Here is a 56,319-nt window from a genome sequence, read left to right on the forward strand (position 1 = left end):
AGGGAGGAACGAACCAGGCGGAGGGCTGGTGCACGTGGCTCGGCCTCTCCCGATCAAAAAGCTTCTCTCATAACACAGCGCCCCGTCTTGTTCAGAGACGGGGCGCTGTGGAGCACTTCTGCTCAGTCGTGGTGGTGGTCGCCCTCGGCGTGGGCGTGGCCGTGGTCCAGTTCCTCGGTGGTGGCGTCGCGCACACTCAGCACCTTCACGTCGAAGTTCAGGGTCATGCCCGCCAGGGGAGGGTTGAAGTCCACCTGCACGGTCTCGCCGTCGACGGCCAGCACGGTAAACGGAATCACGCTGCCGTCCTCAGACTGGGCGTAGTAAGTCGCGCCGACCTCCACGTCGTCTTCAAAATCCTCGCGCGACAGGTCTTCTACGCTGTCCTCATCGCGCTCGCCGTAGCCGTCTTCGGGGGCCACGGTGACTTGCAGCGCGTCGCCTGCGCCTTTGCCTTCCAGTGCCCGCTCCAGGCCCGGAATGATGTTGCTGTGGCCGTGCAGATACACGAGGGGCTCGCCGCCCTCGCTCTGGTCAATCACTTCGCCGTCCACCGTCAGGGTGTATTCCAGTTCGACAACCTTGTCCTGGGTAATATTCATTGTGGTCTCCATTCCCCACCGGGCCGGACTGTCCTGCTCGGGGCCGGTGGGCGCATCCTGCCCCAAGGAGTGTACCCCCTCCCGGTGAGCTGTCCATTCTGGGCCAGCTGGAGAGGCGCACTCACGGCGCGACCCGGAAGGTCCAGGTCACCGGGCCGCGCGCCGTCACAAACCTCACCTCGACCTGGGCACCTGCGGGCAGCGGCTGGCCCGGCAGCAGCAGAGCGGCGCCCTGGGCCCCCAGAATGGTCCGGCCCGCCTGCGTGTCGCTGGCCGAGGCGCCGGTGAAGGTGGCCGCAGTCAGCAGGCACGCGGGCGCGGCGTAGCCATTGACTCGCAGCGCAGCGCGCCGGACCTGATTGCTCTGGTCTGGCCCGAGCAGCAGGGCCAGCGGGGCGCCCAGGGGGCCCGGTTGGTCGGCGCAGCCTGCCGCTGGGTCTGGCCACTCCGACGCGGCGGCGGGACCAGTAGCCATCAGAGCGCCCGGCGCGGGATAACGCACGGGGTAACGCCCGCGTCCCTTCAGGCCCCGGCGCACGTCCAGCACCGCCGCCGAGCGCAGCGTGCCGGCCCCGTCGTGCGCCTCGCCAAATGCCACCTGGGTCAGGCGGGGATCCAGCAACTGCGGCAGGTGAAAGGCACCGCTGGCCCAGTAATCGACTGCCCGTTCTATCCCAGAGGTCGGCTGAGACGACACGAAGTAGTGGCCCGGCGCGCAGGTTTCGCCGGCCACCGTGTGGTGGGGACTGGCCGGGTCCTGCCGGTGTTCGGCGCGGTCCTCGCGAACCAGGTAGCGTGCGTGGGCCGCGCAGCCGCCGGTCCAGGCGGCCTGCGCCCGTACCGGGGCCACCCCTGCTGTCCGGCGCACCCGGTTCAGGGCTGCCAGGGCGCGGCGCTCGGCGGCCGATGAAGCGGTTGTGTCTGGCGCTTCAGCAGGGGAGGGGGCCAGGGTCACTTTGTTTGAGGCTATTGACTGGGTAGCCGCAGGTTCAAGGGACCCTGGCGGCGGCAGCGTGACCTGAACCTGCGGCACGGGCGGGGCAGCGACAGGCAGGGCCCTGGACGCCACCGGGCGCGGCCAGGGTGACCACCAGCCGGCCCACCATAGCCCGGCCAGGCCCAGCAGGAAGAGGCCTGCCGTCCACGCGGCGGCCTGCACCGCTCGGCGCAGCCAGGAGGCAGGAGCCCTGTGTTCAGGCGTCATACGGACAGGCTAAAAGTGGGAGAGGCCGGGTGGGTGCGCCGCGCGCCTATCCTGCCTTCATGCGCCCGCCTCTGCCCGCCTCCTCTCCCTTTCCCATGCACGTCAGCGTTGAGGAGGCCCGCGCCATGCTCGCCGCGCTGCTGACCCCCCTGGACACCGAAACAGTGCCGCTGGCCGAGGCGGCAGGGCGCCTCCTGGCCGCCGACCTCCCGGCCCTGGTCAGTCATCCCAGCGCCACCGAAAGCGCCTTGGACGGGATCGCGGCCCGCGCCGCCGACACTCTAGAGGCCAGCCCAGAGAAGCCGGTGCGCCTGCGGGTGGTGGGCGAGAGCCGCGCTGGGGCCGCCTTCACCGGCACGGTTGGTCCCGGCGAGTGCGTGCGGATTTACACCGGGGCGCCGCTGCCCCCCGGCGCCGACGCCATCTGCCCTGTCGAGCAATTGACCGACGAAGGCGAGGCCCTGACCTGGCTCGCGCGCCCTGCCAGCCCCGCCGATGTGCGCCATGAGGGCGGCGATTTCCGGACCGGCGAGGTGGTGCTGCGCGCGGGCCTGCCCCTGACCGCGCCCCGGCTGGCGCTGGCCGCTGCACTGGGGCACGCCGCCGTGCCGGTGCGCCGCCGCCTGCGCGTGGCCCTGCTGTCTACCGGGGACGAGGTGGTGCCCCCCGGTCAGCCGCTGGCGCCGGGGCAGGTGTACGACTCCAATAGTGTGGGCCTGAGCGCCCTGCTGCTGGAGTGCGGCTGCGAGGTGCTGGCCCTGGGCCGCGCCCCTGACAGCCCCGAGGCCCTGCAAGCTGCCGTTGACCGCGCGGGCGGCGCCGATGTGCTGCTGAGCAGCGGCGGCGTCAGCATGGGCAAGTACGACTTCATGCGCGACCTGCTGCTGGACCGGGGCCGCGTGGCTTTCTGGAAGGTGCGAATGCGCCCCGGTGGCCCGGCCATCCTGGGCGGCTGGAACGGGCTGCCGGTGTTTGGCCTGCCGGGCAATCCGGTCAGCAGCCTGGTGGTGTTTCAGGTCATCGTGCGTCCGGCCTTAACGGGTCAGCCGCCCCAGACCCTGCGGCTGCGCGCCGCCACATCTTTCCGCGCCCTGCCTGACAAAACGGCCTTCTGGCGCGGCGTTATCGAGAACGGCGTGGTACGCGACTACGGTCAGCAGGGCAGCGGCGTGCTGCGCTCGCTGTCCGAGGCCGGCGCCCTGGTGATCGTGCCGGAAGGGCAGCCGGTGAACGCCGGAGACGACGTAGAGGTCATGCTGCTGTAAGTGGGGAGTGGTCAGTGGAAGCAAGGTGCCCTTTCCACTGACCACTCCCTCCTCCCCGCTTACTCCTGCGGCACGAGCACCAGCGCTCCCCGTCCGGGCACGCCCAGCGGCGTGTCGCCGGTCAGGTGGACGGTGCGGCCCGTCAGTACGTCACGGTAGGCGCCGGCCTTGACCCCAGTGAACGGCAGATGCGCGGTCTGCAGGCCGGTGTTCAGGCCCACGTAGGCGTTGCCGCTGGCGTGGCGGCGGGCATAGACGAGGCCGTCACCGCGGGCATGGGTCACCTCAAAGGTGCCTCGGCCCAGGGCGGGCGTGGCGTGGCGGGCGGCGGTCAGGGCGCGGGTCAGGGCCAGGGTGTCCTGGTTCCACGTGCCCTCTTCCCAGGGAAAGGCGCGGCGGCAGTCGGGGTCGGGGCCGCCGGGCAGGCCGATCTCATCGCCGTAATAGATGCAGGGGGCGCCCACGTACGTCATCTGAAAAATGGTGGCCAGGTGGTAGGCCGTGGCGTCGCCGCCCACAGCGGTGAGAAAGCGGGCGGTGTCATGAGAGTCAAGCAGGTTGAGCTGCACCCGCACCACATCCGGGTGATAGAGCTGCGTGACTTCGGTCATGCGGGCCCCGAAGGCGGCGGCGTCCATCGGCTCTACGCGGCCGGTGCCGCTGCGCTCGTTCATGGGGTGGTCGAGGGTCTGGGCGCCAAAAAAGGCCAGGCAGGGGCGGGTGAAGTGATAGTTCATCACGGCGTCAAACTGGTCGCCGCGCAGCCAGCGGTGGGCGTCGCCCCAGATTTCCCCCACGATGTAGGCGTCGGGGTTAATCGCCTTGACGCGGCGGCGGAACTCCTGCCAGAACGAATCGTCGTCAATCTCGTTGGGCACGTCCAGGCGCCAGCCATCAATGCCGAAACGAATCCAGTGCTCGGCCACGTCCCACAGAAACTCGCGCACCGCCGGATGATTCGTGTTGAACTTGGGTAGCGCGCGGTTGCCCCACCACGCCGCGTACCCGGCAGGCCGGGTGTCGTCGTAAGCCTGCAGCGGCCAGCCCTCGACATGAAACCAGTCGCGGTAGGCGCTGGCCTCGCCCTGTTCCAGCAGGTCGTTGAACTGAAAAAAGCCCCGGCTGGCGTGGTTAAACACGCCGTCTAGCACCACGCGAATGCCGCGTGCGTGCGCCTCGTCAATCAGGACGCGCAGGGCCTCGTTGCCGCCCAGCATCGGGTCGACCTGGTAATAGTCGTGGGTGTGGTAGCGGTGGTTGGCCGCCGACTGAAACACCGGGCAGAAGTAGATGGCATTGACCCCCAGGCTCTGGATGTGGTCCAGCCGGGCGGTCACGCCCCACAGGTCGCCGCCCATGTAGCGGTGAAAATGCGGTTTGTCGCCCCAGGGTTGCAGGTTCAGGCCCCCCACCCGCCCCGAACGGGCGAAGCGGTCGGGAAAAATCTGGTAGAACACCGCGTCCGTCACCCACTCGGGCGTGATGGGGTGGGCGTCGTGGGCGTGGTCAGGATGGAGCGCTTCCATATTGCGCCCGAGCATAGCGGCCCCAGGCTCTCGCGCCTCTGACAGACGGTTGCAGCGGCTAGGCGGGTTCGGGGTTGGCCTGCGCCCAGCGCACGGCGAAGGCGCGCGCCTGTTCGGGGGTCTGCACCTCGCCTAGGGCCGCCGCCTCGGCCAGGGCGCGGCTGACCTGCCCAATGCGGGGCCCTGGCGGCGTGTCCAGCAGCGCCATCAGGTCCTCGCCGCGCAGCAGTGGTGCGGGTGGAGTTGGCTGGGCCTCCAGCGCTGCCAGCACCAGGCTCATGGCGTGGGCGTAGGCCCGGCGCGACGCCTCGCTGCTGGCGGGCCCACGCGCCGCTTCGCGGTCAGCCAGCATGACGCTCAGCAGGTCGGGCAAGAGGTCGCGGCGGCGGTGGACAAAGCGCCGGGCCTCGCGCTCACCTGCGGGCAGCGGCACCATATGCGCCCCCACCAGCGCCGAGACGCGGCGAATGTCGTCGCCTGGCAGTTTCAGGCGGGTCAGGAGCTGGGCAGCCAGGGCGGCGCCGACCTTGTCGTGCCCGTAAAACGAGGCCCGGCCCGTCTGGGGATCGCGCGCCAGGGTGCGGGGCTTGCCCACATCGTGCAGCAGGGCCGCCCAGCGCAGCGGCAAGGGCGCGTCGGGGCGGCGGGCCAGCAGCTGATGTAGCGCTTCTAACCCGTGATGAAACACGTCCAGATGGTGAAAGCCACCCTGGGTCAGCCCCAGGCCCTCGCGCAGTTCGGGTAAGGTCAGGGCCAGCAGGCCCAGGTCCTCTAAGCGCAGCAAGCCGCGCGCCGCTTCCGGGTGAAGCAGCAGGGCGTGGAGCTCGTCCCGGATGCGCTCGGCGGCGGGCAGGGTCAGCGCGCTGCCCGCCAAGTCAGCCGCCACCGAACGCACCGCCGCTTCAGTGGCGCTCTCCAGCCGAAAACCCAGCGTGGCTTCAAAGCGGGCGGCCCGCCACGCGCGCAGCGGGTCGGCGCGCAGATTCTCGGCCGAGACCATGCGCAGGCGGCGGGCGCGCAGGTCAGCCAGACCGCCCGTCGGGTCAATGACTTTGCCGCTGGCCAGTACCCCCAGCGCATTGACCGTGAAATCCCGGCGGCGGAGATCGGCCGTCAGGTCGTTGGGCAGGGGCACCAGGTCGTGCTGGATTCCGCCCGGTGCGCTGACCCGCCAGTACCCACGTTCTTCGTCTAAAGGAAAAGCCGAGCCGCCTGTTGAGGAAGCCAACTGCTGCGCGGCCCCGGCCGGGTCGGGCACGGCCCAGTCGTAATCTTTGGCCACGACGCCCCGCTGCCAGTCGCGGGCGGCGCCGCCCACCAGCACCGCGCCTGGTGGAAAGGGCGGCAGGGGAGGACGGCGGCGAAACATAGGCCCAGGCTAGCGCCGCTGCGCCTCCTGTGCCTGCGTCATGTGGCTCACGCTTGCCAAGCGGGCGCGCCTCTGCTACAGTGCCCACCGCTGAGGGGGCTTAGCTCAGCGGGAGAGCATCCGCTTTGCAAGCGGAGGGTCTGGGGTTCGAATCCCCAAGCCTCCACCAAAGACAACCACCGTCTAGTGCGGTGGTTTCTTTTTTGTCTTTACCAATGTGCGCTGCTTCGGCGGTAGCAGAGAGAGGAGTTGCTGCGCCCGGTGTCTGGCCCCCAGGTGACTTGAGGAGGAGGGACCAGGCGAACTGTTGTGGTGTGTTAGCCGGCAATTGGGAGGCACCTGGCGTCGCCGGAGTTGTAAGGAACCGCCGTCTTCAAAACTGATCCCTGCCAAAGCTGGCGGGGCTTTCTTCGTCTAAATTGTCGGGAAGAGGGGTTGACAGGGCGGCGATCAGCTCTTGAGGTCAATGATTTGAGGTTGTGGGCAAGGATGCCCAACGTGACCCTCAAGCGGCGACTGAGGTAGGTTCTAACCTGTCGCCAGCGTTGACGAGCATAGAGAACGCAGACTCGATGCACTTTCTTGCAGCGCCGTCTTCGTTCTTCCAGCGCGGATCCACTTGCTTGCCATTAACCTTCAGCGGGGTCAGGCAGGTGCCGGACTGATAGCCCTTGTCTCCACTCTGCATTCATCTCGCACAGCACGCTGACATCATGTTCATTGGCGGGACGAATCTTATAGCGCTCGATGTTGCCGTACCGGGCGCTCCACGCATGCAATTTGAAGCCGTACACTGGCCCCGCTGCGCTGAATCCATCACGAGTCCCACGAAACTTGCACCGTGGCGCCCGCTTGGAGGCCGAGACGGACAGCGGCGCCGAATCCACAGCGACAGCGACGAAATCCAGACGCTGGAGTTGGGTGGCCAGACGCTCGACCATTGAGTCGGCGCTGGGCCTGCAGTTCAGATGGGAAGTGCGGGCAGTGGTTCAACTGGAGAAACTGCCACCACCGGCCGAAGTACGGCACTGTGTGCAGCTTCCGAAGAAGCGCGGCCGCCAAGAGTTCTTCACCAGAGATGTTCTCGTAGGCGTGGTGTGGGCCGACTCAGCGACTGAGGCGCGTGTCAGCGGTGGACAGGGGGGCACAGTGAGGTCGGGACGGCTCATAAGTACCGCCCCTGCCTCATTTTTTGCACTCCAAGTCAACCCCTCTTCGCGGTGAATTGGTGCGTCGGCATCATCGTGTTCTTCGGTCTTTTGACGCAGCTCAGAGGTATTGGCAACCCGCACAGTGGGCCTGTAACCGGGAGATGGTTCACTCCAGTTCAGCGGCGGCACCCTGATCTGCTGGCCAGATCAGGCCATCACTCTGGCCCAAGCCAGCAGCACGAACGTCTATGCGCTCAAGGGCCTCGTTCTGGGCCAGGCTAAGGCACAAGGATGGTACGAGTTCAGCGCCGCGTATCGGGGCGAAGGGAGTGTCCGCCGCCTGATTGAAGATGGAGTCAAGCTCTCTTGAATCCATTGCATTCCAGACGACCCAGTGGGCAGCGGCGCGTGATGGCCAGCCACGGCTGAAGATCTAGGAAGGGATTGCGCTGGCGGGGGCGGGGAGGGATGGCGGCAAGATGCTTCCTTTTCACGGCCTTGAGCCAATTCACAACTTCAGTCAGGCCGGGAATGGCCAAATAGTCCGGTTCCCTCAGTTGTGCCTCTGACTACAAAGTCAACGGCTCTCGCTGCCCCTCACCCATTCAAGCCCTAAGGAGAATCCTCATGCGCAAAGTCGCCCTGCTCGGTCTCAGTACCCTTCTGATTACTGCGTGTAATGCCACGACGCCCCCAGCAGCTGAAGTCGCGCAAGCCGCCTCGCCGGCTGCCGGGAGCCAGCTGTTGACCGCGGCCGAGGCCAATATGCCGATGATCCGCCGTGTCGAATTTGCAGGTGGGCGCTGCGTCATGAAGCAGTTTCAGGAGATCGGAACCAGCAGCAACTACTTCCAGGTTATTCACCAGAACGACGGCGCGGTGCGCATGAACATCAAGATGTGGGCGCCGTATCAGGCCCCCAGTTGGGATTTCAACGAGAGCCACAAGTCCATCTACCGGGGATTCAGTTATGGCCTGTCGCTGGAGGTCTACGGCTTTTGCAAAGTCAATGGGACTTGGGTGGGCGCCCCCGTCTTCCGCGCCAACTGACAGCCACTGGTTGACACCGCCTGCCTTCGGGTGGGCGGTTTAAGCTGGGGGGCGTGAAACGCGACCTAGCCCAGATAGGCGACCTGCACCGCTGTAGACGGGTGCTTGGGCCTTCTCGGTGATACCGGCACAGCAGACATGATCAGGCAAGCACGGGCGGCAGGGCTGGCAATCGTGAACTGGTAGGGGAGACCCCAAGCCAAAGGCCCCGCCTCAGTGTCAGGGCCTTCTCAGTTCAATGCGTGTAGCTCAGGCTTCGAGAAACTCTTTCAAAGCTGACTGAGCGATAAAGGGCAGTATGCAGGGGAGCGACAGAAACGAGAGGCACCGCTACACAAGACGAACCCCCAGGGGAGACCTGGGGGTTTTGTTCGTCTGAGTTGGTGGGCGGTATAGGATTTGAACCTACGACCCTTCGCGTGTGAAGCGAATGCTCTACCACTGAGCTAACCGCCCAAACATTGACCTGTGGTGGGCCCTGCCGGATTTGAACCGGCAACCAATCGGTTATGAGCCGACTGCTCTGACCGTTGAGCTAAGAGCCCGTGGGCACAGCCGCCTTTCAAGGCGAGGGGAAGTGTAGCAGCGCCCTTCTCGTGTTGTCAAACCCTGCGCCCTGGCCGGGGGCGGCAGGTACAGTGCGGGTATGCGTGTGGTGCATGTGGCTTCCGAGGTGTTTCCGTTCTCGCGTTCTGGCGGGCTGGGCGACGTGCTGGGCGCCCTGCCGGCCGTGCAGGCGGCCCAGGGCGCCGAAGTGACGGTGGTGTCGCCGTGGTATGCCGATATCTGCCAGGAGGTGCGGGAAGTCTGGCGCGGCGAGGTGCAGGCGCCCGGTGCCCCCGACCTGGGCACCCTGCGCATTGGTGAGGTGAAGTCAGAGGGCGTGCGCTACCTCTTTCTGGGCCTGACCCCCTTTGACCGCCCTGGCCTGTATCACCAGGACGACGTGTGGCGCTTTGCCCAGTTTGGCCGGGCCGTGTGGCCCGCGCTGGCGGCCCTGTCGCTGACCCCGGACGTGGTGCACGGCCACGACTGGCAGGCCGGGCTCAGTGTGGCCTGGGCACGTCTGGCCGGCGTACCGGGCGTCTTCAGCGTGCATAACCTGCAGTACCAGGGCCGCTGGAATATTCATGATGGCGCGCCCTGGACGGGCCTGCCCGGCTGGGCCTTTACCCCCGACACGCTGGAATTTCACGGCGATGTGAGCCTCATGAAAGCGGGACTGGTGTTTGCCTCGCAGGTCACGACGGTGAGCCCCACCTACGCCCAGGAAATCCTGACCCACACGTACGGCGAGGGGCTGGAGGGCCTGCTGGCCCGCATCAGTGCAGAGGGGCGCCTGAGCGGCATCATCAATGGCCTGGACCAGGACCGCTGGAACCCCCGTGAGGACGAGCATATTCGCCCTTACCGCGACCTGCGCGGCAAGGTGGCCGCTGGCCGCGCCCTGCGCGCCGAGTTCGGGCTGGACGGCGCGCCTATTTTGGGGGCGGTCAGCCGCTTGGCTGAGCAAAAGGGCATGGACGTGCTGCTCTCGGCGCTGCCCGAACTGGTGCAGGACTGGAACGTGGTCGTGCTGGGCAGCGGCGACTCCCGCTTAGAAGAGGGGCTGCGCGAGTGGGCCGAACACGGGCGCGTGGTGTTCGTGCAGGGCATGCACGAGGCCCTGGCCCACCGCATTTACGCTGGGGCCGACGCTTTTGCCATGCCCAGCCGCTTCGAACCCTGCGGCCTGTCGCAGATGATTGCCATGCGCTACGGCACCCTGCCGGTGGTACGCGAAACTGGCGGCCTGGTGGACACGGTGTCGGCTGACGTGGGCTTCCGGTTTGGCCCCGAAACCCCGGACGCCCTCGCGGCCGCGTGCCGTGAGGCCCTGGCGGCGTTTGCCAATCGCCCCGACTGGCGCGCGCGCGTGAAGCGCGGCATGGCGCTGAATTTTAGCTGGGACGGCCCGGCGGCTGCTTACCTGGCCCTATACGCTGAGGTGCAGGCCGCGCCCCTGGTGCCTGTGGCCGGGCTGGAGGCATGAGCAGCGAGGTCGAACTGGGCGACCTGCACGCCGAGGCGGTGGCCCCGGAGGCTCTGACCCCGGCCCTGGCGGCGCTCTATGAAGTGCCTGTTTCAGAGGTCGCCTGGATGGCCCAGAGCTGCGTGGCGGCCTGGCTGGTCTCGGAGGTGCAGCTGCTGGACGGCCAGGCGCGCGAGGTCGTGGTGGGCGCGGCGGGCGCGCGGCCCAGCCCGGCCCACGGCACGGAACTGCTGGGCGGCGTGTTTGCTGGCCCCCGCCGCGCCGAAGTCACCGCGCTGCTGGTGGGCGCGGCCTACGCTGGGGTGGGCCGCGCCTACGTGTTTGCCGACGGCCACCTGTTTACCCCCGAGCCGCTGCTGTCGGCCGGCTGGCGCGAGGTCGGCGCCTACCGCCGCCTGGAGGGCCGCCCGCCCTACCGCGCCGCGCCGCCACCCGCCGGGGTCACCCTGCGCGCCCTGGCTGAAACCCCAGGGCAGGCCCGGCTGGAGGCCCTGCGCACCTTCGAGGACCGCATCGGCCACCACGCCGTGACCCCCGAGGCCGCCCAGGACGGCGCCGGCGGCTTTGACCCGCAACTCAGCCTCGTGGCACTCGACGGGGCTGGGCGCGGGGTGGGCGTATGCCGCGCCGCGATAGACGACGAGGACGGCCGCCCGGTGGGTCGCCTGGACGCGCCGGGGGTGGCCCTGCCATGGCGCCACACCGGCCTGCGCGCCGCCCTGCTGGCCGGAGTCTCGGCGCAGCTGCGGGCCCGCGGCGCCGCCCACCTGAGCATGGATTCCTGGGGTGACACCCCCGAGGAACTGGCGCACGACCTGGGCTGGGGGCTTCATGTCACGGGCGAGACGCCGCTGCTGGCCTCGCCGTAAGGCCCTGTCCAGAAGCAGACTGATAGCATCAGGGGCGTGAATCTGGCCGTCGTGCTTGTCTCTCCCAAAACCCCTGGCAACATTGGCGCCGCCGCGCGCGCCATGCTGAATATGGGCGCCCGCGACCTGCGTCTGGTGGCCCCACGCTGCGATCATCTGGATTCGGGGGCGGTGGCGATGGCGGTGCACGCCGCTGACCTTCTGCGCGAAGCGCGCCTGTATCCCACCCTGCGTGAGGCCCTGGCCGACCGCGACCTGAGCGTGGGCACCACGGCCCGCCTGCGCGCCGACCTGCCTGCCCCGCAGCACCCCGGCCACCTGCGGCCCCTGGTGCGCGCGGCGGCGGCCCCGGCCCTGGTCTTTGGGCCCGAGGAAACGGGCCTGATCAACAGCGACCTTGAACAGTGCCAGGTGACGGTGCGGGTGCCCACTGCCGAGTACGCCAGCCTGAACCTGTCCCAGGCGGTGCTGCTGGTCTGCTACGAGTTCTTGCAGGGCGTGGACGAGCTGCCCGAGCGCACGCGCAAGACCGCCACCCGCGAAGAGATGGAAGCCATGTACGGCCACCTGCACGAGACGATGCGCCTGATTGGCTACACCGACGCCGTGCGGGCCCGCCATACCCTGCGCCTATGGCGGGCCGTGCTGGACCGCGCGCTGATGTCCAGCGCCGAGAGCCGCCTGTTTCGCGGCCTGCTGCGTCAGGTGGGCTGGAAGGTCGAGGACGCCGCGCGCCGGGGTCCAGCGGCGCTGCCTCCTTCACAGGGGCCCGAGCCCACCGAGGGCACCCCCTGAGCCGGCCTGGTGACCTGACAGACACCTCAGCCGAGGTGATCACGCTGGTTCCCGAACCCCCCGCCGACACCGAGGAGCGCGGCTTCCGGCTCTCAGACCGGGTGCGGGTTGTGCGCAACGTGCTGCCGCCCCTGATCGTGCTGGTGGTGGGGGTGGTGGAATTTCTGATTTCGCGCCTGCCTTCGTCGCGTCAGGAGCTGTGGGCGCACCTGCTGTTTTACGGCCTGGTGGGGCCAGCGGTGACGTATTTTTCGGTGGAGTGGATTGCCCAGGGCACCCGCGCCCGTGAACGCGCCGAGCGCGACCTGCGCGACCTGTATGGCCAGCTGAGTGCCAGTCACGCCCAACTCGGCGCAGTGCAGGCCCTGATGCGCGACCTGACTGACGCCCCCGACATGGGCGCCGTGCTGGATGTGGCGGCCCGGGGCGCCCTGCGGGTCACCGGCGCCGCCCACGCCACCCTGACGGTCCCTGGCGGGCTGAGTGCCAGCGCGGCCCCCACCCCGCCCCCGGAGGTCCGGCACGCCCTCAAGGTGCCGGTGCCGGGCGGCGGGGCGCTGGCGCTGGGCTTTACAGACCCCCCAGGTGAGGACACCGAGGCGCTGGCCCAGGCATTGGCCGCCGAGGTGGCGCGCGGTGTGGAAGCAGTGCGTCAGCGCACCCTGGACCTCATGACGCTGTATTCCGTGGACCAGAGCATCCGCGCCGAGCGCAACCTGCGCCGCCTGCTGGCCCGCGTGACCCGCACGATGGCCGAGCGGGTGGGCGCCGAGGCCCGCGCTATCTTTTTAAGTGACCAGGACGGCGTGCTGCGCCTGGAATACGCCCAGGACCGCCACGGCGAGAAACGCGGCGGCTTGCCGGCGCCGCCCTTTGCGCAGCAGGTGGCGCAGGCCGGCGAGCCGCAAAGCGCGGCCGGTGGGGACGCTGCCGAGGTCTTTGCCGACGCCCGCAGTGTGCTGGGTCTGCCCATGCGCGACGAGGAGGGCCTGGTGGGCGTCATCGTGCTGGGGGACGCCCGTGACCGCGCCTTTGACGCGGCCCGCGTGTCGCTGCTGGCCCTGATGGCCGGGCAGGCCACTCTGGCGGTGCGCAACGCCCGCGCCTATCTGTATTCCGAGGAACTGGCCATCAGTGACGAGCGCGCCCGCATCGCCCGCGAGATTCATGACGGCGTGGCGCAGTCGCTGGCCTTTGCCGCCCTGAAACTGGACATCGTGGCGCGGCAACTGCACGCCGATCCCGCCAAGGCCGAGACCGAGGTGCGCGCCGCCACGACGCTGCTGCGCGAACAGATTCGGGAGGTCCGGCGCTCTATCTTTGCGCTGCGCCCCATTGACCTGGAGCGCTACGGCCTGCTGGAAACCGTGCAGCGCTACGTGCTGGATTTTGGTGAACAGAACAGCGTGCGCGTGACCCTGAACATCAGCGGCGACGTGCATCTCTCGCCGGGCGACGAGGCGGTGGTGTTCCGTATCCTTCAGGAGAGCCTGAACAACGTGGCCAAACACGCCCGCGCCCAGGAGGTCAAGGTGACCCTCCACGGCGGCGAGCGCGTGACCCTGCGCGTGCAGGACGACGGCGCCGGCTTTGACCCGGCTGGCCTGACCGGCCGGGTCAGCAGTGCGGGCGGCCTGGGGCTGCTGCAGATGCGCGAGCGGATCGAGGCGCGGGGCGGGGAGTACCGCGTACTGTCCAGTCCTGGCCACGGCACCCTGATCGAAGCCGATATGCCCCAGGGCTAGGGCGGTCAGCTTCTGGACGTCGCCGGGACAGGCGGCCCTATGGATTGAGACAGAACACCAAGATCGGAAGTGATTGGAGCGGGATGGGCTGAGAACGGCATTGGGGCTGCTCCACGAACCTGAGGAAGGGTGGTGTGTGCCAGCTGCTGCACAAGCCTTTTGAATCTTGCCGTTTCCCCACATCTTCGGGCGCAGGGCGTTTCAGAGCCAGGCCTTGACGGGTGGGATCAAAAATTTTGCTGTGAAGATGTTTCGCGGCCTTTTGGCGGGGACATGGTCAAAGTAAAGGTCGTTCAGCTGTGGCAACTGGCCACCGCATGACGAGAGCGGCACAGGCCGTCCTGACCGTGCTAGGCCTCTGCGGCGTTCCGTCGCGCCCCCCATCCCGTATGCTGGGAGGCAATGAGCGCCGTGATTCACCTGCAAGCGCTCGGGCTGACCGAATACGAGGCCCGTGCCTACACCGCCCTGCTGGCCCTGGGGCGCGCGGTGCCGGCCCGCGTTGCGCGCCAGGCCGGCATTCCCCGACCCAAAATCTACGAAACCCTCGAACGCCTGGAAGGCCGGGGCCTGGCCGCCAAGGTGGGGCAGAACCCCCTGGAATACGCGCCGCTCAGTGCCCGCGAGTACCTGGCCCGCGCCCGGCGGTCCTTTGACGACCGGCTGGGGGCCCTGGACCGTGACCTCTCGCGCCTGGCCCCCGACCCCGCCCCCGAAGCGGTGTATCACCTGTACGGCGAGGCGGCCATTCGCAGCCTCTGTGAAGACCTGACCCTGAACGCACGGCGCAGCCTGTACATGGCCGGTGAGGCCACGCTAGCCGACCGTCTGGAGCGCCTGAGCCCCAGAGGCGTCACGTTGCGCCGCGCCGAGCTGGCGGGCCTGCCCAGTATCGCGGCGCCGGGGCAGCGCGCCTTCCTGCTGGCCCGCGACGGCGAGGCCGCCCTGATCGCCCACTTTATCGAGGAAGGCGGCGCGGGCGAGGCGCACGGGGTCCATACCCATAACCCGGTGATCATTCACCTGATTGAGGGCTACGTGCAGCTCAGCGCCCAGCAGCGCGTGGCCCCCGCCTGAATTTGGTGTTGACAGCCTGGGGGGGCGCTGTTAATCTATCTGAGCCTCAAACGAGGCCAACAGAACAACCTGGGGCTGTGGCGCAGTTGGGAGCGCGTCTGAATGGCATTCAGAAGGTCAGGGGTTCGAATCCCCTCAGCTCCACCAAGAGGCCCCGCTGCAAGCGGGGTTTTTTCAAGGCGATGTAGCTCAGCTGGTTAGAGCGAACGACTCATAATCGTTAGGTCCCCGGTTCAAGTCCGGGCATCGCCACCACAGAAAAGAATCCTCGTCCTAGACGGGGATTTTTCTTTTGACCTCAGTTGGAGAGCTTGATCTAGCGGATGGAGTGCTTAGCAGGCGTCGTTCGCTCTGAAAGTGCTGAGCGGCATTTCACTGAGCCGAGCATAAATAAGCACTCCCATTCCTGGCATGCCCGGAGGGCGGTAAGGTCAGGCGGCCAACCAGGAAGTCCCGCCTTCTCCGGCCACTTGCGAGTCGCCTCGCAGACCTGCGGGCCGCCTTGGCTTACCCTGGGCCTCATGTGGACCCGAATTCCTTCCAGCAGTCTGCGCGTCACGGGCGCGGACCGCGTGGATTTTGTGCATGGTCAGATGACCAACAACCTGCGCGCCGCGCCCACGCCGGGCCTGGTGGCCTGCGCGTTTCTGAATGTGCGCGGCCAGATTGAGCAGTTTGCGCGCGTCTATCGCCGTGAACAGGACGTCTACATTCATCTGGACGAGGGGCAGGCGGACGCCCTGGCCGCGCGGCTCCGGCGCTATATCGTGTTTGATCAGGTAGAGATTCAGGACACCTCTGCTGACCTCAGGACGGTGCATGTCTGGCAGGCAGTGGACGTCCCCAGCTGGGACCTGGCCGGCGGTGAGGCGCAGTTGCTGGCCCTGGACGGCGCGGCCGTCCTGGCTGGGCGCGTGAACCGCACCGGCACACCTGGCCTGGACCTGCATTACCTGGCGCGTGAAGAGGCGGCCGTCCTGGCGGCGTTGCCGGGGTCGGAGCGGCCTCTGGAGGACCTGGACGCAGCGCGCGTGACGGCTGGGCTGCCTGACATCACCCGCGACGCCCTGGAAGGCACCCTGCCGCAGGAGGTTGGGCTGGACCTGAGCGGCCCCCTCCCAGCCATCAGCTACCGCAAGGGGTGTTACGTGGGGCAGGAGATCATGGCGCGCCTGGAGGCGCGGGGCAATGCCCGCTATCACCTGGCCCGTCTGGAGGGGGCGGGCCCATGGCCGGCTGGCAGCGAGGTCACTCACGAAGGCCGGGTGGTGGGGCAGGCTGGGCTGCATGCCGGGCCAGGCAGCGTGACCCGGATTCGCAAGGACCTGCCACAGGGCGCGGCGGTGGAGGTGGCTGGGCAGGCCGCCACGCTGCACCTGACCCATGCTTGAACAGTTTGGGCAGGACCTGAAGACCGGGAGCCGCGCGGGACTTCTTCGGGCGGCGCGCCGCGCCTACCTGCTGGCGCTGCTGGTACTGGCAGTGCCCAGTGTGGGAGTGGGCGCGGCGCAGTGGCTGAGTGGCCAGTCGGAGTTGCCGCTAGGAGCGGCTGTGGTGCTGGCAGGCCTGGCCGCCGGTCTGGGGCTGATGGCGTATCTACTGGCACGCCGCGCCGCCCAGAACACCCAGTGGCCCGCCCCTCAGGCGGCGCTGACAGGGGCCTTTCAGCTGGCTGGGGTGCCTGGCGTGCCGCTGCTGCTGGCCGGCGCCTTTGCTCCGGCCTGGGGTCTAGCCCTCTTCCTGCTGGTGCTGGCAGCGGGTGGACACCTGCTGGCCTGGGCTAGCCTCGACCGTTGGGTAAGAAGCCCCGCACAGGACGGGTAACCCGTTCACGCGCTTTGGAGAGTAGCGCCCTACCAGACAGCCAGGTCGGAGAGTCATCTGTGGCATATCGAAGCCGCCTCAACTTGTGGTGTGGGGTAGCTCTGGGCTCCGTTCTCAAGCCCTGAGGCCGAATCGTTGAGACAGCCTCGCGCACATTAAATGGGTGAATGCTACGTCCAAAAGAAGGGCGCCGCTTCCCCGTTGAAAGGAAGCGGCGCCTTGACTGTGTGCTTTAGCGGGACTTGGGATCGAGCGCGTCGCGCAGCCCGTCACCGAAGAGGTTGAAGGCCAGGCTGAACAGCACGATAAAGGCCGCTGGATACACCAGCACGTACCAGTATTCAGGCTTCAGCCACGCGCGTGCGAAGTCCACCAACTGGCCCCACTCCGAGTAACCCGGCTCAAAGCCCAGGCCAAGGAAAGACAGGCCCGCGATGGTCAGCGGCACCGTGGCCAGGTCTAGCACAGCGGTGGTAAAGACGGCCGCCACGCTGTTGGGCACCACGTGTTTCATGATCAGGCGGAAGTCGCGGGCGCCCAGGCTGCGGGCGGCGTCCACATACTCCAGCTGACGAGTCCGTAGCACCTCGCCGCGAATGAGGCGGGCGTAACCGGCCCAGCCTGCAATACAGAACGCCACGATCATGGGAATGGTGGGATCATAGACGCCCCCGCCGCTCAGGCGAGCACGCAAGATCGTCAGAATCACAACCGTCAAAATCAGCGGCGGCAGGGCAAACAGCACGTCGATAAAGCGCTGAATCAGGTTGTCAATCCAGCCGCCGTAGTAGCCGCTGATGGCCCCGATAATCACGCCGGTCAGCAGCGTGATCCCCACGATGATGAACGACAGTTTCAGGGCGGTGCGGGTGCCCCAGATCAGACCGTAAAAGATGTTGTAGCCGTTGACTGTGCCAAAGAGCGCATCCTGATTGGGGGCGGTGGGCTGCTGCTGAAAGCTCAGGCGCTCCGTCAGGTAACAGCTCTTGGGCGGTGCCAGAGTGGCCTGCCAGAAGGCGCCGCTTACTGGGCTAAAAATCTGGTTGCGTTCGGTGATGTTCAGGTCGCGCAGGCAATTGCTGCGGTCTTTGGGAACTGCAATCAGGGGCGCAAACAGAGCGATCAGGCCAAAGAGCAGCGTGATGATGAGCCCTGTGATCGCCAGGGGATTACGGCGCAGTTTCCGTACAGCGGGGCTGGTCCAGAACAGCTGCCAGCCGCTGCGGTTCTGGGCTTTGGGCGCGGCGACGGTGGTCATGCGGTTCTCCGGGGGAGGGGGAAATGGGGCATCAGTCAAACCTCACGCGCGGGTCAATCACGCCGTACAGAATGTCCACAATCGTACTCACGACCACCACGATGATGGCCGAGAGCATGGCAAAGCCCAGCACGGCGGCCAGGTCCACGCCCAGCGCCGCTTGCACCACCCACTGTCCCACCCCAGGGTAGGCAAAGATGGTTTCGGTAATCAGTGAACCGCTCAGCAGACCGATAATCAGAAAGCCGCCCAGCGTGACAATGCTCAGCAGGGCGTTGCGGCGGGCATGCTTGTTGTTGACCACGCGGCTCGACAGGCCCTTGGCCCGCGCCGTGCGCACAAAGTCACTGGTCAGCGCTTCAAGCATGTTGTTGCGCATCACTTTGATGATGCTGGCGCTCAGCACAATAATTAGGGTTACTGACGGCAAAACCAGGTGCTGCACCACGTCCCAGGCCACGTCCCAGCGGCCGTTGAGGGCAGCGTCCACCGAGAGCAGGCCGGTGTAACGCTGAATATCCGACAGCGCAAACTGATTCAGCACACTGACCTGCCCCGCGCCGGGCAACCAGCCCAGATAGGCGTAGAACACGGCCAGCAGCAGAATCCCCACCACGAAACTGGGGAGACTGTACCCCAGGACCACGAACACGCGCAGGGTCTGGTCAATCAGTTTGTCCTTGTGCAGGGCGCTCAGCGTGCCCAGCCAGATGCTCAGCAGCAAGATGGGAATGGCGGTGATAATCGTCAGCTCGATGGTGCGGGGCAGCCGCTCCTTGATGGTGACGATCACGTCCTGGCTGCTGGCTCTGGAATAGCCGAGGTCGCCTTTGAGAGTCGCGCTCAGCCAGCGCTGATACTGCACGGGAAAGGGGTCGCGCAGGCCGCGCTGCTCGATGATCTGTTCCAGGCGAGCGGCCTGCTGCTCGCTGCGGATGTACGGCGCGGCGCGCTGCTCGGGGGTCAGCAGCTGCGTCAGGCCGACAATCATCAGGGAGAGGACGAGCATCACCACAGGAATCTGGATGAGCCGCCTCACGATGAAATTCAACATGGGGGCCTCGGTGGGAAGTCTCCGGGCGCAGGTGCGGCGCACGCAGCAGCGGAGGAAAGAAAGGTGAACACAACAAGCCAGTGGGGTGGAACCGTTAATGTGGAATCCGCCCTCTAGCCTAGACCACAACCGGCGGCCTGCGCAAAGGTCAGGGGCAGCATGGTGGGACAAAGCGGCGCGGCTTCAGGCGGTCCTGGACGCCTTCCGGCGCTGTGCAAGCACCTTTTGGGGGCCTCAGGACAGGGCAGCCCACAAAGCCTTAAGAAACGCTCTGGGTCAGCTCTGGCGTGCGGAGCACAGCAAGCAGGGCAGCCTGCAGAGAGGCTGCCCTGTCTAGGACGCGGCGGGAAAGAGACGCGCCGCCGTCATGACCTTACTTCTTGCTCAGTTCCTTCCAGAAGGTCCCGGTGGCAAAGCTGATCATGGGGTTGAAGTTGGTGGCACCGGCACCCACCAGGGTGTCGCGGTAGAAGTTAAAGCCCACGCCTGCCGGAATCAGGATGTAAGGGGCCTGCTCGTAGGCCTTCTTGCCCACCAGGCTGTACAGGCGGTTACGCTCGGCCGTGTTGACCGTGCTGCGGGCCTGGTCCAGCCACTTGTCCACCTGGGCGTCTTTCCAGTTGTTGCGGGGGTAGTAGTACCCGTTGCTGGAGTAGAAGGTGTACATGAAGTTGTCAGGGTCAGCGTAGTCAGGCGCCCAGCCGATGATGATCATGGCTTCCTTACCCGTCTTGGAGTCGGCCAGCATTTCGCTCCAGGGCTTGGCGGTGATGTTCACCTTGAACTTGGGGTTCATGCTTTCGATGTTGCGCTTCAGGATTTCCATGGCGGTCTGAGCAGCCACGGCACCGGCGCGGTAGTTGGCGTTCAGCACGAAGCCGTTCTTCCACAGCTGGCCGCCCCAGGCGCGCTTGAAGTAGGTTTCGGCCTGCTTGGCGTCAAACTTGTAGGTGCTGACCTTGCTGTCGTAGCCGGGGAAGGTGTCGGGGAGCAGCATGGTGCGCTGCTTGCCCTTACCGTTTTGCACGTCGTTGATGTACTGCGTGTAGTTAAACGCGTAGCTGAAGCCGCGGCGCACGTTGGCGTCCTTGAAGAAGTTGGCGGGAATGCCCTTGCCGTCCAGCTTGCCGCTGCCCAGCGCGGTGGACGCCTTGATGTTCTGGTTCATGAAGATGGCGGTGGCGCCGGTGTTGGGGAGGTTTTCCACCCAGGTCACGCCGGGCTTGCCCTTGATCTGCTCTTCGTCCACGGCGCGCCCGCCGCCTTCGATGATGTCAGCGTCGCCGCGCAGGAAGGCCTGCTGACGGGCCGCCAGTTCGCCGACCTTCTGGATGATCACGTTCTTGATGGCCGGCTTCTTGCCCCAGTAGCCGTCAAACGCGGTGGCCAGGAAGGCGTTGGCGTCCTTGCGCACGAACTTGTAGGCGCCGGTGCCGCTGGGCTGCTTGCTGAGGTTGGAGTTGGTCAGGTCCTTGCCCACCCAGTTGGCCATATCGGCGCTGGTGCCCTTCCACTCGCCAATCTTGATGGCGTGGTCGCGGTCCACGATGCTCTGGCCAGTGTAGGCCAGCTTGGCCAGGAAGGCGGGGTCAACGCTGGGCAGGGTGAAGACCAGCTGGCCGGCGTTGTTGCACTCCACGGCCTTGTCGATGCGGGCCCAGGTGATGGTCTTGTCGTCAGCAGCGTTGGCGCCCGTGCCCAGCAGGGACTCGCTGATAAACCAGTTGCCGGACTCGGGGCTGTTGGTCACCAGGTTGCGCTCGAAGGTGTATTCGGCGTCGGCGCAGTCAAAGGCGTTGCCGCTGTGGAACTTGACGTTCTTGCGCAGATCGAAGGTGTAGGTCTTGCCGCCGTTGCTGATGGTCCACTTGGTGGCCAGCAGGGGCTCGAGCTTGGTCAGGCTGGCCCCGCTGTAGGTCAGCAGGGTTTCGTACATGTTTTCCACGACGGCGCCCGAGGCGGTGTCGTAGGTCACGCCGGGGTCCATGGTGGGGATATCGGCGCCCACCTGCTCCACGAGGGTGTCCTTGGGAGCAACGGCCAGCGCGGTGGTCAGGGCAAGCAGGGCGGTCAGTGCAGCAAATTTCTTCATTAGGCCTCCGGGGGCTGTTCTGACAGGCAACGCGAATTTCAGGTGTAGCGGTGTGAGCCTCGCGCGGCGCTGTCTAGTGGGTTGAATCGCCGCGCATCATAGCGCAGCACATTTGGGGTTGGTGTGATGTCCGTCCCTGTTAGACTCTACCTGCTGCTGGTGAGATTTTTGCCGACTGGAACGCAGTTTTTCTGGAGAGGCTGTATTGCCAAGCAGTCCGCCCGCTGGGGGTAAATGGGGGAGAAGCGAGGTAGAGAGAAGGTGACTGACATCTGGAGCGGAGAGGGGCTGTCTGCCCAGGGAGCAGCAGAAGCGGGGTGAAGGCCGTTCTGGAGGCCTCCAGGCTGCCTGAGGTTGCCCCGCGCCGCGGGCTGGCAGCCCCATGACATACTGCGCCGCGTGAAGAAGCGCATTCTGCTGCTGGCTGGCGGCCAGTCCGGTGAACACGAGGTCAGCCTCCTGAGTGCCCGCAGCGTGTTGGCGGCCCTGCCGCGCGACCAGTTCGACGTGACGCCTGTGGTCATCAGTAAGCAGGGGCGCTGGCTGCCCCCCACCGAAACCGTGCGCGCCCTGCAAGACGGGGCGGCCCTCACCGGCGGCGACCTCGTGCTGCACCGCGCCGCCAGTGCCGAGGGCTACGACGCCGTCTTTCCGCTGCTACACGGGCCAATGGGTGAGGACGGCACCGTGCAGGGCCTGCTGACGCTGGCCGGTATTCCCTTTGTGGGCAGCGGCGTGCTGGGCAGCGCCGTCAGCATGGACAAGGTGATGACCAAGCAGGTGCTGGCTTCGGTGGGGATTGCCCAGGTGGCCTGGCGCCTGGCGGTGCGCCGCGAGTGGCAGCAGCATCCCGACAGCGTGCGGGCTCGCGCTGCCGACCTGGGTTACCCCCTCTTTGTCAAGCCGGCCAACCTGGGGTCCAGCGTGGGCATCAGCAAGGTGGGGACGCCCGCCGAGCTGGACGGCGCCCTGAATCTGGCGTTTGGCCTGGACCGCCGCGTGATTCTGGAGGCCATGACCACGCACCGCCCCCGCGAAATAGAGGTTGGGATTCTGGGCAACGACGCGCCCATTGCCAGCCCAGTCGGCGAACTGCGCTTTGAGGCCGAGTTCTACGACTACGAAACCAAATACACCGAGGGCCGCGCCACCATGCACATCCCGGCGCCCCTCCCCCCTGAGGTGGCCGAGCAGGTCCGCACCACCGCCCTGCAAGCCTTCCGCGCTCTGGATTGCGCGGGCCTGGCGCGGGTGGACTTCTTTTATATCGAGCAGACCGGTGAACTGCTGCTGAATGAGGTCAACACCATGCCCGGCTTTACCACCACCAGCATGTATCCCAAGCTGTTTGAGGCCGCCGGCCTGAGCTACAGCGAACTCGTCACGCGGCTGGTGGGGCTGGCGCTGGAAGAAAGGTAATCCGGGGTGAGCTGTGAGGCGAGCCAGTGCCCCGGCAAAAGGCCAGCTCACTGCCGGGATGAAGGCCTTGTGGACGGAGGGTTCCCTGTCCTGTCAGGGGACGGAACGAGAGGTATGCCTCATGCCCGCATGCCGTTGTACTCCGCCTCGCTCTGCGGTGCCGCTCTGTCAGTTGGGCCTTTCTACAACTACGGCGAGGCTCTCCTCTCAGGCCTTCCCAAGAGAATCAAAGGCAGTCGGAAGTTGCTGAGAACCTCCCGTGCAGCCTCATCCCTTTCGGCACAGCCGCCTTTTCCCGAACCGGCTAACCAGAAAAGCCGAAAAGTGGAGGCATCTCTCCTCCCTACATCTTTCTGAGCCACCCTGCAGCCCAGCGCGTCACGGCGGGCATCACCAGATAGGTCATGGAGAGCACGACCACCACCATTTGCGGCAGGGCGCGCAGGGGCGTGGGCCAGTGGCCCAGCCAGGGGCGCAGGGCCTCGCCGAACAGCCAGCCGGTGCTCAGGCTCACGGGGTACAGGGCGGCCAGGGTCAGCAGGGCCATCTTCCAGCGGGGCGGCTGGCGCAGTTGGGGCGCGGCCGGCGGGGTAAACCAGAAGTCGAGGCCCGGCTGCTTTTCAAAACTGACCTGTTCGTCCACCAGCGGCGTCACGCGCGCCAGCCAGGCCGCCCGCTCGGGCGAGAGTTCCCAGGCGGCGGCGCTCGTCAGCGAATCGAAACGGGCCAGCAGCGTGTATTCGTGTTCGCCCGGTGCAGGCCGAATTACCCCGACGCCCCGGTGACCGGGAATCCGGGACAGCAGCGCGTTGGCCTCGGTCAGCAGGGCCTCGTACTCGGGTTCAGAGCCGGGCCGGATGCGGCGCCGAATCACCAGGCTGATGGGGTCGGCCGGCTGATGCTCCTGAAACTGGAAGTCGAGGCTGGCGGTCACGGCGCCGCTTCGGCCTCGGGGCGCGGCCAGGCCACGAGCAGTACCCCGGCCAGAATGACGCCTAGGGCAACCCAGCCCAGGGGGCCCAGGCGTTCGCCGCCCAGCCCCACACCCAGCAGCACCGCCACCACTGGATTCACGTAGGCGTAACTGGTCGCCAGCGCCGGGCGGGTATGCGCCACCAGGTACATGTAAGCCGAGTAGGCCACCAGGCTGCCAAAGATGGTCAGGTACGTCAGGGCCCACAGGCTGGCCGCACTGGGCGTCCCCCAGCGTTCGCCTAGCAGCAGGCTGAGGCCCAACAGCACCCCGCCGCCCGTCAGCATCTCGGCGGCGCTGCCCATCAGGCCGGCGGGCAGGGGCAGGCGGCGCGACCACTGGCTGCCGAAGGTCCAGCACATCGGCGCCAGAATGAGCAGCAGGGCGGCCTGCGGCGTGGCGCGCAGTTCACCCAGATTCAGGAGGGCAATGCCCAGCAGGCCCACCCCGATGCCCAGCCACTCGCGCCCGCGCGTGCGCTCGCCCCACAGTCGGCCAAACAGGGCAGCGAACAGGGGAGACACCGCAATCACCAGCGCCGCCACACTGCTGCTGGCGTCGCGCTCGGCCAATGTGACCAGGCCAGTGCCGCCGCCCAGCAGCAGCGTCCCGACCAGGGCACTGGCGCCCCACTCGCGCGCCGTGGGCCAGGGCGCGCCGCGCAGGCGCAAGAAGGCCAGCAGCAGCGCCCCGGCCAGCACGAAGCGCACCGCCAGCATGCCCAGCGGGGGCAGGGTTTCGATGGCGACCTTGATGCCGAAATACGTGCTGCCCCACACCACGTACACCAGTCCCAGGCACACCAGCACCAGCGGTGTCAGGCCAGAGGCCCGCCGAGCGGCGGCGGTCATAGGGGGAGAAAGGCGCCCGGCGCGTCTTCCTGGGCGTTCAGACGGCTCTCGATGGCGCGGGCGTGGGCCTCCAGGCCCTCAGCGCGGGCCAGCAGCGCGCCTGCCGGGCCAATGCGGCGCAGCGTGTCCTCGGTCAAGCCCACCACCGAGATGATGGTCTGAAAGTCGCGCACATTAACTGGGCTCATGAAGCGGGCCGTACCCCCCGTGGGCATGACATGGCTAGGGCCCGCCACATAGTCCCCCAGCGCCTCCATGCTGGCTTCTCCCAGAAAGACGCCGCCCGCGCGCTGCACCCCTCCCAGCAGGCTCCAGGGGTCGCGGGTCAGCAGGCACAGGTGTTCGGGGGCGTACAGGTTGGAGAGCTCCAGTGCCTCCGCCAGCGATCCGGCCAGCACCACCTTCATGCGCGCCTGCACACTGTCGCGCGCCCAACTGCGGTTGGGTTCGGGCAGGGCCTCAAGCTGGCTGTTCAGCTCGGCCTGGACCCGCAGCAAGAGGTCGCGGCTGGTGGACACCAGCACCGGCTCGGCGCCGTTGTGTTCGGCCTGGGCCAGGAGGTCGGCGGCCACAAAGCGGGCGTCGGCACTGTCGTCAGCCACCACCAGCGTCTCGGTGGGGCCAGGCAGGCTCTCGATGCCCGCCATGCCGTACACCATGCGCTTGGCAATGACCACAAACAGGTTGCCCGGCCCGGCAATCTTGTCCACAGCGGCGATGCTGGCAGTGCCGTAGGCCAGCGCCCCGATGGCCTGCGCGCCGCCGACCTTGTACAGCTGGGTCAGACCCAGTTCGCGCGCCGCCACCAGAATGGCGGGGTGAATGCGGCCCTCCCGGTCGGGTGGGGTGGTCACCACGATGTCCCGCACGCCCGCCACCTGTGCGGGCACGGCGGTATGAATCAGGGTGCTGATGAGGGGAGCCAGGCCGCCTGGAACATAGACCCCCACCCGGCCCAGTGGCCGCACCAGCTGGCCCAGCGCGCCGTCCAGGCCGTGGTTCAGGAAGCCGTGGGCGGGCTGCGCCTCATAAAAGGCCCGCACGCGGGCGATGGCCAGACGGATGGCGCTGTGCAGGGGGGCGTCCACCGCAGCGGCCGCCAGGTCCTCGGCCCTGACAGCCAGCTCTTCGGGGCGGTGGCCGTCCAGCCGCTCGGTCCAGTCGCGCAGCGCGTCGTCGCCGCGCGCGCGCACATCGGCCAGGAGGCGCTCCACGACCGCCTCGGGGCTCAGGGCCTCGCCAAAGGTGGCTTCGATGCGCCTCAGCACGGCGTCAGGAACGGGCAGGTCGTTAAAGGTGCGCGTCAGGGCACGCCGGGCATCTGGGCCTTGCAGCACTTGCATGGAAACTCCGTAAGGGGGCGCGGGAGGCGGGAAGTGGTGCGCGGGCACAGACCACGCGCGGGGGCGTCTCAGTCTGCGCGCTTTGCGGGGTAGGGCGTCCGACTTGTGTGGATGGTGCTGGGAAAGCGGGTGAGGGCAATTCTCGGCAGGGTATGCCCGCAGGAAAGCAGGCTGGAGTCGCTTCTTGCAGGCCTGTCCGTCCTGCTGACTTGGCGCCACCTTCCCTACCTGGTCGTCTGGAGACCGGCGCCTCTGGGCTTACACCCTTCGCCGGCGGCGTTCGGGGGTCGGGCGGCGGGCCGCGCCCTGCGCGTTGGCCTCGACAGGGCCAAAGTCGGTGGGCTGAATCAGGCGCATCAGGCGCCAGGGCTCGTCCTGCTCGATATACACGTAAGCGTTGCCGGGACGCAGAAAATACCCGCTGCACGTCACGCCACCCAGCTCGGTGTCGGGCAGGCGCTGAATCAGCACGCGGCCGCCGGTCAGCTGGGCGTAGGTGCGCTCAGGGCCGCCGCCCTCCTGAGCGGTCAGCCAGCGCAGCCACAGCAGCAGACTGACCGGGTCGTGGTACTCAGTGGTCAGCGGGCTGGACGCCTCGTCGCGGCCCTGGCGCAGGTGAATCAGCCCGGCCTTGCGGTCAAAATTGACCTCGAAGCTGGGGCGGCCCCGGCCGTCGCCCTCGGCGTAGCCCAGGCTGCTGCGGTGGCGGGGGTGCAGGCGGCTGGTCTGCACCCGGCGGATTTCTGGCAGCACGCCGCCAAAGTCAGTCTGCACTCGCGCGGCAAATGCGCTGCGCTCCCCCTGGAGGGTCCAGTGCTGTTCTCCGGCGTAGCGCCCCCCCAGCGACAGGGTCAGGCTAAACGCCTCTGGGGTTAGCTCGGCCGCGTCCAGAAGCTCTCACCCGGCCCGGTCCAGTCAGCGCCCAGCGCCTCGGCCACGCTGGCGCCCAGGTCGGCGAAGGTGGCGCGCTCCCCCAGATTCACGCCGGCCCAGCCCGCGCGGTGCATGAGCAGCAAGCCGTGTTCGCGGGTGTGGTCGCTGCCGTGCCAGGTGGGGTCGTTGCCGTGGTCGCTGGTGATGATGAGGGCGCCGCCCTCTGGCACCGCTGCCAGCAGGTCCGGCAACGCGGCGTCCAACTGCGCCAGGCAGGCGCTATACCCAGCCGGGTCGCGGCGGTGGCCATACTTGCTGTCAAAGTCCACGAGGTTGGTAAAAATCAGGCCCGAGGTGCCGTCCTGCGCGGCCTGCTGCATGCGGGCCAGCGTCTTGGCGATGCCGTCGGCGTTGTCGTCGGTATGAATCTCCTCGGTAAAGCCCCGGTGCGCGTAGATATCGGGAATCTTGCCGATCCCCACGACCGCCTGTCCGGTGGCCTTGATGGCGTCCAGCACGGTGGGCGGCGGTACCAGGCTGAAATCCTTGCGGTGCTCGTTGGCGCGCTCAAAGGGAAACTCGCCCCGGAAGGGCCGGGCAATCACGCGCGCCACGGCGTATTCGCCCTGCAGGATGTCGCGGGCGGCCTGGCACCAGGCGTACAGGGTGTCCAGCGGCACCACGTCCTCGTGGGCGGCAATCTGGAACACGCTGTCTCCGCTGGTGTACACAATCGGCGCGCCTGTCGTCAGGTGCTCGGGGCCAAAGTCGCGGATGACATCCGTGCCGGAATAGGGGCGGTTACACAGGTGGCCTTTGCCGGTGGCGGCGTCAAACTGGTCCATGACGGCCGGCGGAAAGCCGTCCGGGAAAATCTGGAATGGGTACTGCAGCTGCACGCCCATGAATTCCCAGTGGCCCGTGCTGGTGTCCTTGCCGGGGCTGACCTCGCGCATGCGGCCGTACGCCCCCTGAGCCGGGACCGCCGGAATGGTGTCTGGGCCTGTCTCAATGGTGGGCACCTGGGCCAGCCCCAGCGCCGCCAGGTTGGGCAAGGCGGCGGGCGCCGCTTTCAGGGTGTGGTTGAGGGTGTGCGAGCCAGCGTCGCCAAACTGCTCGGCGTCGGGCAGTTCGCCGGCCCCCACAGAATCCAGCACGAGAATCGTCAGCAGCATGGGGTCAGTGTAGGCCAGCCGGGCACAAAGGGAGCGATTCAGAGGCGGAGGTCAGGGGCTGCGTGGGTCAGCTGGGCGGCCTGCCACTGCGGGTGCAGCCCCTCAACGCGCCCGCTCGGTTTTCTTGTCCAGCGCCCTCGTCTTCCTGGGCTTTTGACTGAACCGGTTCAGGTCCTGGCCCGCGCCTTTTTCTCCCACCAGACGCTCACGGGACGCGGCTGGGGCGCGTGCTACGCTGCCAGCTGTGACTGTTCCCGCTTCACCTGTGCCCGCCGCGCCTGGCCTGGGGGTGGCCCCAGGCGCCGCCCGCCCGGTGCTGCATGCCGAAGGCCTGAGCAAGACCTATGGCCGCCGCGCCGTGGTGCGGAATGTCAGCCTGCGCGTGGAACCCGGCGAGATTGTGGCGCTGTTCGGGCCCAACGGCGCCGGCAAGACCACGACCTTTTACATGCTGGTGGGCTTTATTCGCCCTGGCGGCGGCCGGATTGCGCTGGGTACGCGCGACGTGACCCGCCTGCCCATGCACGAGCGCGCCCGGCTGGGCCTGGGCTACCTGCCGCAGGAACCCAGCGCCTTTCGCAAACTGACCGCCCGTGACAACCTGCTGGCCATTCTGGAATACCAGGGCCTGCCGAGAAGTGAGCAGGAGGAGCGCGCCGACGCCCTGCTGGCTGAATTCGGCCTGACGCACCTAGCGGGCAGTTACGCCTACCAGTTGTCGGGCGGCGAGCGGCGGCGCCTGGAATTGGCGCGCGCCCTGACCACCGACCCGGATTACCTGCTGCTGGACGAGCCGTTTACGGGCGTAGACCCCAAAAGCATCCGCGAGATTCAGCGCCTGATCCGAGAACTGCGGGACCGCCGGGGCCTGGGCGTCTTTATCACCGACCACAACGTCCGCGAGACCATTGCCCTGACTGACCGCGTCTATCTGATGTACGACGGCGAAGTGAAGTTTGAAGGCACCCCGCAGTCGTTTGCGCAGGACCAGGACGCCCGGCAGCATTACCTGGGCGACGACTTCGAGCTGTAAGGAGAAGAAGCTGTGCTGTGGCTGTTTTTGCCGTTTGTGGTGGTGCTCTCCGGCGTGGTGGCCTACGCTGCCGACACCATTGCGCGCAAGGCTGGGCGCCGGCACCTGCGCTGGTTCGGGCTGCGGCCCAAGCAGACGGCGCTGGTGGTGGCGGTGCTGTCGGGCATGGGCATCAGTGCGGCGAGTCTGGCCGCGTTTTTGTTGCTCAACCGCTCGGCAGTGAACACCATTGCCCAGGCCGATCAGCTGCGCCCTCAGCTCGAGGCGCTGCGGCTGGACATCCGCGCGGCCCAGGCGGCCCAGCAGGCCGCCCAGCAGGCGCGTGACCAGGCCCAGCAGGAAGCCGCAAAATTGCGCGGGCAGCAGGAGACCGCCCAGAACGCCCTGGGCGCGGCGAGGGACGACCTGAGCGCCGCGCGGCGCGACCTGAACGCGGCCCGCGCCGCTGAGCAGACTCTGAAGACCCAGGCCACCGGCCTGCAGGCCCGCGTGAGTGCCCTGACGGCCACCCGCGAGCAGCTGGAAGCCCGCGCCGCCCAGAGCCGGGCCCAGTTGGCGCAGTCCGAGGCCGCCCTGAAGGCCAGTCAGACCCGCGCGCAGACCCTGGACGCCCAGGTGGTTGACCTCAATGCCCGCGTGGCCCTGGCTGAATATGAGGCGCAGGCCGCCCAGACCCGCGCCCAGGTGGCCCAGGCCGACGCCGAAGCGGCCCAGAGTGCCGCCGAGACCGCGCAGGCCCGCGCCGCGCAGACCCAGACGCAGGCCCGCGAGGCCCAGGCGCGTGCCCAGGGTCAGGCGCGCGCTGCACAGGCCGAGGCGCAGGCCGCCCAGACGCAGGCCCGCCAGGCCCAGGCTCAGGTACAGGCGCTGGAAGCCTCACGGCAGACGGCCAGTCAGGCGCTGACCCAGGCCAGCCGCAACCTGACCCAGGCCAGGGCCGACCTGGGGCGCGCGCAGACCCAGCAGAAAGACGCGCAGGCGGCCGTGACCCGCCTCACCACCGAGCGCGCCACCCTGCAGACCCAGCGCGATCAGGCGGCCCGCGAGGCGGCCAAAGTCCGCGCCGACCTCAAGACCTTGCAGGTGCAGCAGGCCGAGCTGAAAAACAGCAACGAGGCCCTGGGCCGCGACCTGGCCAAAGCCCGCGAGAGCCTGGGCAAGCTGCAAGACGAGTATTCCAGCAGCCGCGCCGAGCTGAGTGCCACCCGCAATACCGACCTGGCCTACCCCAAGAACGAACTGGTGTACGCGGCGGTCGTGCCCAGCGTGCGAAACCTCGACACCTTCTTGCAAGATGCCGGGCGCAGCGCCCTGGGCCGGGGCGCCCGGGGCACGCCCGCCGTGCGCCTGAGTGCGGGTGCCCGCAGCGCCCTGGAAACCAAGCTGCGTGGCCTGAACGTCAGCACCTTCGTGCAGTGCCGCGCCGCGCAGAACGCCGCCGCTGGCCTGCCAGTCGAACTCACCTGCGACGCCCGGCCCAACACCACCCTGTTCCGGAGCAACGAGATTATTCGCCGGGCTAGTGTGAGCCTGGGGGCCAGCCCCCGCGCCCTTCAGGAACAAATCAGTGACCTTGTGAAAGACGCCGTGCTGGACGTGACCTCGCGCGGGGTGCCCAGCGAATATGTGCAGGGCCTGGATGTCAACGAGTTTGTGGACCTGCTCACCCGCCTGAACAGCCGCAGTGGCACAGCCGTCGTAGGGATTGCCGCCCGCAGTGACGTCAAGCCCGGGAGCCGGGTGGACCTCTATCCCGTGCTGCCGTAAGAGGCAGGCCGCTGCTGGTGCCGTGGCAGGGGGCGCTCTGCCTCAGAGGCCAGTGCTACCACCTTTAGGCTGTTGAGTCAGTCTCTTTGCCCCTGATGCTTGACTTCGTTCTGGCAAGAAATCCGTGGAAGCGTGTGAAGTTGGGCTGCTCCTCGAGAGTACCGGCCATCATGCGCGACCAAGGCCTCTCTAGAGCGGACCGCCTCTCCCAGCCGCTCTCTCCCACAAAGAGCCCTGGCGTCCGTTTGGCGTCAGGCGGCCCCGGTATGCTGCCCACATGCGCCGCCTGGCCCTGACTGCTTTGCTTGCCCTGACCGCCGCCCCCGCCAGCGCCGCCCCTGTGCGCGTGGAGTTCTGGCACGCCATGACCGGCGTGCAGGGCACGGTGGCCACCTACGCCCGCGAATTCAATGCTGCTCAGGACACGTATGAGGTGGTCCCAGTGGCCCAGGGCAATTACCGCGAACTGCTGCCCAAGCTGCAGGCCGCCGCCGGCACCCCCAAAGCTCCGGCGCTGGTGCAGCTGGAATTCACGCAGTTTCCGGCGCTGGCCGCTGCTGGTCGCCTGACCGATCTCACCCGCGCCGCCGAGGCCCTGCCAGACGCCCTGCAAAACGATATTTACCCGGCGGTGTGGCGCACGGGCCAGCTGGGCGGGCGCACCTACGGCCTGCCGTGGAATGTCAGTGTGCCGGTCCTGCTGTACAACGCGGGCGCCCTGAAGCGGGCGGGCCTGAACGCCCCCGAAACCTGGGCGCAGTTAGAAGCGCAGTCCCGCACCCTGGCGACTGGGGGCCGGCGCCCGCTGGTGGCCGCCGCCGACGCCTGGACCTTTGAAGCCAATGTGCTGTCGCGCGGCGGCGCGCTTGTCAGCGGCAGTGCGCCGCGCCTGAACAGCCCGGACGCCGTGGAGGCCCTGACCCAGCTGGCCCGCATGAGCGCCGCTGGCCAGGCTCAGCCCCGCACCCTGAACGAGGCCACCCGCGCGGCCTTTGACTTTGCGCGTGGGCAGAATATCTTCGTGCTGGCCAGCGTGGCCAACTGGATCGACGCGCGCAAGCTGCCGTTTTTCAGCCTGGGCGTGGCGCCCTTTCCCTGCGAAAAGGAAGGGGCCTGCACCGTGCCGCTGGGCGGCGCGACCCTGGCGGTGCCGGCAGGTACCCCTGCGGGTGAACAGGCCGGCGCCCTGGCCTTCTGGCAATTTCTGATGCAGCCCGCCCGCCTGGCGAACTGGGTGCAGACTACGGCCTATGTGCCGCCCCGGCGCGCGGCTGGGCCACTGCTGGAGGACTGGTACGCCAGGAACCCGCAGCTCAAGGCTGCCCACGCCCAGATTGCCCGCGCCGTGCCGCGCCCTACCACGCCGGACTACGCGGGCTGGATTGCCCTGATGGAAGACGCCCTGCTCAAGGCCACCACCGGCAAATTAAGTGCGAAAGCGGCCCTGGACGAGGCCCAGACCCGCGCCGAAAAGTGAAGGCCCGCCGCGCTAAACTTTCCCCGTGAGCCTGGCTTACCTTTTCCTGACCTTGCTGGCGGCCGCCGCCCTGCTGCTGTTCCTGTGGCGGCCCGGCCTGGCCCGCGCGGGTGTGGTGTGGGGCCTGGGCGCCTTGTTGCCGCTGCTGGCCGCGCTGGTGGTGGCTTTGCAAGGCGGCCGGTAAGGGACGGGTGGTGTCCCAAGCGGTGAGAGACTGAAGCACCTGCGATCCATCTGATCACTACGCTAGAAACGCATCTGGGCGCCATTCAAGCCCTGTCTGCTTCACTTTGTCCTTGGGCCTGTCCTACTCGCCCAGGTAGCGGCGCAGGTCGTCGAGGTTGTGACTGGTGCCGATCACGACCAGCTTGTCGTGGGGGCGCAGCTCGTCCTCGGCGCGGGGGGTCACCTCAATCTTGCCCGCCCGGCTGATGGCAATCACCTGCACGCTGAAACGGCCGGTCAGGTTTAGGTCGCGCAGGGTGCCCTTTAAGCGCTCATTGGCCTCGATTTCCACAATGGCGTAGTCGCCGCCCAGGTCCAGCGTATCCACGATGTTGGGGGTGGCAATCTGACGGGCCAGGCGCACGCCCATGTCGTGTTCGGGCCGAATCACCAGGTCAGCCCCGATGCGCTCCAGGACCCGGCGGGCCATCTCGTCAATGGCCTTGGTCACGACGTAGGGCGCGCCCAGGCTCTTGGCATTCATGGTGGCCAGAATGTTGGCCTGCACGTCCGTGCCGATGGCCACCACCACCACGTCAAAGTCGCCCACGCCCAGGGTCCGCAGGGCGCGCTCGTCGCTGGCGTCCACGATGGCGGCGTACGTGACCAGATTCATCACCCGCTCCACGTTTTCCTCCTGCTGGTCAATGGCCACGACCTCATGGCCCATCTCATAGAGGGTGGTGGCGACGGCGGTGCCAAAGCGGCCCAGCCCAATCACGAGGCATTGTTTACTTTTCATCAGAAGAGTCCTTTGAGGTGAGGGGGCTCAGCCCACCAGAATGTCACGTTCGGGGGGATACTTCACGCCTTTCACGGGTGGCTGGCGCAGGTTCAGGGCCACGGCAAATGTCACTGGGCCGATACGCCCCAGATACATCAGGGTGCTCAGAATCAGCAGGCCGGCGTCGTTCAGGTGCGGCGTGACATTGAGGCTCAGGCCCACGGTGGCGGCGGCGCTGACCGTTTCAAACAGCAGCGGGGTAAAGCCCAGCGCCGGGTTGGTGACCAGCATCAGAAAAAACGAGCCGAAGACCAGCAGGGTGTAGATCGTCGTAATCGTCCCGGCGCGCACCACGTTCTCGGGCAGCACCAGCCGGCCAAACACCACGAGTTCGGTGCGGCCCCGAATCAGGTTCCAGGCGCTGCCCAGCAAAATGGCGAAGGTGCTGGTCTTGATGCCGCCGCCTGTCGAGCCGCTGTTGGCGCCGATAAACATCAGGGCCACCATCAGAAAGATGCTGGCGCTGCTCAGGGCCGTCATGTCCACAGTGGCAAAGCCCCCGGAGCGCGGCGTGACGCTCTGAAAAAAGGCGGCCAGCAGCTTGGCGGGAGCTGACAGGGGCCCCAGGGTGCCCGCCCGCGCCCATTCCAGCGCCAGCAGCAGGCCAGTGCCGGCCACCAGCAGCACGCCCGTGGTCCACAGGGTCAGGCGGCTGTACACCAGCATGCGGTTACGCCGGGGCGCCTGCCAGTGGGTAATCAGATTGAGCTGCACCAGAAAGCCCAGCCCGCCCAGCACGATCAGCAGGGCAATCACGCCGCTGACCAGCGGGTCGGTCACATACGGCGTCATGCCGCCGGGCAGCACCACAAACCCCGCATTGTTATAGGCGCTGATGGCGTGAAAGACCGCCTGATACAGACCCTCGCCCAGCCCGAACTGCGGCACGAAGCGCCACGACAGCAGCAGGGTGCCCGCCGCCTGCGCCGCCAAGGTGTACAGAAAAATGATTCGGACCAGGCCGAGCACGCTGCCCACGTTCAGCGCATTCACCTGCTGGGCGAGGTGCTGCCGCTCGCTGAAATTCACGCGCCGCCCGGCCAGCAGGGCGAACAGGGTGCCGAAGGTGATGATGCCCAGCCCCCCAATCTGCGCCAGGACCAGAATCGTGACCTGTCCGGCGCGGGTAAAGGCCTCGCTGGTGTCGGCCACCACCAGGCCCGTAATACACACCGCGCTGGTGGCGGTAAACAGCAGGTCCACGGTGGACAGGTTGGCTTCCGGGCGGGTCATGCCGGGCAGGTGCAGCGCGGCGGTGCCCAGGGCGATGCCCAGCAGATACACCAGCGCAATCAGCTGTGGGGGGCGCACCCGGGTCAGCAGGCCCCGCCGGGGCCGACGAGCCATGCGGCGGCGCAGGCTGGGCAGTTTCATACGGCGGGCCTCCTCATCCGATGAGAATGTCCTTGTCGGCGGGGTAACGGACCAGGGCGCCCCCCTGGGGCCGGTTAAAGGCCACGGCAAAGGTCAGTGGCCCAATACGCCCCAGAAACATCAGTGCAATGAGGACCAGATGCTGCTCTGGATTGAGCAGCGGCGTGGTGTTCATGCTCAGCCCGACGGTGGCAAACGCGCTGACGGCCTCGAAAAACAGGTTGACGAACAGCACGTCGGGCCGGGTGTTCAGCAGCAGCAGCGCAATCAACATGAGGTTGACCAGACCGATGCTCAGCAGGCCGACGGTCATGGCGCGCAGGATGGTGTCGGTGTCAATTCGCCGCTGAAACAGGATGGTGTCACGCCGCCCACGCACCATGCTCCAGGCCGAGGCCATCATGACGTAAAAGGTGCTGGTCTTGATGCCGCCGCCTGTCGAGCCGGGGTTGGCGCCGATGAACATCAGAATAATTGTGATGAACAGGGTGGTCAGCCCCATCGCGCCGTAATCCAGGGTGTTAAAGCCAGCCGTGCGGGTGGTCACGCTCTGAAAGAAGCTGGCCAGCAGGCGCTCCCCCAGTCCCAGTGGGCCCAGAGTCTTGGGGTTGTTCCATTCCAGCACCAGATACGCCAGGGTCCCCAGCAGCAGCAGAGCGGCCATCATGGTCAGCACCAGCTTGCTGTGGACCATCAGGCGGGTACGGCGGGCGCTCAGCAGGTGGGCGGTCACATTGAGCTGAACCAGGAAGCCAGTGCCCCCCAGGATGATGAGCAGGGCCAGCACCAAGCTCACAAGCGGGTCACCCACAAAGCCCATGACGTTGTCGCTGTACAGCGCAAACCCAGCGTTGTTAAAGGCGCTGACCGAATGAAACAGCGCGTAGAACAGGCCTGGGCCCCAGCCCTCCTGCGGCACGAAGCGCAGGGCCAGCAGCGCCGCGCCCACGCCCTCAATTACAAAGGTGTAGATGAAAATAGAGCGGATGAGGCCCAGGACCCCGCCTGCATTCAGGGCGCTCACCTGATGGGCGGCGTGCAGGCGCTCGGTAAAGTTCAGGCGCCGCCGTGAAATCAGCGCGAAGGCCGTCCCCAGTGTGATGATGCCCAGGCCGCCGACCTGAATCAGCCCCATGATGATGGTCTGCCCCAGCCGGTTGAAATCCTTGCTGGGGTCAATGACATTCAGGCCCGTGACGCACAGCGCGCTGGTGGCGGTAAACAGCGCCTGCAAGAAGTTGACGCTGCGCCGCGTGCCGTCTGGGTTGAGCCCATGCGTGATGGGCAGACTGAGCAGCGCGCCCCCCACCAGGATGGCCACCGCGAACGACAGCGCAATCAGTTGGGGGGGGCTGAGCCGCAACAGCAAAGGCGTGCGGTTGGCCCGTCCAGAGGTCAGGGGGCGCGGGGGCGGAGAGGGACGGGTCATAGAACGGCCCGGATTGTACGCCCCGGCCCCAGCCTGTGTATGGGGCACGGCTCCTGCGGCGCCCTATACTGTTCTGCTATGCCGCGCCCCGCCCGCCCTGACCGCCCCGCCTTCTCCCGGCGCTCCCCGCGCCCCAAGCCGGACCACCGCACCCGCCAGCCGGCCCACGAATACGAGCTGGAAGCGCTGCGCGGCCTGGAGCATGTGGCGGTCACTGAGCTGGACACGGTGCCGCTGGCACGCGATATCCGGGGGCTGCGCTTCTGGTATCCCGGTGACCCCGAGCGCCTGTCCCGCCTGCGTTCGGTGGTGGCCGCTTACCGCATTCGCAGCTGGGACGTGCCGAGGCCACGCGGTTTGCTGGGCAATCAGCAGCTGGGCGAACTGACGGACTTTCTGCTGGGGGTGGCCGAGGTCGGCGGGCACCGCTCGTTCCGGCTGGGTGCGGCGGGCAAGGAGTCAGGGGTCATGCAGCGGCTGGCCGAGGAACTGCAGGCAGGTCTGAACCTCCCGCACGACCCGCAGGACGGCGAACTGCTGATCCGGCTGCGGCCACAGGAGGACGGCCCCGGTTGGGACGTGCTGGCGCGCATCACCCCCAAACCGCTGAGCGCGCGGCCCTGGCGGGTGTGCAACATGGCGGGCGGCCTGAATGCCACGGTGGCCTACGCGGCGCACAAGCTGGCCGGCCAGCGCGACCAGGACCGCATCTTTAACCCCATGAGCGGCAGCGGCACCTTGCTGATAGAACGCGACCTGATGGGGCCCAGCGCCGCCATGGTGGGCGTAGACCTGAACCCTGAAGCCGTGCGCTGCGCGAAAAGCAACATTCAGGCAGCGGGGCGCGAGATTGAGGTGGCGGTACGGGACGCCCTGCACACGGAACTGCCGGCCCGCTCCTTTGACCTCGTGATGGCGGACCTGCCCTGGGGCGACGCCATCAGCACTCACACAGACAACGAAGCGCTGTATCCGGCCTTCTTGCAGGAGATGCACCGCCTGACCAGCCAGCGCGGGCGCCTGTGTGTAATTACCCATGAGATTCGTTTGTTCGAGCGCGTCCTGAGTGCCCAGCAGAAGTGGCATGCCCACGAACTCTTTCAGGTGGCCAGTGGGGGACACCATCCGAAGGCCTATCTGCTGAGTAAGCGGGTGTAGGGGGTCTGGGGTGTCGGAGGGCGGGCGTGTGGGGACAGAGGCGAGCTTGATGGCCCGGAGACTTTTCTCTGCGGCCTCCTTTTTGTGGCTCCTGCGCCGCGTGTGGCTGGGTCTGGTGTGCTGGCTGGGCATGAGCAGCGCGCAGGCTCCTGTGGTGTCAGCGCCGCTGCGCCTGAGCCGCGAACCGGGGCTGAGCGCGCCGGTCAGGGCGGCGCTGGCCGCTGTGCCCGCAAACGTGCAGGTGGGTGTGCTGGTGCTGGACCTTCAGACGCGCGCGGTGCTGGAGGCGCAGCGGCCAGACCAGAGCCTGAGTGCCGCCAGCACCACCAAACTGGTCACGGCCGCCAGTGTGCTGGCTGAACGGGGCGGGGCCACGGGCTTCTGGACCACCGAGCTGACGGTGCCGGCCCCGCAGGTGGGCCGCGCCCAGGTGTCCAGTCTGACCCTGCGCGGCAGCGGTGACCCTGGCCTGGGCGTTACGGGGCCCTACAGCCTGCGGGCGCTGGCGGAGCAGGCGGCCGCGCGCGGTGTCCGGCAGGTGGGCGAGGTGCGTGTGGAGGATCAGGTCCTGAAGGCTGGAGGCTGGCCCAATGACCTACTGGGCGAACCGGTCACGGCCCTGCGTCTGGCCGAGTGGCGCACCCGCCCGCCCCTCAGCGCCGCCGAGGCCCGCACGCGGCTGGGCGCTGCGCTGAAAGCAGAACTGCGGCGGGCCGGGATTCAGGTGGCTTCAGAGGACGTTCCCTCGGCCCCGGCTTACATTCCTTATCTTCCGCCGGCCCGCACGGACGAGCGCGGGCAGCCGCTTGCTCCTGACCCCCTGATTCCCCCTGCCCGCCGCGCCGAACAGGGGGTGGCCAGCGTGCGCAGCGCCTCGCCGTATCGTCTGCTGGCGGCCACCCTGCGGCCCAGCGACAACGCGCTGGCCGAGGCCCTGCTGGGCACCCTGGCCCACCGTCCCGGCGGCAACGGCACCCGGGCAGGTGCCCTGGCGCGTGAGCGGACATGGCTGCGCCGGATGGGGCTGGACCTGACCGGCGTGGCGCTGGCCGACGGCAGCGGCCTCAGCCGGGGCAACCGCCTGACCCCGCGCGCCCTGGTCACGCTGCTGCGCGTGCAGTACGACCTGCCGCACCCGCTGCCGGGCCGCGCCGGGCTCCCGGCGGCCCTTTACCGCACGCGCGGCAACGCCTTTATAGAGGCGCTGCCGCAGGCTGGGACCGGCACCGCCACGCCAGCTGGGGTGCGGCGCGGCGGCACACTGGCCGGGCGGCTGGTCGGCGCAGGGCTGGACGTGCGGGCCAAGACCGGCACCCTCCCAGGGGTCAGTGCCCTGGCCGGTTATGTCACGGCGCGCAGTGGGCACCCGCTGGCCTTCGCGGTGCTGATGAACGGTCCAGAAGACGCACCGATCCTGACCCTGCGCGCGGCCCAGGACGATCTGGTGCGTGCCCTGGCCGCCAGCTACTGAGGCAGAGATGGAAGGAGTGGCGGAGGTGGTGGGACAAATCAAATACACCTTTTCGGATACCAGTCTCTGTCGGGCAGTTCACTGACAGGCAGTTCTATCGGCATCGTTTTTCGGCTAACCCTGACCGACTCTGCAGCTTCGGAGGCCCAATCAGAGGTGTCCTATTGACAACGGCGCAAATCCGTCTTGGTATTTTGAGGTATGGCGGAATGGCAGCCGACCCGATATACCCGTGCCCAACTCGAAGAGCGTCGACTGGCCGCTGCGAAGTGGCTGCAAGAGGGCAAGTACGCCCACCGCGAAATCGCTGAGCATTTTGGAGTCTCCGTCGTGACCGTCACCACCTGGAATGCACGCCTGAAGAAGAGAGGGACCCTTCAGGCGACGGTCGCTCCCGGTCGCCAGTCACGGATGACCTCTGCACAGCACGCGCAACTGCGCACCCTCCTTCAGGAGGGTGCGCTCGCCCATGGGTTCCCCGACGAGACCTGGACCACTCGTCGGGTGAGTGAGTTGATTGGCGGGCGGTTTGCGATCTGGTATCACCACGATCACGTCCGCAACCTTCTGCACCAGTTGGGCTGGACCCCACAACTGCCGAATGGACGCGCCGCAGAGCGCAACGAGCTGCGGATTGCCACCTGGAAAGAACAGACGGCACCCGAGTTGAAAAAAAAAGGTCGCTGAGGGCGCCACGCTGATCTATCTGGATGAGGTGGGCTTTGCGTTGAAGGGGGTGCGACGACGGACATGGTCGATCAGGGGCGTCACGCCCCTGGTCACACTCCCCGCAAACTGGGAGAAGCTGTCGACGATTGGGGCGATCACATCAGATGGACGCTTCTTTCAGAACACCAAAGCTGGCGCCATCAACAGTGGCAATGTCACCCAGTTTCTTCAACATCTGCTGCGTCATGTGACTGGCGAGATGGTCGTCGTGCTGGACAACGCGAGCATTCACCGAGCCACAGCTGTACAAGCGTTCGTGGCAAGCCACGAACGCTTGTCGCTGGAATATTTGCCGCCATATGCCCCGGAGCTGAATCCGATCGAGTTGGTCTGGGCCTATATAAAGCGCAATGTTCTGGGCAACTTTTGTGCCCGTACAGTCGGGCTGTTGAAGCAGAAGCTGGCGAGGGCTTGGCAGCGTGTGCGATACGTCAAGCTGCCACGACAACTTCTCAATACGAATCTATACCGCGATCAATAAGCCTCCTTTCAGGTTGATCGGTCTGGGGCAAACGTGCCTCTCCCCCCGGTGCGGGGGCACACCCAGCGGCCTCGGGACGCCCTTCACGCGCCGGCCAGGCTCAGCCTCTAGACTCGGAAATGTGAAAAACGGCGCAGAACAGAAGGTCATGCTGGCGACGGGCAACGCCGGCAAGGTGCGGGAAATAGAGGAGGCGCTGGTGGGTGTGAACTGGACGCTCAGCCCCCTGGGCGGTCTGCCGCTGCCTCCCGAAACCGGACGCACCTATGAGGAAAACGCGGCCATGAAGGCCTGCTTTGTGGCCCACATGACGGGTCAGCCGGCGCTGGCCGACGACAGCGGCATTGAGGTCGAGGCGCTGGGCGGCGAACCTGGCGTCTACTCGGCGCGCTTTGGCAACCGCGAGAATGACACAGAGCGCAACGTCTACCTGCTGGAAAAACTGCGGGGACAGGCGAACCGCCGCGCCAAGTTCGTGTCGGTGGTCATCCTGGCTTACCCGGACGGGCACGTGGAAACCTACCGGGGCGAACTGCCCGGCACCCTGCTTGAAGGCCCGCGCGGCGACAACGGCTTTGGCTACGACCCCCTGTTTGTCCCGGAAGGGCAGACCCGCACCCTGGCCGAAATGACGGTGGCCGAGAAGCGCGCCCTGAGCCATCGGGGTCAGGCGCTGAAAAAGTTGCTGGAGGTTCACCAGCACGGCAGCCCCGTGCGCGGCGCCCCGCCCGTGACCCGCGACTGACCGAGGAACTCGGCGCATGGCGCTTGGTGGAGAATCTCGGCTCAGAAGTCGATGGCTTTACTACAGGGCAGGCTAGCGTTTTCCCGCTCTACGCCGTGACTCAAGGCAACTGTATAGCCCGAGACAGGTGCCTTTGACGTTGTCAGGGACCACTGCACCTTTGATCTTCAGCGTCTGTGAACCCGGCGGTCAGCGTTTCTTGAAAGAGGGAGGCTGACCGCTGTTGCCCTGCGCTGGCCTGCCTACGGTGGCCCCATGAGCGCATACCGAACATTGGTGGCTGGCCTGCTGGGCGGGGCTGTGGGCACGCTGGCAATGGGGCAGTACTGGACACGGGTGGCCCCGAAGTTAGAGGGCGACAGCGGCGGCCAGGATAGCCAGAAGCCTGACCAGCACTCTATTTCTCTGGTGGGGCAGCAGCACGAACCCGGCGAGAGCAGTACCGCCGCCCTGGGCCGCGTGGCTTACGAGAAAACTGAGGGCCACCCGCCGGGCAAACAGACGCGCGCCGCCCTCAGTGAGGCGGTGCATTGGAGCATGGGCGCGGGCAGCGGGGCGCTCTACGGCGCGCTGGCTGGGCGCGGCAATCCCCTGAAAGGCGCCGCCTTTGGCGTGGGCCTCTGGGCCCTGATAGACGAGGGGCTGGTGCCGCTGCTGGGCCTGCAAGATGGCCCGGCTGGAAGCCCGGCGCGCGGACACGCCAACCGATTGGGTGCCCACCTGGCCTACGGGCTGGGGTTGGGGCTGACCGTCTGGGCGCTGGCTGGTGTGCTGCCTGGCGACGATTAATAACGGGTCTAGCCCAGGAGAGAAGGGCTACGTCGTCAGACCTTCTCTCCTGGGCTGGGTGAATGACCGCCAGGGCCGCCTTCCAGATTCAGTGCGGCGTTCTCAGGCTTGCCTCAGCCCTGGGCATGTTCGCGCACGTCGTTTTTCAGGCGCATCAGGATGGCCCCCATGCCGCGCAGGCGCATGGGCGTAATCAGCTCGGTCAGGCCCATGTCCATGTAAAACTGGTCGGGGATATTCAGAATTTCGTCGGGGTGGGCGCCGTCCAGCGCCTCATGCAAGATGCCCGCGTAACCGCGCACTGTAGGCGCCTCTTCGGGCACCTTGAAGTACAGGTGCATGCCGCCCGTCTCGTCCTGCTCGGTCACCAGAAAGAAAGGGCTGGTGCATTCAGGCACAGGCTTCAGGAACTCGGGATGCTCCAGGTACTTGGTGGGGAGGCCGGGCAGCTTTTTGCTGTATTCCAGCAGCGCTTGCAGGCGCAGCGGCTTGGGGGCGCTGCGAAACAGATTGACAATGCTTTGCAGCTTTTCGGGCAGAGGGGCGGCGTCGCTCATGGCTGCTACTGTAGCGCCGCCCACCTGGGGGGATTGAGGTGGCCTGTCCAGTTGACCACTTTTGTCAATAAGTCCTGGACAGGGGTACAATCCGGAGGCAAAACGCGCACGACCCTTTAAGCTTCATCCCACAGGAGGCACACACATGGATTACGCAAAAGACGTTCTGGTCAGCACAGACTGGGTGGCCCAGAACCTGAACACCCCCGGCCTGCGCCTCGTAGAAGTGGACGAAGACATTTTGCTGTACGACACCGGCCATATTCCCGGCGCCGTCAAGCTGGACTGGCAGACCGACCTGTGGCACCCCGTGGAGCGCGACTTTATTACCCCAGAAGAGGTCAGCGCCCTGCTGGGCCGCCTGGGCATCGGGGCAGATGATCAGATCATTCTGTACGGCGACAAGAGCAACTGGTGGGCCGCCTACGCCTACTGGTTCCTGTCGTACAGCGGCGTCAAAAACCCCCTGAAGCTCATGAACGGCGGCCGTCAGAAGTGGGTCGCCGAGGGCCGCGAGCAGACCACCGACGCCCCCAGCGTGGAAGCCACCCAGTACCCGGCCCTGACCCGCGACGATTCGCTGCGCGCCTTCCGCGACGAGGTTAAGGGCCATCTGGACAGCGTCAAGAGCGGCACTGGCGCCCTGGTGGATGTCCGCAGCCCCGACGAGTTCTCGGGCAAGGTGACCCACATGCCCGCCTACCCACAAGAGGGCGTGCTGCGCGGCGGCCACATTCCCGGCGCCCGCTCGATTCCCTGGGCGCGCGCCGCCAACGAGGACGGCACCTTCAAGAGCGCCGACGAACTGAAGGCGCTGTACGAGGGCGAAGGCGTGACTCCCGACAAGGACGTCATCGCCTACTGCCGCATTGCCGAGCGCAGCAGTCACAGCTGGTTCGTGCTGCGCGAACTGCTGGGCTACCCCAGCGTGCGCAACTACGACGGCAGCTGGACCGAGTGGGGCAACGCCGTGGGCCTGCCTATCGAGAAGACCTACAGCGAAGCGTAAGGCGCCGCTGGGGCAGGGGCGGTCAGTCCGGTCTGGGCTGGCCGCCCTTTTCCGTTAGGCTGGCCCTATGGTCAGGCGGTGCTTTGCGCGGGTGGTTGGGAAGAGCGGAGAACTGCGGCTGAACCTGCTGCACAGCGGAGAAGTTGGGCTGGTGTTCCAGGGGCAAACCCACACCTTCGAGACCCTGGAAGACGCCCTGGACGGCGCGGCCTGGTTGCCCCAGGTGCCGGGCGACCTGTATGAGGCGCTGGCCTGGGAACTGGACCTGCTGGCGCTGAGGGGAACGCCCCCAGGCTGAGGTCCAGGGCTCATCAGCCGGTCCCCTTCATACGCGGCAGCGCAGGTGCAGCGACCTGGGCGGCAACGTTGCGGGCAAAGTCAGCTTTGGTCAACCACACCGCCAGACTTCGTCAGGGTGTCGAAGGCTGTGGCCGCCAGACGACCAGCAGGTCTATTTTGTCCTTTGGTGAACCCGTGCAGTCGAGGACGGCCCGCTCGGCCGCCCAGCCGTACAGAAGCGCGCCAAAGTCTTCAGGTCGCCTGTTCCAGAGGTCGGTCAGGCCCCGCGTCCAGGCCGCGCACAGTTGCCGGGCTGTGCGCGTGTCCTGCTGTGCGGGCACGGCAACGATGTCGTCAAGCTGTGAGGGCGTGTCAGGGTGATAACTCAGCGTGACCTTGACAGGGCCGCCGAACAGCTCGCCTTCAAAGTGGTGGTTGGCGTAAGCCCGGCTGTTGACCTGTGGACTGGGCAGGGGCCGAAACCCTTGACGGATCAGTTTGGCACGGGCCCCTACGGCGTCGTCTTCCCGCATCAGCTGAAGAAACTGGGCCACCTTAGGCTCTGGGGCTGCACAGGCCACCAGACCGCCAAGCAGCAACAAGCGCATAGGCCACATCGCCGTGCAGTCTATGAAAACAGCGGGCAGACTGTGCCCCGACCTCTCCGATTCAGAAAAGTGTTAGAAGGCGCCATCTAAGCTGACCTTCATGATGGGAGTCCTTGTCGCCCTGGTGGTGCTGGCCGCGCTGGTCCTTGTCTGGCGCCTGTCACAGCGCCGTCCCCGCACCCCTGCTGCGCCGCCACCGTCGCCGTCGTCTGACCGGCCTTCGGGGGTGCGCGTGGTGCCCACGCCTGAAAGGCCGCAGATACAGGCCGCAGTGGCCGCCGCCCCGGTGGTCGCCGCGCCAGTCTTCGCCGCGCCCCCCGGCACTGCAGCCCTGGATGACCCCGACGCCGTGCGCCCGGAAGTCAGCGCCGAGGCGGTGGCCTCGGCCCGCGCGGCGGTGCAGGCCGATGTGCCCGACGCCATCCTGTCGGACGCCCTGCTGGACGTGACCCCCGAGCAACTGCAGCGCCTGATGGCTGCCGTCCCCGAGGACGTGATGGCCCGCGCCATCGGCCGGGATGACAAGGTGACCCAGGGGCCTGTCAAGGCCGAGGACCTGCAGCAGCTTCAGGGCATCGGCGGCGCACTGGATGACCTGGACATCTGGAGTTTTGGCGATGACAGCGCCAGCACGCCCGGCCACAAGGCCTGAAGCCAGGAGGTTCAGCGCCCCAGCATCACCCTGGGGCGTTTTTGTTTGAGAGGCCGTAAGAGTCCTGGCCTGCCAGGGGGTATCCCATCGTAGAAACAACAGGCGGATCTGATTGGCCGGGTGACCCAGTTTGCCCTCACTTCATCACCGTTTCTTGAGCGCGCTATCAGCTGGCCATGACAGAGAGGCCTCACCCTGAGGCATGACGCCCAGTGACGACCGCGACGCCCTGCCTGTTAATCCCACCCTGGCCCCACATACTTCGCCTGCTGCGCCAGTGCAGGGTGCCGATCAGGGGCCGATGCCAGACGAGTTGCCGCCCGCTCCGGGGGTGCCGTCACCCTCTGGAGAAGGCCTGAGCAGCGCAGAAGTCGCCGCCCTGGTCAGCGGCGGTGATCCCTCGATGGCCGAAGCCAACCTGGCCCTGGAAACAGCGGAGGGCCTGGACCCCAAGACCCAGAGCTGAAGTGCGGGCGGGCCCCTGCCTTACGCTGGGGCATGCTGTCTATCGCTGACCTGCGTACTGCCTGCGCCGCGCTGCCCGGCTCGCAGGAAACTTTTCCCTTTGACGCCACGACCCTGGTGTTCAAGGTGGGCGGCAAGATGTACGCCCTGACCGACATTCAGGCCGAGCCGCTGACCCTGTCGGTTAAGGTGCGTCCCGAACACGGCGAGGACCTGCGCGCTGCCCATGAAGCGATTGCCCCCGGTTACCACCTCAATAAGCGCCACTGGGTCACGGTGACGCTGGACGGCCAGGTGCCCACAGCGCTGGTCCAAGAGTTGCTGGCCGGCAGCCACGCCCTGGTGGTGGGCGGCCTGACCCGCGCCCAGCGCGCCGAGCTGGGCCTGTGACGCGGCTGCGTGTCCTCCTGGGGGCCGGCGAGCAGCGCTGGTCCGGCTGGGTGTCGACCTAGCAGCCCGAGCTGTACCTTCTCAACCTCCAGACCTTCGCCCAGTTTTTTGGAGGGCTCCGGGCCGACGTCTTCCTAGGTAAGCACGTCTGGGAACACCTATGTTGTCAGAAGGCGAGCAGGCCGCGTCGCTGGTGTTCGGATGCCTGAAGCCGGGCGGCACCTTGCGGGTGGCGGTGCTGGACGGCGGCCACCCTGACCCTGCGTACCGGGCGCTGGTGGGGGTCCACGCACGACCACCAGGTTCATAGATGCTGGACACCTTTGGCCCCGTCTTTGCCGGGGCAGGGTTTGAGCTCCGCCCTCTAGAATGGTGGGACGCGCCGGGAACGTTTCACCACCGGGCCTGGGACCCCGAGGACGGCCCGGTTGACCACAGCAGTCAGCTCGAACCACCGCAACGCCGCGTGGCGCTGGGGTGAAGGGCCGCTGGGCTTTACCAGTCTGGTGTTAGACACTGCGAAGCCGAGCTAGCCGCTTGATTTGCCAGTTCAGTCTGCCCTACACAGCTTGACCTGGGGCAGAACGCCGCTTCTTATTCTGCTATTTACATATTCATAAATTGGGGCTATGCTGGAAGGTGAAATTCGCCACGTTCCCTGCCTCTGAGGTTCCCATGATTGTCGAGACCAAGATTGTTGGCCGCCGCACCCCCTTTGAACGCCGCTCGCTGGAGGTTCCGGCGGGGCCACAGACGCTCCAGAGCCTGGTGACCCATCTGGTTCATGCCGAGGTCGCCGCCTACCACGAGCGTCAGGAGCAGGTGGGCGTGCTGCGCGTACTGACCGAACGCGACCTGACAGAAGGCGCGCTGGGCGGCCGGGTGGCGGTGGCCCCGCAGGCACCGGGCGGCACCGTGACCCCCGAAGACGCCGTGCGCACTGCCCTAACGGCGTTCGGGGACGGCCTGTACTACGTGTTTCTCGATGAGGAGCAGCTGGAGTCGCTGCAGGCCCCGCTAACACTGCGCCCCGACAGCACGCTGCTGCTGGTCCGCCTGACTGCGCTGGCTGGGGGCTGAGGATGGACGTTCACGACTATCTGCGCGGTTTCGAGGGCCCCTGGCAGGCTGACTTCATGGCCCGCCTGCGAACGCTGCCTGACGACCAGGCCACCCTGATTCGCGCCGAATTGAAGGGCAGTGGTGACCAGGCCGCCCACCAGGCCCGCGAAGCCGCCCTGACCGATCTGCTGCACGGCAGCGACGAGACCACGCGGCAGGCGCTGGCCGCTGTCTTGTTCCCCCAGTTTCCTGAGGTCGTGCGCCGCACCGTGGAAGCGCTGCTGACCCGCCACCCCTACACCGAGGGCTACAGCCGCCGCGCCTTTCGCGCCCCCGGTGACCGCCGCATGGCCGCGAGGGCCTGGAACTGGCTGTGGAGCACCTGGCAGGTCACACGCGACTATCCGCAGCCCCTGGACTGGTTTGCGGTGCATGCGGGCCTGCTGAGTCCCTGGCAGAGCCGGGAACTGGGGCTGCTGCTGGGTCAGGCGGTCAGCGACGGGCACGAGGATATTTTTCAGATTCTGCGCGACACGGCCAGCACCCAGCATCCGGTGGCCCGCATGGGGCGGCATGTGCCGCTGGCACTGCTTTCGGGCACCCGACCGGACGCCTGGGCCCTGGCCGAGGGCCTGCTGCTGGCCGCCCAGCGCCAGGAAGGGCTGCGGCAGGTGATTCTGGAAACAGTGGACGAGGCCAGCCCCGAGGCCCTGACGCGGATGCTGCGCCTGATTCTGGCTGAAGACCTGCTGCGCTTTGCCGCGACCCTGCGGGCCGCCTGCGTGTGGTTTGGCCTGAATTACGACGTGACCGATCTGAAGGCGGTGCGCGCCCACCTGACAACGGCCCTGGGTTACCTGGAGGATTCGGCGTCGGCCCGGACGGCCGTGACTAGCGGCAGCGGCGCAGAAGCCTACCTAGCTTTGTTCACCCTGGCCATGCGGGACGCCATTGGGGCGGCGGCGCTGGCCCGCCCCCTGTTGGCCGACCCCGCCCCAGAGCGCCGCATGGCCGCCGCCCAGTTCCTGCTGGCCGCTGACGCCCTGCAAGGGGACGACCTGAGCGCCCTGCTGGCGGACCCGGACCTGCGGCTGGCGGCCCTGGCCGGGGGGCGCGTCAGCCCATGGACCCGCGAGGCACAGCCTTTTTCTCTGGAGGAGTTTGCAGCCTATGCCGCGCGCCTGCCCACCGAGGGCCGGCATGACCTGCTGCTGTTTCCCTGGCTGGGGCACGTACCGGCCCGCGCCGAAGCGATGAACAGTTTGCCCAGGGTGCTGGGCGACCAGCCGGTGGCAGACCTGGCCCCGTACCTGGCCCACATGAGCAGTGACGGCCGCTTGGGCGTGCTCGGGCGCCTGCGCGAGCGGCACGGCAACACGCCTCAGCAGCTGGACGCCCCCACCCGCGACCTGCTGCTGACCCTGCTGCAAGACCGCCAGAGCGGCGTGTCGCAGGAGGCCGTGCAGGTGATGGGGCAGCTGACCCCCGAGCCGCAGGAGGTTGAGGTACTGCATACCCTCCTGCGCCGCCGCAGCGCCGACCTGCGCCGGGGCCTGATTCGCCTGCTGGCCACCGACCCTGCCTTGGGAGCCAGTAGCGCCCTGGCCCTGCTGGCCGGCACCAACACCGAGCAGCGTCAGGCCGGCCTGCAACTGCTTCAGGCAGTGGGCGGCGAGGTGCCCGGCGGGTTTCAGCCGAAAAACGTGGCCGAGGAAACCCTCCTGGCTGCCCTGACCGAACCGGGGGCTCAGCCCACGCTGGAAGATGGCCTGGGCCTGTTTGATCCGGCCGACCTGAGCCGCGCGCCGGCGCCAGTGCCGGCCGCCCACGACTTTGTCCCAGAGGTGGCGCGCGGCGCCCGGCTCCTGCGCAGCCTGAACGCCCTGATTGAGGCGCACCGCGAAACCCCCCTGACGGGCATCGGCTGGGACGGCGAGCAGACGCTGCTGCTGGGCAATGTACGCGGCGGCCTGCTGCGCCCGCGCGCCGACCAGCCCATGCCCCTGGCCGACCTCTGGACTGGTTGGTGGCAGACCCGGCCTGACCCGCAGGACGGGGACCTGACGCGCATGGCCTGGGCGCTCAGTCATTTCGTGGCGCGGGAGGACACCACCGAAGCCGAGCTGGACGCTGAACTGCACACGCTGGCCGAGGAACTGGCGCAGGACATGGACCTGTCCCCCGAGGAACTGGCTGAGGCGCTGGAAGACGACACCGACGAAGAGGAGCGCGCCCAGGCCGCCCAGGTGGCCCGCGCCCGGGAAGCCCTGCGCCGCCAGACGATTGACCGCACGCTGGGGCCGCTGGTGCCGCTGCGGCTGGAGCACATGGACCGCGTGAGGGCCGTCGTGGGCTATCTGCGCGCCGGGTTCAGTACGCCCGCCGACCTTGACCTGAGCCTGGACGCCTGGGCCACGGCCCTGAGTGGGCTACCTGCCGACGTTGGGCTGCTGACCGACCCCCGGTACACCTGGCGCAGCGATGACCCGCGCGACTGGTTCACGCCCCTGCGCCCGGCCTGGGCGCAGCTGGAGGCCGCCACGCCAGCACAGCTGCGCCGCGCCTGGGACCTGACCCTGCACGAGGGCCGCGCCTTCGAGCACCTGCCCCTTCAGCGGCCCTCGACCCCGCTGCTGGTGCGCGCCTACGAACATGGGTGGGCAGGCCGCGCCGACCTGCTGGACGCGCTGATTGGGCCGCGGCCTCAGCGCAGCGGCTATTACTACGGCCATGACTTTGGCGACCTGGCCGCCGCCACGCGCCCCCGCCTGCGGGACGACGTGCCCACTCACCCCGACTGGCGCGCGGCGGTGGACGACGTGCGCGCCCGGGTGCTGGATGTGGAACTGGCGCGCGGCGATCTGGAAACGGCCGCCACTCCGGCCGCCCTGGCCCTGGGCCAGGTCACGGGCGCGGCCCTGACCCTGCGCCTGCTGGCGGCGCTCGGCAAAAATCCCCTGCGGCGCGGCTATCAGGGCCGCAGCGAGAGCCGTGACGTGACGTTCAGCCACCTCGTCCGGGTATCGTTTCCGGCGCCAGCCGACACCCCTGCCGCCTTCGCCCGTGAGGTCAGGACGTTCGGGGTGGGTGAGGCCCGGCTGCTGGACCTGGCCATGTTTGCTCCGCAGTGGGCGCCGCTGGTCGCCGACGTGCTGGGCTGGAAGGGCCTGCGGGACGGCGTGTATTGGCTGCACGCCCACACCCGCGACACGAACTGGAGCGTGCCCCAGGACATCCGCGAAGGCTGGGAGGCCGAGATTGCCGAGCGCACCCCGCTGTCGGCCACTGACCTGATGGGCGGCGCGGTGGACGTGGCCTGGTTTCACCGCATGCACCGCACGCTGGGTCAGGCGCGGTTTCATACCCTGCTGGACGCGGCCAAATATGCCTCCAGCAGCGGCGGCCACAAACGCGCCGAACTGTTTGCCCGCGCGCTGCTGGGCGAATTGGACAGAGATGAACTGGTCACCCGTATCCGCGAGAAGCGCAACCAGGACGCCGTGCGCGCCCTGGGGCTGTTGCCGCTGGGTCGGGGACCGGCCAAGCGCAACAGGGACCTGGAAGCCCGTTACCGCCTGCTGGCCGATTTTCGCCGGGAAGCCCGGCAGTGGGGCGCCCAGAAACAGGCCAGCGAGCGCCTGGCCGCCGACATCGGCCTACAGAACCTGGCCCGCACGGCGGGGTACGCCGATCCCCAGCGCCTGATGTGGGCGATGGAAGCCCGCACCGCCCCCGACTGGGCGCAGACCGTCACCGAGGGCGGCGTGACGGTGGGCATTGCCCTGACAGACGCCGGCGACGCCAGCCTGACCGTGCGGCGCGGCGAGAAAGTCCTGAAAACCCTGCCGCCTGCCCTCAAAAAGCTGCCAGCTGTGGCAGCCATCCGCGAGGCGGTGGGCGAGCTGGGCGCGGCCCAGAAGCGCATGCGCGCCGCCCTGGAAGAGGCGATGGTGCGCGGGGACCACTTTCAGAACAGCGAGCTGCACGACCTGGCCCGGCATCCAGTGATAGCGCCCATGCTGCTCTCGCTGCTGTGGGTGCTCAATGAAAGCCAGCTGGGCTGGTGGACGGGCGACACGCTGGAGACCCTGGGCGGCTCGGTGCCCATCGGTGACCAGGCCCTGCGCCTGGCCCACCCGCACGACCTGTATGTGGGGGGGCAGTGGCCGCAGCTTCAGCAGGAGGTCATGACGCGGGGGCTGGCCCAGCCGTTCAAGCAGGCGTTCCGTGAGTATTATCCCCTCACGGCCGCAGAGCAGGGCGCGGCGCGCAGCACCCGTTACAGCGGCCATCATGTGCAGCCAGGCAAGGCCGCCGCGCTGTTTAAATCGCGCGGCTGGGTCACCGTCCATGAGGAAGGCGTGCGCAAAACCTGGCACGCCGAGGGCCTGAATGTCTGGGTGGACACCAGCGTGGGCTCCGGCACCCCCAATGAGGTCGAGGGCGCCGAACTGCGGGCCGTCTACTTCACCACGCGCGACGGGTTAGAGGCCCTGCCGCTGGCGCAGGTGCCGCCGCGCCTCCTGAGCGAAACGCTGCGTGACCTCGACCTGGTGGTCAGCGTGGCCCATGTGGGCGGCGTGGACCCGGAAGCCAGCCAGAGCACCACCGCCATGCGGGCGGCCCTGCTGCGGGAGACCCTGCGCCTGCTCAAACTGGGGAACGTACGCCTGGACCACGGCCACGCGCTGATTGACGGCCACCACTCGCGGTACACGGTGCATCTGGGCAGCGGCACCGTTCACCGGCAGCCGGGCGGGTTCCTGTGCATCGTGCCGGTCCACAACCAGTCGCAGGGCCGCCTCTTCCTGCCCTTTGCCGACCCTGACCCCCGGACCGCCGAGGTCGTCAGCAAGGTGCTCCTGCTGGCCGAGGACCGCAAGATTCAGGACCCCACGATTCTGGAACAGTTGCGGTGAGGACGCGGCTGCCTGTGCCCGTCCTGACCGGGCTGCGGCTGGTGCGCTATGGGCTAAAGCCGCAGCCCTTCGGCGGGGTTCAGGCGCAGGTGCAGCTCCGGGCCGATGGCCCTGACGCCGCCCTGCAGGCCGTCACCCGCTTCTTTCATGGCGGCTGGCTTCAGGACTCGCCAGAGTTTCTGACGGCTGTGCTGGCCCTGCTCCCCGGCCGGGGCGTCAATCTGCGCGAGGAAGGGCAGGTGATCCGTCAGGGGGACCGCCTGCACCTGTGGTCAGACATGACCTATTTCGAGCGCACCGCTGAGGCCGACCTGGAGTTTCACGAGGTCTGCGAGGTGGTGCGCCTCAACTTGCATCTCCTGACTCTAAAGCGCGAGTGGCTGACCTCGCCCTCACGCCGTGGCCTGCCGTCTTATGAGGAGCACCGGGGCTTCCGCGTGCAACTGCTGCGCCCAGAGAGCGAGAGTAGCGCTCCGATAAGTGGCTGGTAGGAGGAGGCCACCATCCATTTCAGCCGCTGGCCAGTTGTGGGTTTGCCACGCCGCTTTGCAGGTCTGCTCGCCTGAGGATCATTGGGCGACAAAGCTCAACTTGGCTCCGGGATTTCTTCTGGGTGCTCTCGGCTCGTCCTCGGGCAGAGTGCCCGGTGAAATCCAAACGGAGTTGGAGAGCGGCGCCGCAGACCTCAGGAGCTTCGCAGCAGAGCGAAAAAGAGTACAGATGGCATGGTGTGTTCTGGAGGCGCAGACGGTGCCCTTCTTCTCTCCATAAGAGAGAGGCGGAGAGCTCTGCCTCCGCCCCTCTCTCACTTGTCCCTTTAAAACGCGGTGTCGAGGGCCCCCAGCGCTGCGTCAGCGTCCGTGATGCCTGCCTGGGCCATGTCGGGACGACCGCCGCCTTTGCCGCCGCCCGCCGCCGCCAGCTTGCCAATCAGCTGCCCGGCGTGGGCGCCGCGCGTGACGGCGTCTTTGGTCGCCTTCACGACCAGGCCTTTGTCGCCGGCCACCACCACGAGGTCGGCGCCGCTCTGGTCCAGCAGCTTGTCGGCGGCACCGCGCAGTTCGTTGCCCTCAATGCCTGCCAGCTTCAGCGCCGCAACCTGAAAGCCGCCCAGCTCGCGGGTCTGGGCCGCGCTGCCCCCGCCGCCCATCTGGGCCTCGGCCAGCTGGCGCCGCAGGGCCGCCATGTCCTTCTCAGCGGCCTTCAGCTGGGTTTGCAGGCCTGTGACGCGGCCTTCCAGCCCATCGGCGCTGGTATTCAGAAGCCCCGCGACCTTCGCGGCGCTGTTCAGGCGCTCACGCAGCCGGGTGGTGGCGGCCTCGCCGGCCAGGGCCTCGATGCGGCGCACCCCACCCGCCACGTTCTCGTCACTCAGCAGCACAAATGCGCCGATGTCGCCCGTCTGGCGCACATGGGCGCCGCCGCACAGCTCCTTGCTGCTGACCGGCTGGCCGCCGTAGCTCACGTCGCCGTCCACGCTGACCACGCGCACGGTCTCGCCGTACTTCTCGCCGAAGAGGGCGGTGGCACCGGCGGCTTTGGCCTGGGCAATGGGCATCTCCTGCCAGGTTACCGTGAAGTTGGCGCTGATCCAGCGGCTGACGAGCAGTTCCACGGCAGCAATGTCCTCAGCGGTCAGGGCCACCCCATGCGAGAAATCAAACCGCAGACGGTCGGCGGCCACCAGCGAGCCTTTTTGCGCCACGCCGCTGCCCAGCACGGCCCGCAGCGCGGCGTGCAGCAGGTGCGTGGCGGTGTGGTGGCGCTGAATGGCCTGCCGCTCCCCGGACACGGCGCCGCGCACGGTGACGCCTTCGCGCAGCTCGCCTTCTTCTACCAGCACGTCGTGCAGGAAGACGCCCTGGGGCGTTTTGCGGGTGTCGCGCACCAGCCCGGCGCCACCGGCCCATTCCAGGCGGCCCGTGTCGCCCACCTCACCGCCGCCCTCGGCGTAGAAGGGCGTGCGCGACAGCACGACGGTGGCCTCGCTGCCCGCGCTCAGATGCTCCAGGCGCTCGCCCGCACCGACCAGGGCCATCACTTCCCCTTCGGCTTGCAGGTCGTCGTAGCCCACGAACTGGGTGGGGGACAGGCCATCCAGGGCTTCCTGATTGGCCCCAAACAACTCTGATTTGCCGTATTTGCTGCCCGCGCGGGCGATGTTCTGGGCATTTTCCAGGCTCTCGGCGTAACTGGCCTCGTCCACCGTGATGCCGTATTCCTCGGCAATTTCTTTGGTCAGGTCCACGGGAAAGCCGTAGGTGTCATAGAGCAGGAAGGCGTCTTCGCCAGACAGCGTGGCGCCCTTCTGCATGCCCGACAACAGGCCGCCCAGCCGCTGAATCCCGCCTTCGAGCGTCTTCAGGAAGCGTTCTTCCTCGGCGCGGATGGTGGTCTCAATTTTGGCTTGGTTGTCCTTGAGTTCCGGGTAGGCGCCGCCCATCTTGTCCACAACCAGAGGGACCAGCTTGTAGAGACTGGGTTCACGCAGCCCCAGCAGGTAGGCATGACGGGAGGCGCGGCGCAGAATCTTGCGCACCACATACCCGCGCCCGGTGTTGCTGGGCACAGAGCCGTCGGCAATCACCATGCTGACCGAACGGGTGTGCTCGGCCACCACGCGGTGAGACACGTTCTGCGGCCCTTCATAGGGCTGGCCGCTGAGTTCCACAACTTTGGCCACCATCGGCGCAAAGACGTCGTTGCTGTAGAAGTCGTACACGTCCTGCACAACGGTCGCAATACGCTCCAGGCCCATGCCAGTATCAATGTTCTTAAACGGCAGGTCTTTCAGGACGGGCGTACCGTCGGGCAGCGGTTCCTGGCGGTCGTACTGAGGAAAGACGCAGTTCCAGATTTCCAGAAAGCGGGCGCTCTCGCGGGTCTCGGCATAGTCGGCCCAACTGTCCTCACCGTACTTATGGCCACGGTCATAGAAGATTTCGCTGCATGGCCCGCAGGGACCGTTGGGCCCTTCCTTGGGTGCGTCCGCCGGCCAGAAATTCTCGTCCGCGCCAAACCGCAGAATCCGTTCAGGCGGCAGCCCAATCTCCTGCGTCCAGATGGCGAAGGCTTCCTCGTCATCCTGGTAGATGGTCGCGTGCAGTTTCTCAGGGTCCAGACCCATCCACTCGGGGCTGGTCAGAAACTCCCAGGCCCAGGTCAGGGCTTCGCGCTTGAAATAGTCCCCAAAGCTGAAGTTGCCCAGCATCTCCAGCAGCGAGCAGTGGCGCAGGGTCCGCCCCACGTTCTCGATGTCGCCAATGCGCAGACATTTCTGCGCCGTGGTCACGCGCTTGCTGGCCACGCCGTCAAAGACAGCCGGTGCGCCCATGAACTGCTCTTTGAAGGGTTGCATGCCGGCCACTGTGAACAGGGTGGTGGGGTCGGGGGCAATGGTGGAGTAGCTGGGCAGGCGCAGGTGCCCCTTGCTCTCGAAAAACTGGAGGTACTTTTCCCGAATCTGGGCGGTGGAGAGGGAAGAGGGCATGGGGGAGAGTATAGCGGGATATCACATGGATGGATTCTATTGCTTCAACTATAATTCTGATAGTTCTATTTTCTAGCAATTGTTAAAAATCTATTGGATGAGATCTTGGGACCTAGAAAATATTGATTACAATATGTTATATATGGGACTTTGGATGTTTTGCTACTTGAAGATACTGCGCTTCGAATAATACTGTTATCCTTAATTTGTCTGAAGTATAGATTGTCATAGCATTTCGTGATTTTACCACCGTAAAAGTATTCTTTTGCATTTATAATGCTCTCTCCGGTTGCCATTATGTGAAAGTCCTCAATAAGATTCGCATAGGCAGGATAGAGTTTATTGTTTGGATAATCTAAACCAAGATGAATAGTTAATTCTGATATTCCTTGATCGGATAAAGAAATCTCTATTTGTGTATTAATTGTCTCATAAATAGTAGACTTGACGACTATATCGTATACAACTGACTTTGAATCTTCGCTATTTAAATCTAGTTTACAGAGATATTTTTTGCAAAAAAGGCTTTGAGAAATAGTGGCGGCTGTTCTTTCGTAGAGAAGAGGAGATGCTGATGCGCCACATGATATTAACGAAGATATAAACCCAAAAATCATCAGGTAAGCTATTGACTTAGCCAGCATACGACGTCTCCTCCGAGTTTCCATCTTCCTGAGATGTTTGTTAGAGATATAGATTCTTGGAATTTAGTTTCAACGTTTTGCTGAACTATGGTGATGCTGTCCTCATTGACTTCGGAGACAATTGCAACATGTCCGAAGGTGGCAGTTCTGATGACTAGGATATCTCCAATTTTAGGTTTATTCTTACTCCCTAACTTTTGCCCTGTTTTTAAATCCCAATTTCTATTTTGAATAAATCCGTCGAACGTCGTAGCCCCATCAGATATGGTTGTTTTATAGAATGTTCCCGCATTTCCTTTGTAGGAAATATATTTCCCAGAATTCAAATGCGTAAATCTTCTCACAAATTCTACACATTGCCACTTATAGCCATAATAGACTCCTCCCTCTCCGAAGCTAGTTCCCCATGTTTCGGCTTCAACTGGACCGTTATAGTGTGCCGGAATACCTTTGAATCTTCCTATTTCAATACCTGACCTCATTCGCTTTAACTCTTCCTGTGTATATCCGCCCTGTGGAACTGCCTCAATGGCATTTTTTTGATTCTCTGATAGAAGAGAGTAGGAATTATTTGATGGCCCTCCATCTTGCTGACCTGAGAGGTTTTCTTTAAGATGATGCGTGGCAGATAAGGCTCCGCCTGCTATTACTGAAGCGGCATCGCTGCCATTGACTACGGATCGCGCGCCTCGAAAATTCGATACATTACCATTAATATAATCGCCTAACTTCTTTCCAGTGAATAGACCAGTCATCATTCCTTTGACGATAATCATCCCTGCAATCTCAAAATCAGTAGATGCAAGATCGGGATTTTCTACTATGTCCGGAACTTTCCCCTCAATTTTGTAGCTGCTAGGAATTATAATTTCCTTCTGTGCCCTCGCATAATTTGCCTTTCCAGTAAGGTGCACATATCCTCTTCCTCTATATTTATAGCCGTCGCCTGGATTGGTATTGCCAAGCTCGGAAATATTACGATTTTTACGTGAAGCTAAAATGCTCTGTACTGATTTGCCTGCATCTAACTTTGCCTTATCTGATCTCAGAGTCTTCGTTGGATTGCAGCCGTATTTTTGTTCAAAATATTCTTCTGGTGTCCAGCCACTGTCGTATTTTTCTCTGAAAGCTGTGTAGCCGTCAGACTCCCAAACACCCGTTGCTAGGATGTACGCAATCTGATTCTTGGTGGTGATCCCCTGCTTTTTACAGTGTTCGAGAATATTTTTCGCATG

General features: G+C 66.3%; 49 protein-coding genes, 5 tRNA genes and 1 pseudogene (1 of these 55 only partly in view). 32 read left to right on the top strand and 23 right to left on the bottom strand.

The genetic code is table 11. The features are described from left to right. Positions 1–122: 122 nt before the first annotated feature. Together K7W42_RS17335 and K7W42_RS17340 are read right to left on the bottom strand one after the other, a co-directional pair. Entirely contained in the window at positions 123–602 is a 480-nt protein-coding gene (locus tag K7W42_RS17335) for an FKBP-type peptidyl-prolyl cis-trans isomerase (protein ID WP_224576181.1), read from the bottom strand. 121 nt (positions 603–723) lie between these two features. Then, positions 724–1,806: a CAP domain-containing protein gene (locus tag K7W42_RS17340; protein ID WP_224576184.1), complete on the bottom strand. Its 1,083-nt coding sequence runs from the start codon at positions 1,804–1,806 to the stop codon at positions 724–726. A 59-nt stretch (positions 1,807–1,865) separates the two neighbouring features. Between K7W42_RS17340 and K7W42_RS17345 the strand changes: the two genes are divergently transcribed. Continuing rightward, on the top strand, positions 1,866–3,071 hold the full coding sequence (locus K7W42_RS17345; protein WP_224576185.1) for a molybdopterin molybdotransferase MoeA: 1,206 nt from the start codon (positions 1,866–1,868) through the stop codon (positions 3,069–3,071). Positions 3,072–3,130: 59 nt separating this feature from the next. On the opposite strand, the gene K7W42_RS17350 is transcribed toward K7W42_RS17345, so the two are convergent. Continuing rightward, positions 3,131–4,597, bottom strand: coding sequence for a glycoside hydrolase family 13 protein (locus K7W42_RS17350; RefSeq protein WP_224576188.1), 1,467 nt, complete (start codon positions 4,595–4,597; stop codon positions 3,131–3,133). A 58-nt stretch (positions 4,598–4,655) separates the two neighbouring features. Next, positions 4,656–5,966, bottom strand: a complete 1,311-nt coding sequence (locus tag K7W42_RS17355) for an HD domain-containing protein (protein WP_224576190.1) — start codon at positions 5,964–5,966, stop codon at positions 4,656–4,658. 94 nt (positions 5,967–6,060) lie between these two features. On the opposite strand from K7W42_RS17355, the gene K7W42_RS17360 reads away from it, so the two are divergent. Beyond that, positions 6,061–6,135 (top strand) — tRNA-Ala (locus K7W42_RS17360). Between the two features lie 295 nt (positions 6,136–6,430). On the opposite strand, the pseudogene K7W42_RS17365 reads toward K7W42_RS17360, so the two are convergent. Further along, positions 6,431–7,135, bottom strand: a pseudogene (locus K7W42_RS17365) (transposase); the annotation flags it as partial. A 609-nt stretch (positions 7,136–7,744) separates the two neighbouring features. Between K7W42_RS17365 and K7W42_RS17370 the strand changes: the two are divergent. Beyond that, on the top strand, positions 7,745–8,167 hold the full coding sequence (locus tag K7W42_RS17370) for a hypothetical protein (protein ID WP_157457336.1): 423 nt from the start codon (positions 7,745–7,747) through the stop codon (positions 8,165–8,167). Between the two features lie 381 nt (positions 8,168–8,548). Here K7W42_RS17370 and K7W42_RS17375 read toward each other — a convergent pair. Together K7W42_RS17375 and K7W42_RS17380 are read right to left on the bottom strand one after the other, a co-directional pair. Next, positions 8,549–8,623, bottom strand: a tRNA-Val gene (locus tag K7W42_RS17375). 13 nt (positions 8,624–8,636) lie between these two features. Continuing rightward, positions 8,637–8,712: transfer RNA gene (locus tag K7W42_RS17380), tRNA-Ile, on the bottom strand. A gap of 101 nt (positions 8,713–8,813) precedes the next feature. Here K7W42_RS17380 and K7W42_RS17385 point away from each other — a divergent pair. The 9 genes from K7W42_RS17385 (at position 8,814) to K7W42_RS17425 (ending at position 16,509) form a co-directional block, all read left to right on the top strand. Further along, a complete protein-coding gene (locus tag K7W42_RS17385; protein WP_224576192.1) occupies positions 8,814–10,199 on the top strand; it encodes a glycogen synthase in 1,386 nt (461 codons plus the stop codon). Continuing rightward, positions 10,196–11,068: a hypothetical protein gene (locus K7W42_RS17390; protein WP_224576194.1), complete on the top strand. Its 873-nt coding sequence runs from the start codon at positions 10,196–10,198 to the stop codon at positions 11,066–11,068. The genes K7W42_RS17385 and K7W42_RS17390 overlap by 4 nt, the downstream gene beginning before the upstream one ends. A gap of 36 nt (positions 11,069–11,104) precedes the next feature. Continuing rightward, positions 11,105–11,863: an RNA methyltransferase gene (locus tag K7W42_RS17395; protein ID WP_224576197.1), complete on the top strand. Its 759-nt coding sequence runs from the start codon at positions 11,105–11,107 to the stop codon at positions 11,861–11,863. A 44-nt stretch (positions 11,864–11,907) separates the two neighbouring features. Further along, complete coding sequence (locus K7W42_RS17400) at positions 11,908–13,608, top strand: GAF domain-containing sensor histidine kinase (RefSeq protein ID WP_224576245.1); 1,701 nt, start codon at positions 11,908–11,910, stop codon at positions 13,606–13,608. A gap of 402 nt (positions 13,609–14,010) precedes the next feature. Continuing rightward, positions 14,011–14,685, top strand: a complete 675-nt coding sequence (locus K7W42_RS17405; protein ID WP_224576199.1) for a TrmB family transcriptional regulator — start codon at positions 14,011–14,013, stop codon at positions 14,683–14,685. Between the two features lie 71 nt (positions 14,686–14,756). Further along, positions 14,757–14,832: transfer RNA gene (locus K7W42_RS17410), tRNA-Ala, on the top strand. A gap of 31 nt (positions 14,833–14,863) precedes the next feature. Then, a tRNA-Met gene (locus tag K7W42_RS17415) sits at positions 14,864–14,940 on the top strand. A 266-nt stretch (positions 14,941–15,206) separates the two neighbouring features. Further along, positions 15,207–16,076 (top strand): CAF17-like 4Fe-4S cluster assembly/insertion protein YgfZ, encoded by an 870-nt coding sequence (gene ygfZ, locus K7W42_RS17420; RefSeq protein WP_224576201.1) that lies wholly within the window; start codon positions 15,207–15,209, stop codon positions 16,074–16,076. After that, positions 16,069–16,509, top strand: a complete 441-nt coding sequence (locus tag K7W42_RS17425) for a hypothetical protein (RefSeq protein ID WP_224576202.1) — start codon at positions 16,069–16,071, stop codon at positions 16,507–16,509. The genes ygfZ and K7W42_RS17425 overlap by 8 nt, the downstream gene beginning before the upstream one ends. Positions 16,510–16,741: 232 nt before the next feature. On the opposite strand, the gene K7W42_RS17430 is transcribed toward K7W42_RS17425, so the two are convergent. The 3 genes from K7W42_RS17430 to K7W42_RS17440 all read right to left on the bottom strand — a co-directional run bounded on the left by K7W42_RS17430 (position 16,742) and on the right by K7W42_RS17440 (position 20,913). Beyond that, entirely contained in the window at positions 16,742–17,767 is a 1,026-nt protein-coding gene (locus tag K7W42_RS17430) for an ABC transporter permease (protein ID WP_157457316.1), read from the bottom strand. A 31-nt stretch (positions 17,768–17,798) separates the two neighbouring features. Then, positions 17,799–18,821: an ABC transporter permease gene (locus K7W42_RS17435; RefSeq protein WP_157457315.1), complete on the bottom strand. Its 1,023-nt coding sequence runs from the start codon at positions 18,819–18,821 to the stop codon at positions 17,799–17,801. 373 nt (positions 18,822–19,194) lie between these two features. Continuing rightward, a complete protein-coding gene (locus tag K7W42_RS17440) occupies positions 19,195–20,913 on the bottom strand; it encodes an ABC transporter substrate-binding protein (protein ID WP_157457314.1) in 1,719 nt (572 codons plus the stop codon). Between the two features lie 399 nt (positions 20,914–21,312). Here K7W42_RS17440 and K7W42_RS17445 point away from each other — a divergent pair, with 399 nt between their 5' ends. Continuing rightward, positions 21,313–22,332, top strand: coding sequence for a D-alanine--D-alanine ligase family protein (locus K7W42_RS17445; protein WP_224576204.1), 1,020 nt, complete (start codon positions 21,313–21,315; stop codon positions 22,330–22,332). Positions 22,333–22,675: 343 nt separating this feature from the next. On the opposite strand, the gene K7W42_RS17450 is transcribed toward K7W42_RS17445, so the two are convergent. The 5 genes from K7W42_RS17450 to K7W42_RS17470 all read right to left on the bottom strand — a co-directional run bounded on the left by K7W42_RS17450 (position 22,676) and on the right by K7W42_RS17470 (position 27,547). After that, a complete protein-coding gene (locus tag K7W42_RS17450) occupies positions 22,676–23,266 on the bottom strand; it encodes an antibiotic biosynthesis monooxygenase (protein WP_224576206.1) in 591 nt (196 codons plus the stop codon). Continuing rightward, positions 23,263–24,156, bottom strand: a complete 894-nt coding sequence (gene yedA, locus K7W42_RS17455; RefSeq protein WP_224576207.1) for a drug/metabolite exporter YedA — start codon at positions 24,154–24,156, stop codon at positions 23,263–23,265. Before yedA ends, K7W42_RS17450 begins: the two co-directional genes overlap by 4 nt. Then, complete coding sequence (gene hisD / locus K7W42_RS17460) at positions 24,153–25,499, bottom strand: histidinol dehydrogenase (protein WP_224576209.1); 1,347 nt, start codon at positions 25,497–25,499, stop codon at positions 24,153–24,155. Before hisD ends, yedA begins: the two co-directional genes overlap by 4 nt. Positions 25,500–25,757: 258 nt before the next feature. Further along, entirely contained in the window at positions 25,758–26,252 is a 495-nt protein-coding gene (locus K7W42_RS17465; RefSeq protein ID WP_369411382.1) for a hypothetical protein, read from the bottom strand. A 119-nt stretch (positions 26,253–26,371) separates the two neighbouring features. Continuing rightward, positions 26,372–27,547, bottom strand: coding sequence for a phosphopentomutase (locus K7W42_RS17470; RefSeq protein WP_224576210.1), 1,176 nt, complete (start codon positions 27,545–27,547; stop codon positions 26,372–26,374). 244 nt (positions 27,548–27,791) lie between these two features. Here K7W42_RS17470 and lptB point away from each other — a divergent pair, with 244 nt between their 5' ends. The 4 genes from lptB (at position 27,792) to K7W42_RS17490 (ending at position 32,008) form a co-directional block, all read left to right on the top strand. After that, positions 27,792–28,580 carry an LPS export ABC transporter ATP-binding protein gene (gene lptB, locus K7W42_RS17475; RefSeq protein WP_224576211.1) on the top strand — a complete coding sequence of 263 codons (789 nt, stop codon included), beginning with the start codon at positions 27,792–27,794 and terminating at the stop codon, positions 28,578–28,580. A 12-nt stretch (positions 28,581–28,592) separates the two neighbouring features. Further along, positions 28,593–30,347, top strand: a complete 1,755-nt coding sequence (locus K7W42_RS17480; RefSeq protein WP_224576212.1) for a DUF3084 domain-containing protein — start codon at positions 28,593–28,595, stop codon at positions 30,345–30,347. Positions 30,348–30,624: 277 nt separating this feature from the next. Further along, positions 30,625–31,824, top strand: a complete 1,200-nt coding sequence (locus K7W42_RS17485) for an ABC transporter substrate-binding protein (protein ID WP_224576213.1) — start codon at positions 30,625–30,627, stop codon at positions 31,822–31,824. 25 nt (positions 31,825–31,849) lie between these two features. Further along, positions 31,850–32,008, top strand: a complete 159-nt coding sequence (locus K7W42_RS17490) for a hypothetical protein (protein ID WP_157457307.1) — start codon at positions 31,850–31,852, stop codon at positions 32,006–32,008. Between the two features lie 123 nt (positions 32,009–32,131). On the opposite strand, the gene K7W42_RS17495 is transcribed toward K7W42_RS17490, so the two are convergent. From K7W42_RS17495 to K7W42_RS17505, 3 genes are read right to left on the bottom strand one after another with little or no spacing between them, the layout of a single operon-like run. Further along, positions 32,132–32,791 (bottom strand): potassium channel family protein, encoded by a 660-nt coding sequence (locus K7W42_RS17495; protein WP_157457306.1) that lies wholly within the window; start codon positions 32,789–32,791, stop codon positions 32,132–32,134. A gap of 27 nt (positions 32,792–32,818) precedes the next feature. Beyond that, complete coding sequence (locus K7W42_RS17500; protein ID WP_224576214.1) at positions 32,819–34,207, bottom strand: TrkH family potassium uptake protein; 1,389 nt, start codon at positions 34,205–34,207, stop codon at positions 32,819–32,821. A gap of 13 nt (positions 34,208–34,220) precedes the next feature. Continuing rightward, positions 34,221–35,636, bottom strand: a complete 1,416-nt coding sequence (locus tag K7W42_RS17505; protein WP_224576217.1) for a TrkH family potassium uptake protein — start codon at positions 35,634–35,636, stop codon at positions 34,221–34,223. A gap of 78 nt (positions 35,637–35,714) precedes the next feature. Here K7W42_RS17505 and K7W42_RS17510 point away from each other — a divergent pair, with 78 nt between their 5' ends. The 5 genes from K7W42_RS17510 (at position 35,715) to K7W42_RS17530 (ending at position 41,009) form a co-directional block, all read left to right on the top strand. Beyond that, positions 35,715–36,794 (top strand): methyltransferase domain-containing protein, encoded by a 1,080-nt coding sequence (locus K7W42_RS17510; RefSeq protein ID WP_224576219.1) that lies wholly within the window; start codon positions 35,715–35,717, stop codon positions 36,792–36,794. 49 nt (positions 36,795–36,843) lie between these two features. Beyond that, positions 36,844–38,265 (top strand): D-alanyl-D-alanine carboxypeptidase/D-alanyl-D-alanine-endopeptidase, encoded by a 1,422-nt coding sequence (locus tag K7W42_RS17515; RefSeq protein WP_224576220.1) that lies wholly within the window; start codon positions 36,844–36,846, stop codon positions 38,263–38,265. A gap of 201 nt (positions 38,266–38,466) precedes the next feature. Beyond that, a protein-coding gene (locus K7W42_RS17520) for an IS630 family transposase (protein WP_224576222.1) occupies positions 38,467–39,475 on the top strand; the annotation gives its coding sequence in 2 pieces (ribosomal slippage) (positions 38,467–38,934 and positions 38,936–39,475; 1,008 coding nt in all). Between the two features lie 148 nt (positions 39,476–39,623). Then, positions 39,624–40,220 (top strand): RdgB/HAM1 family non-canonical purine NTP pyrophosphatase, encoded by a 597-nt coding sequence (gene rdgB / locus K7W42_RS17525; RefSeq protein WP_224576247.1) that lies wholly within the window; start codon positions 39,624–39,626, stop codon positions 40,218–40,220. Positions 40,221–40,475: 255 nt separating this feature from the next. Then, positions 40,476–41,009, top strand: coding sequence for a DUF1440 domain-containing protein (locus tag K7W42_RS17530; RefSeq protein WP_224576224.1), 534 nt, complete (start codon positions 40,476–40,478; stop codon positions 41,007–41,009). Between the two features lie 113 nt (positions 41,010–41,122). On the opposite strand, the gene K7W42_RS17535 is transcribed toward K7W42_RS17530, so the two are convergent. Next, positions 41,123–41,566 carry a SufE family protein gene (locus tag K7W42_RS17535; protein WP_224576225.1) on the bottom strand — a complete coding sequence of 148 codons (444 nt, stop codon included), beginning with the start codon at positions 41,564–41,566 and terminating at the stop codon, positions 41,123–41,125. Between the two features lie 145 nt (positions 41,567–41,711). On the opposite strand from K7W42_RS17535, the gene K7W42_RS17540 reads away from it, so the two are divergent. Together K7W42_RS17540 and K7W42_RS17545 are read left to right on the top strand one after the other, a co-directional pair. Continuing rightward, positions 41,712–42,575 (top strand): sulfurtransferase, encoded by an 864-nt coding sequence (locus tag K7W42_RS17540; protein WP_157457301.1) that lies wholly within the window; start codon positions 41,712–41,714, stop codon positions 42,573–42,575. 67 nt (positions 42,576–42,642) lie between these two features. Continuing rightward, positions 42,643–42,873: a hypothetical protein gene (locus tag K7W42_RS17545; protein ID WP_224576227.1), complete on the top strand. Its 231-nt coding sequence runs from the start codon at positions 42,643–42,645 to the stop codon at positions 42,871–42,873. A 112-nt stretch (positions 42,874–42,985) separates the two neighbouring features. Here K7W42_RS17545 and K7W42_RS17550 read toward each other — a convergent pair whose 3' ends face one another. Next, complete coding sequence (locus K7W42_RS17550) at positions 42,986–43,471, bottom strand: hypothetical protein (RefSeq protein WP_224576230.1); 486 nt, start codon at positions 43,469–43,471, stop codon at positions 42,986–42,988. Positions 43,472–43,562: 91 nt separating this feature from the next. Here K7W42_RS17550 and K7W42_RS17555 point away from each other — a divergent pair, with 91 nt between their 5' ends. From K7W42_RS17555 to K7W42_RS17590, 8 genes are all read left to right on the top strand, one after another. Next, the gene (locus tag K7W42_RS17555) at positions 43,563–44,114 is read left to right on the top strand and encodes a hypothetical protein (protein WP_224576232.1); all 552 of its coding nucleotides are present in this window, start codon (positions 43,563–43,565) and stop codon (positions 44,112–44,114) included. 202 nt (positions 44,115–44,316) lie between these two features. After that, positions 44,317–44,580 carry a hypothetical protein gene (locus K7W42_RS17560; protein ID WP_224576233.1) on the top strand — a complete coding sequence of 88 codons (264 nt, stop codon included), beginning with the start codon at positions 44,317–44,319 and terminating at the stop codon, positions 44,578–44,580. A 32-nt stretch (positions 44,581–44,612) separates the two neighbouring features. After that, positions 44,613–44,969 carry an MmcQ/YjbR family DNA-binding protein gene (locus K7W42_RS17565; RefSeq protein ID WP_224576234.1) on the top strand — a complete coding sequence of 119 codons (357 nt, stop codon included), beginning with the start codon at positions 44,613–44,615 and terminating at the stop codon, positions 44,967–44,969. Positions 44,970–45,129: 160 nt separating this feature from the next. Continuing rightward, on the top strand, positions 45,130–45,279 hold the full coding sequence (locus tag K7W42_RS17570; RefSeq protein ID WP_224576235.1) for a hypothetical protein: 150 nt from the start codon (positions 45,130–45,132) through the stop codon (positions 45,277–45,279). Continuing rightward, on the top strand, positions 45,280–45,450 hold the full coding sequence (locus tag K7W42_RS17575; protein ID WP_224576236.1) for a hypothetical protein: 171 nt from the start codon (positions 45,280–45,282) through the stop codon (positions 45,448–45,450). Positions 45,451–45,644: 194 nt separating this feature from the next. Then, the gene (locus K7W42_RS17580) at positions 45,645–46,049 is read left to right on the top strand and encodes a hypothetical protein (RefSeq protein WP_224576237.1); all 405 of its coding nucleotides are present in this window, start codon (positions 45,645–45,647) and stop codon (positions 46,047–46,049) included. 2 nt (positions 46,050–46,051) lie between these two features. Further along, the gene (locus tag K7W42_RS17585) at positions 46,052–50,950 is read left to right on the top strand and encodes a DUF4132 domain-containing protein (RefSeq protein WP_224576238.1); all 4,899 of its coding nucleotides are present in this window, start codon (positions 46,052–46,054) and stop codon (positions 50,948–50,950) included. A 14-nt stretch (positions 50,951–50,964) separates the two neighbouring features. Beyond that, positions 50,965–51,441: a hypothetical protein gene (locus K7W42_RS17590; RefSeq protein ID WP_224576239.1), complete on the top strand. Its 477-nt coding sequence runs from the start codon at positions 50,965–50,967 to the stop codon at positions 51,439–51,441. A 326-nt stretch (positions 51,442–51,767) separates the two neighbouring features. Here the strand turns inward: K7W42_RS17590 and alaS are convergent, their stop codons facing one another. The 3 genes from alaS to K7W42_RS17605 all read right to left on the bottom strand — a co-directional run. Next, complete coding sequence (alaS, locus tag K7W42_RS17595) at positions 51,768–54,440, bottom strand: alanine--tRNA ligase (protein ID WP_224576240.1); 2,673 nt, start codon at positions 54,438–54,440, stop codon at positions 51,768–51,770. A gap of 65 nt (positions 54,441–54,505) precedes the next feature. Then, the gene (locus tag K7W42_RS17600) at positions 54,506–55,084 is read right to left on the bottom strand and encodes a hypothetical protein (RefSeq protein ID WP_224576242.1); all 579 of its coding nucleotides are present in this window, start codon (positions 55,082–55,084) and stop codon (positions 54,506–54,508) included. Beyond that, on the bottom strand, positions 55,066–56,319 hold the 3' portion of the coding sequence (locus K7W42_RS17605) for a CHAP domain-containing protein (protein WP_224576243.1). The gene runs 591 nt beyond the window's last position; the window shows 1,254 of its 1,845 coding nt (coding positions 592–1,845); its start codon lies beyond the right edge, outside the window — the gene reads right to left on this strand; it ends in the stop codon at positions 55,066–55,068. Before K7W42_RS17605 ends, K7W42_RS17600 begins: the two co-directional genes overlap by 19 nt.

Source organism: Deinococcus betulae (assembly GCF_020166395.1).
GTDB classification, from domain to species: domain Bacteria; phylum Deinococcota; class Deinococci; order Deinococcales; family Deinococcaceae; genus Deinococcus; species Deinococcus betulae.

Bases quoted from the DNA above. Each gene is read 5' to 3' on its own strand.
- K7W42_RS17335 (WP_224576181.1), bottom strand. From the start codon at position 602: ATGAATATTACCCAGGACAAGGTTGTCGAACTGGAATACACCCTGACG.
- K7W42_RS17340 (WP_224576184.1), bottom strand. From the start codon at position 1,806: ATGACGCCTGAACACAGGGCTCCTGCCTCCTGGCTGCGCCGAGCGGTG.
- K7W42_RS17345 (WP_224576185.1), top strand. From the start codon at position 1,866: ATGCGCCCGCCTCTGCCCGCCTCCTCTCCCTTTCCCATGCACGTCAGC.
- K7W42_RS17350 (WP_224576188.1), bottom strand. From the start codon at position 4,597: ATGGAAGCGCTCCATCCTGACCACGCCCACGACGCCCACCCCATCACG.
- K7W42_RS17355 (WP_224576190.1), bottom strand. From the start codon at position 5,966: ATGTTTCGCCGCCGTCCTCCCCTGCCGCCCTTTCCACCAGGCGCGGTG.
- K7W42_RS17370 (WP_157457336.1), top strand. From the start codon at position 7,745: ATGCGCAAAGTCGCCCTGCTCGGTCTCAGTACCCTTCTGATTACTGCG.
- K7W42_RS17385 (WP_224576192.1), top strand. From the start codon at position 8,814: ATGCGTGTGGTGCATGTGGCTTCCGAGGTGTTTCCGTTCTCGCGTTCT.
- K7W42_RS17390 (WP_224576194.1), top strand. From the start codon at position 10,196: ATGAGCAGCGAGGTCGAACTGGGCGACCTGCACGCCGAGGCGGTGGCC.
- K7W42_RS17405 (WP_224576199.1), top strand. From the start codon at position 14,011: ATGAGCGCCGTGATTCACCTGCAAGCGCTCGGGCTGACCGAATACGAG.
- ygfZ (WP_224576201.1), top strand. From the start codon at position 15,207: ATGTGGACCCGAATTCCTTCCAGCAGTCTGCGCGTCACGGGCGCGGAC.
- K7W42_RS17425 (WP_224576202.1), top strand. From the start codon at position 16,069: ATGCTTGAACAGTTTGGGCAGGACCTGAAGACCGGGAGCCGCGCGGGA.
- K7W42_RS17430 (WP_157457316.1), bottom strand. From the start codon at position 17,767: ATGACCACCGTCGCCGCGCCCAAAGCCCAGAACCGCAGCGGCTGGCAG.
- K7W42_RS17435 (WP_157457315.1), bottom strand. From the start codon at position 18,821: ATGTTGAATTTCATCGTGAGGCGGCTCATCCAGATTCCTGTGGTGATG.
- K7W42_RS17440 (WP_157457314.1), bottom strand. From the start codon at position 20,913: ATGAAGAAATTTGCTGCACTGACCGCCCTGCTTGCCCTGACCACCGCG.
- yedA (WP_224576207.1), bottom strand. From the start codon at position 24,156: ATGACCGCCGCCGCTCGGCGGGCCTCTGGCCTGACACCGCTGGTGCTG.
- hisD (WP_224576209.1), bottom strand. From the start codon at position 25,499: ATGCAAGTGCTGCAAGGCCCAGATGCCCGGCGTGCCCTGACGCGCACC.
- K7W42_RS17470 (WP_224576210.1), bottom strand. From the start codon at position 27,547: ATGCTGCTGACGATTCTCGTGCTGGATTCTGTGGGGGCCGGCGAACTG.
- K7W42_RS17485 (WP_224576213.1), top strand. From the start codon at position 30,625: ATGCGCCGCCTGGCCCTGACTGCTTTGCTTGCCCTGACCGCCGCCCCC.
- K7W42_RS17495 (WP_157457306.1), bottom strand. From the start codon at position 32,791: ATGAAAAGTAAACAATGCCTCGTGATTGGGCTGGGCCGCTTTGGCACC.
- K7W42_RS17500 (WP_224576214.1), bottom strand. From the start codon at position 34,207: ATGAAACTGCCCAGCCTGCGCCGCCGCATGGCTCGTCGGCCCCGGCGG.
- K7W42_RS17505 (WP_224576217.1), bottom strand. From the start codon at position 35,636: ATGACCCGTCCCTCTCCGCCCCCGCGCCCCCTGACCTCTGGACGGGCC.
- K7W42_RS17510 (WP_224576219.1), top strand. From the start codon at position 35,715: ATGCCGCGCCCCGCCCGCCCTGACCGCCCCGCCTTCTCCCGGCGCTCC.
- K7W42_RS17515 (WP_224576220.1), top strand. From the start codon at position 36,844: ATGGCCCGGAGACTTTTCTCTGCGGCCTCCTTTTTGTGGCTCCTGCGC.
- rdgB (WP_224576247.1), top strand. From the start codon at position 39,624: ATGCTGGCGACGGGCAACGCCGGCAAGGTGCGGGAAATAGAGGAGGCG.
- K7W42_RS17530 (WP_224576224.1), top strand. From the start codon at position 40,476: ATGAGCGCATACCGAACATTGGTGGCTGGCCTGCTGGGCGGGGCTGTG.
- K7W42_RS17535 (WP_224576225.1), bottom strand. From the start codon at position 41,566: ATGAGCGACGCCGCCCCTCTGCCCGAAAAGCTGCAAAGCATTGTCAAT.
- K7W42_RS17540 (WP_157457301.1), top strand. From the start codon at position 41,712: ATGGATTACGCAAAAGACGTTCTGGTCAGCACAGACTGGGTGGCCCAG.
- K7W42_RS17545 (WP_224576227.1), top strand. From the start codon at position 42,643: ATGGTCAGGCGGTGCTTTGCGCGGGTGGTTGGGAAGAGCGGAGAACTG.
- K7W42_RS17550 (WP_224576230.1), bottom strand. From the start codon at position 43,471: ATGTGGCCTATGCGCTTGTTGCTGCTTGGCGGTCTGGTGGCCTGTGCA.
- K7W42_RS17555 (WP_224576232.1), top strand. From the start codon at position 43,563: ATGATGGGAGTCCTTGTCGCCCTGGTGGTGCTGGCCGCGCTGGTCCTT.
- K7W42_RS17560 (WP_224576233.1), top strand. From the start codon at position 44,317: ATGACGCCCAGTGACGACCGCGACGCCCTGCCTGTTAATCCCACCCTG.
- K7W42_RS17565 (WP_224576234.1), top strand. From the start codon at position 44,613: ATGCTGTCTATCGCTGACCTGCGTACTGCCTGCGCCGCGCTGCCCGGC.
- K7W42_RS17570 (WP_224576235.1), top strand. From the start codon at position 45,130: ATGTTGTCAGAAGGCGAGCAGGCCGCGTCGCTGGTGTTCGGATGCCTG.
- K7W42_RS17575 (WP_224576236.1), top strand. From the start codon at position 45,280: ATGCTGGACACCTTTGGCCCCGTCTTTGCCGGGGCAGGGTTTGAGCTC.
- K7W42_RS17580 (WP_224576237.1), top strand. From the start codon at position 45,645: ATGATTGTCGAGACCAAGATTGTTGGCCGCCGCACCCCCTTTGAACGC.
- K7W42_RS17585 (WP_224576238.1), top strand. From the start codon at position 46,052: ATGGACGTTCACGACTATCTGCGCGGTTTCGAGGGCCCCTGGCAGGCT.
- alaS (WP_224576240.1), bottom strand. From the start codon at position 54,440: ATGCCCTCTTCCCTCTCCACCGCCCAGATTCGGGAAAAGTACCTCCAG.
- K7W42_RS17600 (WP_224576242.1), bottom strand. From the start codon at position 55,084: ATGCTGGCTAAGTCAATAGCTTACCTGATGATTTTTGGGTTTATATCT.